Origin of the sequence: Acetobacter sp. KSO5, from assembly GCF_044094635.1 — a bacterium.
GTDB classification, from domain to species: Bacteria; Pseudomonadota; Alphaproteobacteria; order Acetobacterales; family Acetobacteraceae; genus Acetobacter; species Acetobacter cerevisiae.
Genome location: NZ_CP172014.1, coordinates 1,808,705 through 1,850,000 on the forward strand (window position 1 = coordinate 1,808,705; position 41,296 = coordinate 1,850,000).

At 55.2% G+C, this 41,296-nt stretch carries 38 protein-coding genes, 1 tRNA gene, 2 rRNA genes and 3 pseudogenes (2 of these 44 cut by a window edge); 18 read left to right on the plus strand and 26 right to left on the minus strand.

Features of this window, described 5'->3' with window-relative positions:
- On the minus strand, nt 1-364 hold the beginning of the coding sequence (locus tag ACHQGU_RS08270) for an AAA family ATPase (RefSeq protein ID WP_176643543.1). It extends 1,934 nt beyond the left edge of the window; only the first 364 of its 2,298 coding nucleotides appear in the window; it begins with the start codon at nt 362-364; its stop codon lies beyond the left edge, outside the window.
- Between the two features lie 503 nt (nt 365-867).
- On the opposite strand from ACHQGU_RS08270, the gene ACHQGU_RS08275 reads away from it, so the two are divergent.
- Nucleotides 868-1,467, plus strand: coding sequence for a hypothetical protein (locus tag ACHQGU_RS08275; RefSeq protein ID WP_395494626.1), 600 nt, complete (start codon nt 868-870; stop codon nt 1,465-1,467).
- Between the two features lie 88 nt (nt 1,468-1,555).
- On the opposite strand, the gene ACHQGU_RS08280 is transcribed toward ACHQGU_RS08275, so the two are convergent.
- The 6 genes and pseudogenes from ACHQGU_RS08280 to ACHQGU_RS08305 form a co-directional block, all read right to left on the minus strand.
- Nucleotides 1,556-2,545: a protein NO VEIN domain-containing protein gene (locus ACHQGU_RS08280; RefSeq protein WP_395496404.1), complete on the minus strand. Its 990-nt coding sequence runs from the start codon at nt 2,543-2,545 to the stop codon at nt 1,556-1,558.
- Between the two features lie 310 nt (nt 2,546-2,855).
- Nucleotides 2,856-3,347: a transposase gene (locus ACHQGU_RS08285; protein ID WP_395494627.1), complete on the minus strand. Its 492-nt coding sequence runs from the start codon at nt 3,345-3,347 to the stop codon at nt 2,856-2,858.
- 18 nt (nt 3,348-3,365) lie between these two features.
- Nucleotides 3,366-4,270: pseudogene (locus ACHQGU_RS08290) on the minus strand (IS630 family transposase).
- A 243-nt stretch (nt 4,271-4,513) separates the two neighbouring features.
- Entirely contained in the window at nt 4,514-4,690 is a 177-nt protein-coding gene (locus ACHQGU_RS08295) for an IS3 family transposase (protein ID WP_373687496.1), read from the minus strand.
- Between the two features lie 245 nt (nt 4,691-4,935).
- Nucleotides 4,936-5,934, minus strand: coding sequence for a zinc-dependent alcohol dehydrogenase family protein (locus tag ACHQGU_RS08300; RefSeq protein ID WP_063905529.1), 999 nt, complete (start codon nt 5,932-5,934; stop codon nt 4,936-4,938).
- Between the two features lie 45 nt (nt 5,935-5,979).
- Nucleotides 5,980-6,471 carry an alpha/beta fold hydrolase gene (locus ACHQGU_RS08305; protein WP_152334251.1) on the minus strand — a complete coding sequence of 164 codons (492 nt, stop codon included), beginning with the start codon at nt 6,469-6,471 and terminating at the stop codon, nt 5,980-5,982.
- Nucleotides 6,472-6,590: 119 nt separating this feature from the next.
- On the opposite strand from ACHQGU_RS08305, the gene ACHQGU_RS08310 reads away from it, so the two are divergent.
- Nucleotides 6,591-7,568 (plus strand): AraC family transcriptional regulator, encoded by a 978-nt coding sequence (locus ACHQGU_RS08310; protein ID WP_215755204.1) that lies wholly within the window; start codon nt 6,591-6,593, stop codon nt 7,566-7,568.
- Nucleotides 7,569-7,676: 108 nt separating this feature from the next.
- On the opposite strand, the gene ACHQGU_RS08315 is transcribed toward ACHQGU_RS08310, so the two are convergent.
- Complete coding sequence (locus ACHQGU_RS08315) at nt 7,677-8,297, minus strand: NIPSNAP family protein (RefSeq protein WP_063905531.1); 621 nt, start codon at nt 8,295-8,297, stop codon at nt 7,677-7,679.
- Nucleotides 8,294-8,638, minus strand: a complete 345-nt coding sequence (locus ACHQGU_RS08320; RefSeq protein ID WP_395494628.1) for a YciI family protein — start codon at nt 8,636-8,638, stop codon at nt 8,294-8,296. Before ACHQGU_RS08320 ends, ACHQGU_RS08315 begins: the two co-directional genes overlap by 4 nt.
- Nucleotides 8,639-8,766: 128 nt before the next feature.
- Between ACHQGU_RS08320 and ACHQGU_RS08325 the strand changes: the two genes are divergently transcribed.
- On the plus strand, nt 8,767-9,663 hold the full coding sequence (locus ACHQGU_RS08325) for a LysR family transcriptional regulator (protein WP_395494629.1): 897 nt from the start codon (nt 8,767-8,769) through the stop codon (nt 9,661-9,663).
- Between the two features lie 13 nt (nt 9,664-9,676).
- Here ACHQGU_RS08325 and ACHQGU_RS08330 read toward each other — a convergent pair whose 3' ends face one another.
- Nucleotides 9,677-10,612, minus strand: coding sequence for an alpha/beta hydrolase (locus tag ACHQGU_RS08330; protein ID WP_231874986.1), 936 nt, complete (start codon nt 10,610-10,612; stop codon nt 9,677-9,679).
- A gap of 114 nt (nt 10,613-10,726) precedes the next feature.
- On the opposite strand from ACHQGU_RS08330, the gene ACHQGU_RS08335 reads away from it, so the two are divergent.
- Entirely contained in the window at nt 10,727-11,635 is a 909-nt protein-coding gene (locus ACHQGU_RS08335; protein ID WP_061509411.1) for a LysR family transcriptional regulator, read from the plus strand.
- Between the two features lie 80 nt (nt 11,636-11,715).
- Here the strand turns inward: ACHQGU_RS08335 and ACHQGU_RS08340 are convergent, their stop codons facing one another.
- Nucleotides 11,716-12,531, minus strand: a complete 816-nt coding sequence (locus ACHQGU_RS08340; RefSeq protein WP_061509409.1) for an SDR family NAD(P)-dependent oxidoreductase — start codon at nt 12,529-12,531, stop codon at nt 11,716-11,718.
- A 50-nt stretch (nt 12,532-12,581) separates the two neighbouring features.
- On the opposite strand from ACHQGU_RS08340, the gene ACHQGU_RS08345 reads away from it, so the two are divergent.
- Nucleotides 12,582-12,968, plus strand: a complete 387-nt coding sequence (locus tag ACHQGU_RS08345; RefSeq protein WP_061509407.1) for a helix-turn-helix domain-containing protein — start codon at nt 12,582-12,584, stop codon at nt 12,966-12,968.
- 78 nt (nt 12,969-13,046) lie between these two features.
- Here ACHQGU_RS08345 and ACHQGU_RS08350 read toward each other — a convergent pair whose 3' ends face one another.
- Complete coding sequence (locus ACHQGU_RS08350; protein ID WP_395494630.1) at nt 13,047-15,233, minus strand: ATP-dependent RecD-like DNA helicase; 2,187 nt, start codon at nt 15,231-15,233, stop codon at nt 13,047-13,049.
- 241 nt (nt 15,234-15,474) lie between these two features.
- Here ACHQGU_RS08350 and ACHQGU_RS08355 point away from each other — a divergent pair, with 241 nt between their 5' ends.
- Both ACHQGU_RS08355 and ACHQGU_RS08360 read left to right on the plus strand, forming a co-directional pair.
- Nucleotides 15,475-15,663, plus strand: a complete 189-nt coding sequence (locus ACHQGU_RS08355; RefSeq protein WP_070325067.1) for a hypothetical protein — start codon at nt 15,475-15,477, stop codon at nt 15,661-15,663.
- 13 nt (nt 15,664-15,676) lie between these two features.
- Nucleotides 15,677-17,386, plus strand: coding sequence for a recombinase family protein (locus ACHQGU_RS08360; protein ID WP_176643870.1), 1,710 nt, complete (start codon nt 15,677-15,679; stop codon nt 17,384-17,386).
- Nucleotides 17,387-17,447: 61 nt separating this feature from the next.
- Here the strand turns inward: ACHQGU_RS08360 and vapC are convergent, their stop codons facing one another.
- The 5 genes from vapC to ACHQGU_RS08385 all read right to left on the minus strand — a co-directional run bounded on the left by vapC (nt 17,448) and on the right by ACHQGU_RS08385 (nt 21,308).
- Nucleotides 17,448-17,858: a tRNA(fMet)-specific endonuclease VapC gene (gene vapC, locus ACHQGU_RS08365; protein WP_395494631.1), complete on the minus strand. Its 411-nt coding sequence runs from the start codon at nt 17,856-17,858 to the stop codon at nt 17,448-17,450.
- Entirely contained in the window at nt 17,859-18,083 is a 225-nt protein-coding gene (gene vapB, locus ACHQGU_RS08370) for a type II toxin-antitoxin system VapB family antitoxin (protein WP_075624224.1), read from the minus strand. It abuts the gene before it with no gap.
- Nucleotides 18,084-18,373: 290 nt separating this feature from the next.
- Nucleotides 18,374-19,453, minus strand: a complete 1,080-nt coding sequence (locus ACHQGU_RS08375; RefSeq protein WP_395494632.1) for an IS5 family transposase — start codon at nt 19,451-19,453, stop codon at nt 18,374-18,376.
- 236 nt (nt 19,454-19,689) lie between these two features.
- On the minus strand, nt 19,690-20,301 hold the full coding sequence (locus ACHQGU_RS08380; protein WP_062248185.1) for an NAD(P)H-dependent oxidoreductase: 612 nt from the start codon (nt 20,299-20,301) through the stop codon (nt 19,690-19,692).
- Nucleotides 20,302-20,486: 185 nt separating this feature from the next.
- On the minus strand, nt 20,487-21,308 hold the full coding sequence (locus tag ACHQGU_RS08385; protein WP_253559608.1) for an aldo/keto reductase: 822 nt from the start codon (nt 21,306-21,308) through the stop codon (nt 20,487-20,489).
- Nucleotides 21,309-21,414: 106 nt separating this feature from the next.
- On the opposite strand from ACHQGU_RS08385, the gene ACHQGU_RS08390 reads away from it, so the two are divergent.
- The gene (locus ACHQGU_RS08390) at nt 21,415-22,317 is read left to right on the plus strand and encodes a LysR substrate-binding domain-containing protein (RefSeq protein ID WP_395494633.1); all 903 of its coding nucleotides are present in this window, start codon (nt 21,415-21,417) and stop codon (nt 22,315-22,317) included.
- Between the two features lie 373 nt (nt 22,318-22,690).
- Here ACHQGU_RS08390 and ACHQGU_RS08395 read toward each other — a convergent pair whose 3' ends face one another.
- Nucleotides 22,691-23,143 (minus strand): Lrp/AsnC family transcriptional regulator, encoded by a 453-nt coding sequence (locus ACHQGU_RS08395; protein ID WP_395496405.1) that lies wholly within the window; start codon nt 23,141-23,143, stop codon nt 22,691-22,693.
- Nucleotides 23,144-23,348: 205 nt separating this feature from the next.
- On the opposite strand from ACHQGU_RS08395, the gene ACHQGU_RS08400 reads away from it, so the two are divergent.
- Entirely contained in the window at nt 23,349-23,978 is a 630-nt protein-coding gene (locus ACHQGU_RS08400) for a LysE family translocator (protein WP_395494634.1), read from the plus strand.
- A gap of 58 nt (nt 23,979-24,036) precedes the next feature.
- Here the strand turns inward: ACHQGU_RS08400 and ACHQGU_RS08405 are convergent, their stop codons facing one another.
- Nucleotides 24,037-24,924, minus strand: a complete 888-nt coding sequence (locus ACHQGU_RS08405) for a LysR family transcriptional regulator (RefSeq protein ID WP_395494635.1) — start codon at nt 24,922-24,924, stop codon at nt 24,037-24,039.
- Between the two features lie 99 nt (nt 24,925-25,023).
- Between ACHQGU_RS08405 and ACHQGU_RS08410 the strand changes: the two genes are divergently transcribed.
- Nucleotides 25,024-25,965, plus strand: a complete 942-nt coding sequence (locus tag ACHQGU_RS08410) for an AEC family transporter (RefSeq protein WP_395494636.1) — start codon at nt 25,024-25,026, stop codon at nt 25,963-25,965.
- Here the strand turns inward: ACHQGU_RS08410 and ACHQGU_RS08415 are convergent.
- From ACHQGU_RS08415 to ACHQGU_RS08425, 3 genes are all read right to left on the minus strand, one after another.
- Nucleotides 25,941-26,300: a hypothetical protein gene (locus ACHQGU_RS08415; RefSeq protein WP_395494637.1), complete on the minus strand. Its 360-nt coding sequence runs from the start codon at nt 26,298-26,300 to the stop codon at nt 25,941-25,943. The genes ACHQGU_RS08410 and ACHQGU_RS08415 overlap by 25 nt on opposite strands.
- A 551-nt stretch (nt 26,301-26,851) precedes the next feature.
- The gene (locus ACHQGU_RS08420) at nt 26,852-28,579 is read right to left on the minus strand and encodes a Hint domain-containing protein (protein ID WP_395494638.1); all 1,728 of its coding nucleotides are present in this window, start codon (nt 28,577-28,579) and stop codon (nt 26,852-26,854) included.
- 29 nt (nt 28,580-28,608) lie between these two features.
- Nucleotides 28,609-28,779: a hypothetical protein gene (locus tag ACHQGU_RS08425; protein ID WP_395494639.1), complete on the minus strand. Its 171-nt coding sequence runs from the start codon at nt 28,777-28,779 to the stop codon at nt 28,609-28,611.
- Between the two features lie 28 nt (nt 28,780-28,807).
- Between ACHQGU_RS08425 and ACHQGU_RS08430 the strand changes: the two are divergent.
- Nucleotides 28,808-29,194, plus strand: a pseudogene (locus ACHQGU_RS08430) (IS701 family transposase); the annotation flags it as partial.
- Between the two features lie 217 nt (nt 29,195-29,411).
- Here the strand turns inward: ACHQGU_RS08430 and ACHQGU_RS08435 are convergent.
- The gene (locus ACHQGU_RS08435) at nt 29,412-31,754 is read right to left on the minus strand and encodes a TonB-dependent receptor (RefSeq protein ID WP_395494640.1); all 2,343 of its coding nucleotides are present in this window, start codon (nt 31,752-31,754) and stop codon (nt 29,412-29,414) included.
- Nucleotides 31,755-32,197: 443 nt separating this feature from the next.
- On the opposite strand from ACHQGU_RS08435, the gene ACHQGU_RS08440 reads away from it, so the two are divergent.
- The 7 genes and pseudogenes from ACHQGU_RS08440 to ACHQGU_RS08470 form a co-directional block, all read left to right on the plus strand.
- Nucleotides 32,198-33,211: a LacI family DNA-binding transcriptional regulator gene (locus tag ACHQGU_RS08440; RefSeq protein ID WP_395494641.1), complete on the plus strand. Its 1,014-nt coding sequence runs from the start codon at nt 32,198-32,200 to the stop codon at nt 33,209-33,211.
- A gap of 128 nt (nt 33,212-33,339) precedes the next feature.
- Nucleotides 33,340-34,272 (plus strand): sugar phosphate isomerase/epimerase family protein, encoded by a 933-nt coding sequence (locus tag ACHQGU_RS08445; RefSeq protein ID WP_395494642.1) that lies wholly within the window; start codon nt 33,340-33,342, stop codon nt 34,270-34,272.
- Complete coding sequence (locus ACHQGU_RS08450) at nt 34,269-35,327, plus strand: sugar phosphate isomerase/epimerase family protein (protein WP_395494643.1); 1,059 nt, start codon at nt 34,269-34,271, stop codon at nt 35,325-35,327. The genes ACHQGU_RS08445 and ACHQGU_RS08450 overlap by 4 nt, the downstream gene beginning before the upstream one ends.
- A 1-nt stretch (nt 35,328) precedes the next feature.
- On the plus strand, nt 35,329-36,426 hold the full coding sequence (locus ACHQGU_RS08455) for a Gfo/Idh/MocA family protein (RefSeq protein ID WP_395494644.1): 1,098 nt from the start codon (nt 35,329-35,331) through the stop codon (nt 36,424-36,426).
- 57 nt (nt 36,427-36,483) lie between these two features.
- Nucleotides 36,484-38,169: a GMC oxidoreductase gene (locus ACHQGU_RS08460; RefSeq protein ID WP_395494645.1), complete on the plus strand. Its 1,686-nt coding sequence runs from the start codon at nt 36,484-36,486 to the stop codon at nt 38,167-38,169.
- A 30-nt stretch (nt 38,170-38,199) separates the two neighbouring features.
- Nucleotides 38,200-39,534, plus strand: a complete 1,335-nt coding sequence (locus tag ACHQGU_RS08465) for an MFS transporter (protein WP_395494646.1) — start codon at nt 38,200-38,202, stop codon at nt 39,532-39,534.
- Nucleotides 39,535-39,624: 90 nt separating this feature from the next.
- Nucleotides 39,625-40,055 (plus strand): annotated as a pseudogene (locus ACHQGU_RS08470) (transposase); the annotation flags it as partial.
- Nucleotides 40,056-40,136: 81 nt separating this feature from the next.
- Here ACHQGU_RS08470 and ACHQGU_RS08475 read toward each other — a convergent pair.
- From ACHQGU_RS08475 to ACHQGU_RS08485, 3 genes are all read right to left on the minus strand, one after another.
- Nucleotides 40,137-40,213, minus strand: a tRNA-Met gene (locus tag ACHQGU_RS08475).
- Nucleotides 40,214-40,240: 27 nt separating this feature from the next.
- Nucleotides 40,241-40,356 (minus strand): 5S ribosomal RNA (gene rrf / locus ACHQGU_RS08480).
- A 120-nt stretch (nt 40,357-40,476) separates the two neighbouring features.
- Nucleotides 40,477-41,296, minus strand: a 23S ribosomal RNA gene (locus tag ACHQGU_RS08485) (it continues 1,922 nt past the right edge of the window).

Below are 41,296 nucleotides of genomic sequence, written 5' to 3' on the forward strand. Positions count from 1 at the left end.
CGCCTTCGAGCTTTTGGCGCAGCCCGCCGATTTCGCGGTCGAGCTTGCCGATCTGCTGCTGCAGGCTCTCGATCTCCTCGACGGCTTTCGTTGAATCCTCGCCGAGTGTGAAGATGCCCTTCAGCTGCTCTCCGAAGTTGGCTTCGGCGAAATCACGGTTGTAGACGAGTGTCGCTATCGCCCGGCCGTCCTTCCATGAGACGCTATAGCCGGCACGGGCGGCAGGATCGTGGATGGCGCGGGATACAGTGGTCTTCCCGCAGCCATTGTGACCGAAGAGGTAGTTGATTTTCTTGAGGTCGGTGAGCGTCTCACCTGCGGCTGGATATGTCGCCTCGCCAGCAATCCCAATTAAAGTCAGCATCTACGCCCCCAAGAAATGGACTCCCTGGAACTAAGCTAGCCGTCTGCGCGCCATGCTTCCAGCCGCATTCTCCACATGGGTCCGTTCTTGTGCTGGAGGGTTCATGCCAATGACCCTTGCACATGTACGGTAGGACCGTCTGTCCATCGGGTAACGTCTACTTCACGTTCCTTGAGCGGACAGGCAGTTCAGGGGGGGAGAGAGGAAGGTCGGCTATCGGGCAGAAATGAACAAAAGCGGAGATTCGCAACCGTTCAGGTTCATGGCAGCTTTCGACAAGAACCAATATTCCATATACGCTTCAGTAAACGTCCGGTCTTGATAAAAGCTATAGATCAGATTGCGGGGGCGCTCCGTTGGCGGCGCACTTAGTTATAGTCGTTGGTCCCCAGATCATCGGCGCGGACATCTGGTCGACACACTTTTTCATCACGGGCACATGGTCACGGTCGAGTTTCGCGTTTACAAAGAAATAACGCTAGCCTCCCTAAATGTTGAGCTCCATGGGAAAAGAATACGACTCATCCGAAATAATCAGCGAAGGCTTGAAGCAAGATGTCCTCTGGCTGCTGATCACAGTATACTCATATGTGACACGCCGTCGGTTCGAGGGGCTCGGGAAAATGTCCCGTGAGGCGTTCGTAGTGGACTGGGTTCTGCTGGAAAGTGCCGCCAGGGATATCGTCAGTCGATTAACAGCGCTCGATGACGACACCAGAAACAATCGATCGTTCCAAACGCTGTTTGCTGCTTTGAAACGCGAGGGCCTAGATTCCAAGCGTACCAGTGATCTTAACAGAAAGATCAAAACGTACCGTACGTTGGTTAACGATCTTAAAGTGTCGCACCGTAACCGCTACATCGCCCATGTAAATACGAACGTGGCAGTGGTTCCTCGTGTGTTTGACAATCCGGTCGCCTTCGAGGCAGCAGCCTCGAAGGCGGTTAATCTTCTCGACGACATCATTGGCAGTAAAGTCGAATACATATTTAGCATGGCTTCCGATCTCAAAATTGATCTTCGCCAGGCTCTCTCGAACAGTTCAATGGAAGACGGAGAATCCTCGATTGTGGACACGATGAACGAGACGTCAAACGATTGATCTTCACGCGCTGCCTAGGAGAAAGACAACACGCAGATCTTTGCGCGGCGCCTGAACTGGGATGTGAAAGAAAAACGGACGCGCTATCTTAATTCTTCTTGGCAGCGCCGATCCAGACGCCCGGTTGCAGATCAAACCGCGCCTTAAATTGCCGACGGTCTAGGAACTCGATCGCTGGTTTGGTCAAAGCGTCCGTCACCAGCGCGAAGCGCCATCCCTTAGCAGTCAAAAACAACAACTCGTTCGGGGTCATGAAGAACCGAGAAATGCTTCCCGATGTGCCCTTGACCTCAACGTACAAATCCTGTCCGCCATCTTTGGGGATGGCCTGCAGATCATAGCCGATCTTCTCGTCAGAACGCCTGACGACGGTGTAGCCGAGTTCGTTGAGGTATGCCGTGGCCGCCTCCTCAGCCGCCATTTCTATTTTCTTACGTTGCTCCGCGGTTCCGAAATTGATTAGTGGATCAGAATCGTCCTCAATGTCGGTTTTAACATTGATTCGGTTCGGCTGGGCAATGGCGACCTTTCGTAGGGTCGTTAGACGCTTGTTGATCTCGGATAGAATTTCGGCTTTTGCATCTGTCGCCGGCTTTTTCTCGCCGGGACGGAGTAAGTACGAATACTTAGACTGCTTGATGTTGGGATGAGAAATCGGGTCTGTCCGATCACTAGGAAGAACAAGAAAAGCCTTATCGGCTACAATCGAATAGCTAAATTTTTGGCCTGATGTGTCTAGCCTAAAGCCGGTTTTCTCTTTGTATTCCGGGCGCACGAACGCCGAGCCATCATCTTTTTTTCCGACCAATTGAGCGTCTTCATACCAGCCGACGATATGGACCCCCTTCTGATTGCCATGCTTGGCGAAGAACACAACGGTCCACAAACTCTCAGTTTCGTCGTGTGGAGAGCCCTCATACCGCCCTTGGGGCGGCACATACCCATAATATCGTCCATCGGTGCCGGGCAAGAAATTGAAAGCTTCGTGGCCCTCGCCACCATCGGAAATCCAAGCATAGTTTCCGTCTACCGCATCTCCTTGATAGTAGTCGGCCCAGCCATGGTTTACCCAAATCACGTTAGCCAATTGATAGCTCCTAACTGCCCCATCATGTATCTAGTAGATTATGTGCGGAATATTTTCTCCGGACCAGAGCTCAGATGTTATCCAGCAACTGTTTCGGGTATGGAAACGTTAGCAATTGCCGTTTGACCTCACAAAATGATGCTCTGTTATCGACCCAACGTGGTCGAGATACGCCTTGCTACTCATGTCCACTAAGCGGAAAGCTGTTCATAGTTATATATGTCCGAGACGTAGGCGACGGCCGCCAGTCTGCTCTCTTATCACTGAACAGCCTGGCAGTACCGGGGGGCAACTGTGTTGATCATGTGATCTGCAAAGGCTGACTTTTCTGGATCATGGCATTGAGGATGACGAGGAGCTGGCGTGCGATGGCGATAAGGATGGTCTTGGGTGGCTTGCCCTTGGCGCGCACCCTATCGCGCATGGCAATGAGTGCAGGCACGCGGCGGGACGCGGACAGGGCTGCGATATAGAGGGCTTCGCGGACCTTTCGTCGTCCGCCCCAGATGCGTCGTGCTCCCTTCCATGAGCCGCTTTTGCGTGCATGGGGTGCCAGACCGGCAAGAGAGGCGATCTTGCGGCGACACAATGTGCCGAGTTCCGGTAGTTCGCCGAGCAGGACGGCCATTACGGTCGGGCCGATGCCGGGCACGGTGCTCATCAGGGCGGCCTGTTCCGCGAGCGCGCGATCTGCAGCGATTATGGCTTTGATGCGCTGATCGAGCACGCTGATCTGGGTCGAGAGCAGAGCGATCATGGCGTCGATCTGCTCGGCGATGCCGAGACCCGGCAATGCTAGAGCATAATCTGATCAATCTGGCTCATATCCTGCTGCGGTCAAGCAGGCTGTGGCCTGCCTGTGGCAGACATCATCGATGGCGGCGCACACGGCCGCCTGCAGGGTCTCGACAGTGCGCGGGGCTGCTCACCTGAGCCATGCCTTCATTTTGGAGAAGATATTCTCGATCGGATTGAAGTCTGGGCTGTAGGGCGGCAGGAACAGCATGCGAGCGTCAACGGCCTATACTGCGTCGCGGGCTGCAGCGCCCTTGTGGGCGGGAAGGTTGTCGAGGATCACGATGTCTCCTGCCGCCAGACTCGGGGTCAGTATCTGTCGGACATAGGCTGTGAACCATTCTCCGGTCATCGGCCCGGTCAGCATCATCGGCGCCGTCATGCCCGACAGGCGCAGGCCGCCGATGAATGTCGTCGTGTTCCAATGTCCATGCGGCACCGGCATCCGGCAGCGTGTACCACGTTTTGACCGTCCGCGCAGACGGGCCACCTTCGTAGAAACAGCGGTCTCGTCGATGAAGACCAGGTGCCCAGGATCGAGATCAGGCTGGCCCTCGAACCACGCCTTGCGCCGTACCGCGACGTCGGTTCGTGTCTGCTCGCTGGCGTGCGCTGTTTTTTTTAACGGTCATGGCGTGGCGGTCGAGGCAGCGCCAGATCGTGCTCGGCGCGAAACGCACGCCGTGCTCTGTCGCCAGCCGGTCCGCCAGTTCGCCAGTTCGCCAGTTCCACCAGCGAGATATCGCCTTTGGCTTCGACTGCGGCCAGCAAGAAACCCGAATAGGCCTCGATCCACTGCGAGCGACGACCCCCGCCCGGCCTCAGCGCGTGGTCGCGGCCGCTGGCGTGCCACTCCGCCACCCACCGGATGACACTCGACGGAGAAACACCAAAACGGGAAGCTGCCGAGCGACGGGTCATCCCCTAAGCAACGGCGGCAAGTGTGCGCTGGCGAAGGTCAGTCGATTGAGCTCCGGTCATGCACGCCGGCCTCCTGCCCGGAAGGAAGAATGAAATTAGATTTCTTCCCCGATGAGAACCAAAAAACGACTCCGTCAGGTCGGATTATGCTCTAGGCGCCACTTAGCAATATGTGTCGAAGCGAAATGGCAATCGAGAGCAGCCTGATTGGTCAAAAGCTCTTTAACGTGCACGAGCCCGGATTCAAACTGGACTTGTGACCCTGTGGCGACGGGTGCGCACTGGGCGGATCCCGTTAAGTTTTATCAGCCACCCCACACGACGTTTGCCGACATCGAGCTTCGCCTTCTTGAGTTCCATGGCCATCCGAGGACGACCATAGGTGGAGTTGCTCAGGACAAAATGCTCCCGGATATGCACCAGAATTTTCAAATCGGTGCGCTGGCGTTGGCAAACGGGTTTGAAAATCCAAGCGTAGGTGCTCGTTCTCCCGGACGAGATCGGCCTGCATTACAGGTACTGCAGATCAGAGGTCCGATACTGCGAAACCCAGTGTCCCAATTTCGATTTGCCAATCCCCAGATCCGCCGCCACGCGGGTCCGTCGCAGGCAGATAGCCTGCAGCCGAACCTCGCTCGGTCGCCAAAGACTATACAGAGGCTGGTCTATGGCACGACGACAATCTTTCCGATATGATTGCTAGCTTCCATGGCCTTGTGCGCCTCGACAATGTTGCTCAGCGGAAAAGTTGTCGAAATGCGCGGGACGAACTGCCCATTCTTGACGCGCTCGGTGACGTAACCGACGGCAGTAGCGAGCAGCGAGGGATCGTCATAAACCTCGTGGACGTCATAGGTCTTAATCGTCGCGTATTTTAGAAAACCCTCAAACAACGGCAGGACCGTCGGCTCCGATGAAAGCATACCGTAGGAAACGATGATGCCCTTTTTAGCAATGACATCCATCATCAAGGCAAGCATGGGGCCGCCGATAGGATCATAGGCGATCTGAACACCAGCACCGCTGGTAATCTCCTCTACACGCGCGACGAGGTCTTCTTCGTCGCTGACGATGACGTGATCTGCTCCCTGTGCAAATAACTCGTCACGCTTCACGGCCGTGCGAGTGACGGCGATGCTAATGCCGCCCTCAGCCTTCACCAAGTCGATTGCAGCGATGCCGGTGCTGCTGCTGGCTGCGGTGATGAGCACGACGTCGGCCGGCCTGATCTTCGCCACATAGACCAAGCCACCCCAGGCCGTGAGATACTGTGCCCAGAGCGCGGCTCCTTGCTCGAAAGAGAGCGACGCCGGATAAATGCCAAGAGAACCGACTGGAAGGATCGCAACATCACCGTAGACGCCATAATCCATAGGCGAGAAGTTCGCTATCGAACTACAGATCACACCCAACCACTCAGGATCGACGTCCGGCCCGATCGCCTCGATGATCCCCGCTGCTTCAAACCCGAGCTTGGCGGGAAAATTAGGGTTCCAAAGATACCTGCCTTCCCGGACCATGATCTCGGCACGGTTCAGAGCGATGGCTTCAACGCGCAGCAACACCTCCCCCGGTCCTGGCTGCGGCAAATCTTCGTGCTTGATCTGTAAAACATTTGCATCACCAAATTCGTTAAAACGAACGATGCGAACGGACTTCGTCATATAATCTCCTGTCTACTCGAGTATATAAATGGATCTATCAGGCACTCAGTCGCTTCGCGGCGAGGCCATCCGACATCGTGTGGCAGACCTCTTCTCGGCGTTCGAGCGTCGGGAAGTGACCACTGGCGATCTTGGCTTCTGAGAGATTGCTGCAGTCCAATCGTGACCGATCCAGATCGCCGGTGCACCGCCGAGTGCGTCGTGCAATTCGGCCATGTCAGTCAGAATTTTACGGACCGTGTACGTAGATGATGAAGCCGGGACCGAGGAACCGCCATAGCTTCCTATGTCAGGAGTTACACATCGCCAGCCCTTCCTGGCGAAATGGGCCATCTGCCATTTCCAAGTGATTGCAAGCTCCGGATGGCCACGTACAAAGATCATCAGGGGGCCGCTGGCGAGTCCAGCTTTGATGAAGGTCGTTCGGTGCCTCACGGTGCGGACCTCACGTGTCCTGAACCCCGGAATATCAGTGATATGGGCATTTGCAGCGACGCCAATGCAGGAAATGGCGGAAGTTGCGCTCAGCGTGGCCATCAATGCCGTCCCGCCGATGATTTTCCGTCTGTTCACAACGTGTTTTCCTTCAGCGTTGCTGCCCACCTAGCGTCCGGAGGAGCGCCATCAATGCCAAGTTACGCTGGCTTTGTTGGGTCATGAATGTCATAATCGCCATTATGCATGACATTTCGTCCAGCAATTCGCCGGTTGGCGGCTCTGATCCGCTTACGCGCATGCTCCAATCCTTACGGCTCGATGGCCTCGAATACGGACGGCGGCACCTGTCAGGCACTTGGGCCTATAGCTTCCATGAGAAGGACAATGCCTATTTCCACTTCATAGGGGGCGCGCCGTGCTGGCTGCTCGTGCAGGACCGCGAATGGTCGGAGCTCCAGACGGGGGACGCTATTCTGCTGCCGCGCGGTGATGCACATGTATTGGCCAGCGCGCCTGATGCTGTCAGGCCACCCTTTCCGGCTTGGCAATGCCGTCCGATCTGGGAAGATGGCTACGATCCAGAGGCCGCCAGAGAGAACCGGGAGGGGCTGCTGTTTTACGGGTCGATGCGCTTCAATCTCGATCGTTCGCATCCCTTGTTTCGCTGCATGTCCCCTGTGCTGCATGCCCGTGCACTGATCGGATCGGAGTCTCTGATCCTGCCACTGCTCAATGCCCTTGCCGCGGAGATGGTAAGCCGCAGGGTCGGTGCGGCTGGGATGGCTGCCCGACTGGCCGACGTGCTTGCCGTGCAGATCATCCGCTCCTGGATGGAAAGTGGGACTTTGGATGACGGAGCCTGGATCAACGCAGCACGGCAGCCTCAAATCGGTCAGGTCCTTGCCGCGATCCATGAGGATCCCGGCGGGGACTGGTCGGTAGGCAAACTTGCCGCGATTGCGGGCATGTCACGCTCGGCCTTTGCAACTGCATTCGCCAGCATCCTCGGCGATACGCCTGCCCGCTATCTGACAGACGTCCGAATGCAGCAGGCCAAGCAGTGGATCATGCGGGACAATGCTCGCATCGCAGAGGTTGCAGAGCGATTGCGATATGATTCAGAAGCCTCATTCAGCCGGGCGTTCAAAAGAGTGATAGGAATGCCGCCCAGCAGTTACCGGGTCGGCAAACGGTAGCGAACTCGTTTTGCTTAGACCGACCACCTACCATCAGAAAATACAGACTGCATCATGCTCATCACAAGCGGCTCTGCAGTTCTCTCCATCATTCAAGCCGTACAGACTCTAACACAATGGAGAGAAGGGTTCTGAAAGGCAAAGCCAAGACTGTGCATGAATAATCTGTTCGGGCGCGCCCTGCGGAGGCCAAAGGCCGGCCGCGTAATACTGTCGGCGCAGTAGATTACGCTGTTCAAAACTATCGAAAGCCCAGATGTGGCAGATGCGCAATATTCCATCCAACGCATACATGCTGGTGATCAGGTGGCGGGTATAGGCCTCTGCCGGCTTCAAAGCAGCCTGCCACGCTTCCAGTGTCGGATTCAGTCCACCTGCTTTCAGCCTATAAGTCCGGATTTCATAAAGGCCGCCGCGTTCACCGAGCCCCGCAGGCTCAAGAAATGGGAACGCTTCGAACGTTTCCATTTCCATAGAAATATTGTTCATCTCGATGCCGAAGGGTGTTTTCGTTCCCAGCGTTGTGTGCCGTGCGTCGAGCAAGACTTCCAGGGATGGAAAAGAACGCAGTAGCAGAAGGGTTCCAAGTTCCCCGATCTCTGCTCGCCACACCCCGGTCAGACTACCCATTACAGGGTCTGACGCATCAGAGAACTGTGCTTGCAGGCGATGGGAGAGTGTCGACACACCAAGGACATCTGTCTGAAAGCGGATCAGCTCATAGATCACGATGGGTCATCGCAAGAAAACAGGGATTGTAGCTCTGCGGGCGGCTTGCCACTCGAAAACTCAGACAGGCAGCCAAACAGGGGATCCCATTCTTCAATCCTAAGATCACAGATCAGACCTTCAGGCGAGAAAGGATCCTTTGCGACCATATCTTCAATCTCTTGAAGACTGGCGCCTTGCATGATCAGAAACCCGGATCGGAATGGTGTTCCTTTAAGAGGTCCAGAAGCCAGAAGCTTTCCCTCTTGTATCAGCTGTTTGAGATACAGAACGTGCGGGAGCACATAGTGCCCCCAGCCATCTCCATCAGGATGATCCATGCGCACGATAAAGATGGGCATTAGGAATGCTCCTTATTTTGAAGGGTGGGCAAATTGATGTTGAGGTCGTCTGCCCATCTCCAGCATATTCATCACGCTCAGACGATAAATCCTCGATAGAGAATTATAGAAACAACCAGGAACGATGAATGCTAGACCGTCTGACCAGCATGAAAGTCTTTATAAGGGTCGTGGAAACCGGGTCTTTTGCTGCAGCAGCCCAACACCTCAACCTTTCCCCCCAGATGGTGGCAAAGCATGTGGAGGCTCTGGAGCGTCATCTTGGCACACGCCTGCTCCATCGGACCACACGTCGTCAGAGCCTTACGGAAATAGGACGTCTTTACTGCGAGCAATGTCATCTCGTCCTGAAGGCTGTCGAGCGTGCTGATAATCTTGCCGCCAACACGCTTGGCGAACCACGTGGTACACTTGCTGTCAGCGTACCAGTTACCTTCGGGCGGACCATGTTTCCCATGTTTCTGCATAATTTTCGGAAGAAATTCCCGAAGGTACGATTACAGATATCCCTTACGGATCAACTGGTTCATCCGACGTTGGATGGCCATGAAGCTGTCATTCGTATTGGCGAGCCAGATCCCGATCTTGCGGTCGTCAGTCGCCCTCTGACCTCATATTCCCTTACGGTCTGCGCAGCGCCTGCCTATCTCGAAAAATTTGGCGCTCCGGACAGCCCTGAGGACCTCGCCCGGCATCAGTGTCTTGTCTACGAAAACTCTGCACATTCTGTGCGAACAGCATGGCACTTTATACGAAAGACCTGCACACGATCCGTCATGGTTTCCGGCACTGTGACGTCCAACGACTGGGGCTTTCTATTGGCCCTCACCTTGTCAGGAGAGGGCATAGTATTGGGCTCTGAACAGGCCTTGAAGCCCGAACTTGATTCTGGTCGCCTTGTCCGCATTCTATCCCAGTGGAGAGTTCCTGGTCGCCCGATGCATCTGCTTTACAATACTGGCCCTGCTATGACCCCAAAGCTGCGAAGTTTCGTCACCGAGGTTCAAAACGCCTTTCCGCCATGACATCTGAGACATCCTACGATGCTCTGGCGCGCCGATATTCCCTGGTCAAGAAATCAACAGCGTTGTCGAGCGCTTCATCAGCTTCGGGCATGAACCCCGCAAAGAGAAGCCAGACGTGGAACATGCCTGGCCACACTTCCAGTGTGGTACGAACCCGCTGTTCGGCCAGCCGCTCTGCAAGTGTCATGCCCCCGCTCAACATCACTTCGTTTTCGCCCATCAGGATCAGCGTCGGTGACAACCCGCGCAGTTCAGCAAAGATAGGGGAGACATCCGGGTCCGTAGCCAGAGTATTTCCCAAAAAAGTCCGCGCTAAAGGTGTTAGAAGATCTACGCTTGCCACAGGGTCAAGATCGTTCCGGGTTTTGGCCGAGGCTCCGGAATGCGTCAAATCAGCCCATGGCGATATCGCAACACCGCCTACTGGCAACGGGACGCCTGCATCACGCGCCTTACGCATGATGGTAACAACCAGAGCACCTCCAGCGGAGTCTCCAGAAAGAGCTATGGACGATGGATCATGCCCCAGGGAGAAGAGCGCCTTATAGGCACGAAAAACGTCGTTAATGGGTGTCGGGAAAATGAATTCCGGGGCCTGCCGGTAGTCGGGCACATAAACTCTTGCCCCCAAACGCTTTGCGTAATGGCCTGTTAATCCACGATAAGCGTTCACACCGCCATGCACATAGCCACCACCATGCATGTAGAAAAGGACCCGGTCGTCGATGACGGTCTCTGGCGTTACCAGCATGGCCGGTACGCCATCCATGTCCACCGTCTCGAATGCCACACCGTCCGGAGCCGGAAGGAGAGCGGCAAGTTCCTCGACATACGTGTCGCGAGCCTGCTGCCAGGTTACCGTTCCCTTTTTTGACAGCACTTCATAGATACCACGGCCTGCGCGCTGCCATCCTTTGAGAAGTTCCTGCGTTTTCGCTGTTAGCGTCATGACCATATTCCTTCAATAACATCTACAATCGGCAGCATAATGCAGTTATTGGGGAATGATTTTCCCGTAAGCTGGGACAAAGAGGCACAGTGCGAGGGGGGCGGAGCTTTAACGATGGAACTGGCTGAAATCCGGACGCTGGAGGCCTTTATTGCCGTCGCGGACGCAGAATCGTTTGGTCAAGCAGCATCACGCCTTGGCCTGACCCGTTCCACGATTGGGAAATCCGTTGCACGGCTTGAACATTTACTTGGTGTTCGACTACTGCATCGGACAACACGACGGGTCGGATTGACTGTCGATGGTCGCGCATTTTATGAGCGTGCTCTCATCATCATCAAAGATCTGGAAGATGCGCAGAAGACTATCACGCGAACTCGCGCAGTCCCAAGCGGAACCCTGCGCATTACTATGACTGAAGCGTTTGGGCGTCAGATCGTCTTGCCTGTTCTTGCGGACTATCTCGAACAGTGGCCTGGTCTGTCCGTCGAAACCAGCTTTACGGATCGCTTCATCGATCTTGTTGAGGAAGGATTCGATCTAGCCATTCGCTTCGGACCTCCCCCGGCAAATTCAGAATTGATTTCCAGGGTGATAGCGCGCTCTTTTGGCCAACTCTGCGCAGCGCCTAGTTATCTCGAAAGCCATGGCATGCCGATGTCTCCCGAGGATCTGGCGCGCCACAAAAAGCTTGTTTTCAACACGTACCTACGGCCTCGGAGCATGTGGCAACTTACGAAGGTGCAGGGAATTCCTGAGATCATACAGGGAAGTCCGACAATGCTCTCGGACAATGCCAGTGCGCTTCTTGATGCCGCGAAAGCCGGGTTAGGCATTACATGTCTGCCCCGTTTTCTGATCCAGCCAGCCCTCGCCACAGGGCACCTTCAAATCCTTTTGCCCGAATATTCTTCGCCTGAAATACCAATTTCGGTTGTCTATCCGAGCAAACGGTATCTGACCCCCAAAGTAAGCGTCTTTATCAATCTGCTTTTACAGAGAACCGATAATCTATTGTTGTAATATACCAAAATATGGAAAGGCCTGACTTCAAGCTCCCACGATAAAATCGTTTTGATTTCAGACCGGCCTTTCCCTGATTATTACAAACCTGGAAACAGACCTCCATCCACCCGCAGATTTACGCCGGTGATATAGGCAGCCAGCGGGCTGGAGAGAAAGACTGCCGCATTCGCTATATCCTCCGGTGTTCCAACATGGCCAACAGGAACCTGCGCAAAAATCGGGAGAACACAACGCTCGATCTCAGGCCACGGCGCATCTTTCTCTGCCAGCCCTCGTTGAGCTGCCACACCCCGGAAACGACTGTCCAGGGTCACACTATGTATGGTCCCCGGCGAAATGGTATTGACCGTGACGCCATCAGAGGCCACGGCTTTGGCCATGGAGACTGTCATGGCATTCATAGCGGCCTTACATGCTGAATAGTCGGGAGATGTCGGCGGAGGCATCGTTGCTGCAAGACTGGAAATGTTGATGACACGACCCCATTTTTCCCGCTGCATCTTGGGCAAAAGGCACCTAACCATCCGCAAAGCCCCCAAAACATTGCGGTCGTAAGTCTTCATCCAGACGTCAGGTTCTGTATTTTCCCAGCTCTGAATGTCGCCACTTGATCCTCCCGCATTATTAACAAGGATACTGATTTTACCCCATATTTGCTCGGCTTGCCTGACCAGCCGTTCGACAGCATCATCACACGTAAGGTCTCCTGTAACTGTTCTGGCCTGACCGCCTTCCTGTTGGATTTTCTCAGCGACCTGTAAGGCTTCCTGTTCATTCCGCCCATGGACGATGACCCTCGCCTTTTCTCGTGCAAAAGCCTTTGCGACAGCTTCGCCAATTCCTTTGCTGCTGCCGGTTACGAGTGCTGTTTTACCGTCAAGTTGCAGATCCATAACTACTCCTTCATTGTCATGAGCCATCTGTCATCAAGGTAGCCTCGGAGATGAACGAGACAATTACGCACTTAAAAGTACCTGTAGAGGACAAAGACCGTTTGGCCTGTCTTAGTCCTGATGGAGCTGCGGCGCATGTGATCCGTACAATGAAAATGGTTCAGGGCTGTTGGAAGCTACCCATTCTCTTTCGGCTTTATGCAGCCCCTTCATTGCGCCATGCTGAGCTGAAGCAGGATTTATCCGGGGTCTCGCAAAAAATGCTCACCCAGCATCTGCGGGAACTTGAAAAAGACGGCCTGATACAGAGACACGATTTCGAAGAAAAGCGACGTCACGTAGAATACCGGCTATCAGACCAGGGCCAAAATCTTATGGGCGTGTTCCTCGCCATGCGAGATTTTTCTGTAAAACATTCGGCAATGCCCAAATTTTAAGGTCTGCTTTGAGGGCGATCAATATAAAGCGTGTACGTCCGCCATGAGGGCGGAAGCCGACATGGAGGCATCGCTCCGTCATGCAAAACTACCCGCAAGCCATTCCCTGAGCTTCGACCACCGCCGCCGCCCGCCCTGGTTGCGCACAGCGATGGCAAGCGCCTTCTTCTGCCCCACCAATACGACGAGTTTCCTTCCCCGTGTCACGCCGGTATAGAGCAAGTTCCGCGCCAGCATGGCGTAATGCTGCGTCACCAGCGGAATCACCACCGCCGGGTATTCCGAGCCCTGGCTCTTGTGAATGGTGGTGGCGTAGGCCAGCACCAGTTCGTCCAACTCGCCGAAGCCATAAACGACATCCCGTCCATCGAATGAGACCGTCAGTTCGCCCTCTTCCACATCGATCCTGCCGATAACGCCGAGGTCTCCATTGAAGACATCCCGGTCATAATCGTTGGCGATCTGCATCACCTTGTCGCCCGGACCATAGGTCCAGCCGAACCGCTCGACCTTCACCTCGTCCGGCGGGTTCAGCGCCTGCTGCAATTCGATATTCAGCGACCGCGCCCCAAGGCCACCCCGGTTCATCGGGCAAAGCACCTGCACGTCGCGAACCGGGTCCAGCCCGAACCGCGCCGGGATGCGATCCCTCACCACGGCCAGCAACTTGCGCAGCCCGACCTCGGGCTCGGCCGCCTCCACGAAGTAGAAATCCGATCCCTCTTCCGCGCTCAGTTCAGGCATCCTGCCCTCGTTGATCCGATGCGCATTGGTGATGATCCGGCTCTGTGCCGCCTGACGGAACACCTCGGTCAGCCGCACCACAGGGACAGCACCGGAGCCGATGATGTCGGCCAGCACCTGTCCCGGTCCAACAGAAGGCAACTGGTCCACATCGCCGACGATCAGCAACGCGACGTTGTCAGGCAATGCGCGTAGCAGGGAGCGCATCAGAAGCACATCGACCATGCTGGCCTCATCCACGACCAGAAGATCGCAGGTCAGCGGGTTGGTATCGTCCCGCTTGAAGCTCCCCGTGGCCGGGTCTGTCTCCAACAGGCGATGGATCGTCTTGCCCTCCAGCCCCGTGCTTTCCGACAGACGCTTCGCCGCCCTTCCGGTCGGGGCGCAAAGCTGCACATCCGTGCCCTTGGCCGTCACGATCTTGAGAATGGCGTTGACCAGCGTGGTCTTGCCCACGCCAGGACCACCCGTGATCACCAGCACCTTACTGTTCAGGGCAAGGCGCACCGCCTCCTGCTGGCTGGGCGCGAGCGCAAGCCCGGTCTTCCGTTCCACCCAGGTCATGGCCTTTTCAGCGTCGATCTCGGGCCAGGGCGGACGGCCGACGGCACAGGCACGCAATCGCTCGGCGATGCTCTGCTCCGCGCGATAGAGACCAGCAAGGAAGACGCAGCCCGTCTCTCCCACGCTGTCGGCAACCACGTCACCGGCTTCCAATTCCAAAGCGAGAGCCGTCTCGATCAGGGGTGCCGCGACCTCCAGCAGTTCGGCGGTGCTGGTCAGCAACTCCCCGACCGGCAGGCCGCAATGCCCTTCATCCATGGCCTCGCCGAGCGCGTAGGAGATCCCGGCCCTCACCCGGATCATGGCGTGAGGCGCGATCCCCATCTTCCGGGCAATCTGGTCGGCGGTCTTGAAGCCGATCCCCCGGATATCCTTTGCCAGCCGGTAGGGGTTCTCGCTGATCAGTTGGACCGCATCCTGACCGTAGGTCTTGAAGATCCGGACCGCCCGCGAGGTGCCGACGCCGTTGCTGTGCAGGAACAGCATGATCTCGCGGATCACCTTCTGGTCCGCCCAGCCACCGACAATCCGCTCGGCACGCTTGGGACCGATGCCCGTCACCTCCCGCAGGCGTCCAGGTTCCTGCTCGATCAGATCGAACACCGCCTCGCCGAACGCTTTCACCAGCTTCTTCGCGTAGACCGGACCGATACCCCGGATCATGCCCGAACCAAGATAACGCTCGATCCCCTCAACCGTGGTCGGCGGACTGGCTTTGAGAAACTCCGCCTTGAACTGCAACCCGTGGGTGTGGTCGTTGAACCAGCGCCCCGACATCTGCACGAACTCGCCTGCCGAGATCATGGCGGCATGGCCGACAACAGTGACCAGATCGCGCTGCCCCCGCACCTTCACCCGCAGGACGCAGAAGCCGTTCTCGGCGTTGTGGAACGTCACCCGCTCCACGAGGCCAGCCAGCGCTTCCGTGAGCGAAGAGTCGATGGCGCGCCCGCTCATCCGACCTGCCGGAAGAACGGCACTCCCGTATCGTTCATGACTCGCCCTCCCCTTCCGTGATGCCGCCGTAAGCCAGTATTTGTACGACGCGCCACTATCCGGGACTACCCATAACTACGATTCCGCACTCTGGAGCACGCGCATGCACGCCTTCTCGTATTACCGTTTTCCATTGAAATAACAGTCATCTGTCCGGATCGTGTGTCTGTTTTCCTTGCCTTACGGTCGGAAGAGAGCGACGATGACGGACAGACCCAGCCAGTCCATTGCCACGGCGTATCGGCCGCCCGAGCCCGAGTTGCGGCTCGTCCTGCGCCCCAATGCCCCCGACCCGCGTCTTGTGGCGCTGGTCCGCCTCATGGCCCGTCGTGCGGCACGGGACTGGTTCCGGTCGCAGCAACAGGAGCAGCGCCGCCGCTCCGGACCGTAAGGGATACCCCGTCATGAAGGTCGCGCTCTACGCCCGCTATTCCTCCGACAACCAGCGCGACGCCTCGATCGCCGACCAGCTTCGGGTCTGCCGCACCCACGCGGAGAAGCAGGGCTGGAGCATCGTCGAGGAGTATACCGACCACGCCATCTCGGGTGCCTCCCTGATGCGGCCCGGCATCCAGGCGCTGATCGCGGATGCACAGCGCGGACGGTTCCAGATCGTGCTGGCCGAAGCGATGGACCGTTTGTCCCGAGACCAGGAGGACATCGCCGGCGTCTTCAAGCGCATGAACTATGCCGGCGTGCGGATCGTCACCCTCTCCGAGGGCGAAGTCTCCCACCTCCATGTCGGCCTCAAGGGCACGATGAACGCCCTGTTCCTGAAAGACCTGGCCGAGAAGACGCATCGCGGCCTGAGAGGCCGGGTCGAACAGGGCAAGTCCGGCGGCGGCAATGCCTACGGCTATGATGTCGTGCGCAGGCTCGACGCCAATGGCGAGCCCATTCGGGGCGACCGCACCATCAATCCAGCGGAAGCCGACGTGGTCCGTCGCATCTTCCGTGACTTCGCGGCAGGCCTGGGACCGCGCGCGATCGCTTTCCGTCTCAATGACGAAGGCATCTCCGCACCGGGTAGCGGTGCCTGGGGTTTCTCGACCATCAACGGCAACCGGCTACGCGGCACCGGTATCCTCAACAACGAGATGTACGTGGGCAGGCTGGTGTGGAACCGGCAACGCTTCATCAAGGATCCCGATACCGGCAAGCGACAGGCCCGACCCAATCCGGAATCCGAATGGGTAATCCAGGAGGTGCCGGAACTGCGGATCGTCGATCAGGAACTGTGGAACGCGGTCAAGGCACGGCAGGCCAGCGTCAGCGCCAGCCGGGACACACGCGACACGTCATCGCCCGACCACTTCCGCGAGAAACGCCGCCCCCGTTACCTGTTCTCGGGCCTCAGCAAGTGCGGTTGCTGTGGTGGCGGCTACTCCATGATCTCCGGCGTGCTGCTCGGCTGCTCGACGGCACGCAACAAAGGCACCTGCGACAACCGGACCAATATGCGCCGCGAGGAACTGGAACGGCGCGTTCTCGACGCCCTGCGTCATCACCTCATGGACCCGGACCTGTTCGCCGAATTCTGCACAGCGTTCACCACCGAGATGAACCGGCTGCGCATGGAGGCGTCGGCCGACATCGGCGCGTCAGAGGCAGAACTGAAGCGGGTTGAACGCGACATCCAGCGGTTGATGGATCTCTACCTCTCGGAAGCGATTTCGATCGAGACGGTCAAGGAGCGCGGATCCAAGCTCGAAGTCCGCAAGGCGGAACTGACGGAGTTCCTTGCAACCGCCGAGGCGCCCCCGCTCCTGCTCCATCCTCAGATGGCGGAATTCTACCACCGGCAGCTCGCGCGCCTGCACGACATGCTGCATTCGGATCTAGACGAGAAGCGCCAGGAGGCGGCCGAGGTGATCCGCTCCCTGATCGAGGCCATCATTCTCACACCATCCGACAAGGGCCTCCAGATTGATGTCCGGGGCGATCTGGCCGGCATCCTGACGGTGGCGTCGGGCAGCGGACAAACGAAAACCCCAGCCCGTTTCCGGACTGGGGTTCGTGATGCGTTCGCATCGCAAGTTCAGATGGTTGCGGGGGCCTGCAACCAAAGAAAACTGCTGCTTGTCAGCGGGTTCGTAGAGAGGCTCGCTGCATGACATAATCGATTGATAAACAATCGTTTTTTATCAATATTCTGTCTCGCCACGCCTTTCCCGGTCAGACCGTGCCAGTCAGCCAGTCCTCCGTTCGAAGACCTTCCACCCGCTGGAATTCCCGAAGGTTCCCGGTCACCACAATCAGCCCCCTGCTCCGGGCATGCCCGGCAATCATGAGATCATAGGGGCCTATGATACGGCCATTCCGTTCAAGAGCAGCCCGAATATCCGCCGTATGGGCAGCCGCTTCACTATCGAATGGCAGGACTGCCAGCCTTCCCGCGAAGTGCTCGACTTCACGCCTTGTGCGCACGGGATCGGACGAGCGTTCTGCGCCATAAAGCAGCTCATACAGAACCACGTCCGAGATGCAGAGTTCCTCCGCACAGCTGTTGAACCTCGGACGCAGCCCCTGCGGCCGATCCCGCAATACCCAGATACAGAGGTTCGTATCCAGCAGATAACGCAGCATTCAGAGCGCCTCACGTTCCTGCATGGCCGGCTGGTTCCGCTCCCCCAGATCCACCCCGTGGGCCGCAAAGAAATCATCCCACGCCGCATCGGCCGGAGCGATGATCCGCCGCGACCCTTCGGACACGATGACCACCTCGCGGACCTGCTCCCCGAAGGCGACCATCTTCGGCAGACGCACTGCCTGTGAGCGGTTGGATAGAAAGAGTGTCGTACGGGTCAGCATCGGATACCCCTCCCTATGGATATATATTATGTATATCCCATTTGGACGTTGATGTCCCGTATTTTTAGGGCCCTACGCACCGAATGCATACAAGCGGGCCGGATGATACAGTAGATTTTCCGCCCGCCCCATGATGGGATCGCTCTCCTCTCTCCCTGAAAGACAAAAAGACAGCATTCATGACAGACAGGCCACGAACACGGAGTGAAACTTTCGCCCGCGCAGAAGAACGGGGTCGCCACTTGGCAGCCAACATTCTGTCAGGTCGGGGAGTATCGCCACCGGGATGGCTACGCGCTCGCGTTCAACCTCTCAAGGAAGAGGAAGCGGCGCATGTTGTAAACAATATTGGCCAGGCCGATCCGCATGGTGGCCCGGGTGATACCCACGGTTCGGACGAACAGACCCATCTGCGATTTCTGATCGGCAAAGACATGCTCGACGCGCGATCGGATCACCGACTTCCCTGCATTGGACCGCTGGATATGAGGGGGCATGGGCTTGAGATGCGACTTTTTCCTGTGGACCTTCGAGACGAAACCCTCCTTGTCCATGAAATCCTCATTGGCTTTCGAGCGATACGCGGTGTCGGCCCAAACGGTTGAGGCCGTATTGGTTTTATCCAGCAAGCCCTCGCGCAGTCTTGCTCCATCACTGGCAGCGGCATCCGTTGTCTTCCATTTCCGGATCAGTCGAAACTTTCGATCGATGGAAACATGCGATTTGTAGCCAAAGAACGGAAGGGCGAGGTCCGTGGCCGGGAGCGTCCCGTCCTCCTGCCGCTTTGCCTTCGTGAACTTCAGCGTCCAGCGGGCGTGGCTGTCCTTGTGGGACAGCTTTACCGGCTTATCTTCCCAGCCTTCGAGGATACGGCCTTCCCGAAGATCGGCTTTCTCCCCGTTGGTATTGCGCTGCTTTGGCGCTGCCACCAGCGTGGCATCCAGGATCTGGCCGGACATCGGCAGATACCCAGCGTTACGCAGGGTGGCGTCAAAGCGCTCGAACAGCTTCTGGATGGCACCTGTCTCCGTCAGACACTTTTGACACAGCCAGACCGTTTTGGCATCGGACTCCCGGCCCGACAGTCCCAGACCGAGGAAACGCATGAAGGACAGGCAGTCGTTGATCAGATATTCCGTTCGCTCGTCGGAGAGATTGTTCAGCGTCTGGATGACCAGGATCTTGAACATCAGCACCGGATCGAACGGGGGACGGCCGCCTTTGCTCCTGCCTGAATAGGCCAGAGCCTTCTCCAGATCAGGGCGGAACGCCTCAAAACCCACAGTCCGGGAAAACGCCTCGAGCTGATCGCCAAGCCCGCTTAACCGGGCAAGCCGCTCGTCAACATCAAAGAAACCCGGCTGCTTCATGAGCCATCCCCCAATCATCACACAAGGTATGGTTGGGATGCGGCAGATCAGGATACGGACCCGTTCCTACCGTCACAGAAAGGGATGCGGTTTCTGGACGCAGCACAAGCTTCTATGTCGCCACACCGAGCACCGCTAGTCCGACCATTCCGACATTACCCCATGTTACACCTCTTACCCATGTTTTCATATTATTCTCACGTTTCCATCTTGCTAGAGCAATCCTGCGATTTGCATCATGATCCGACATCACTCTTAGGCGGAGCAAAGCTCAAAACGTCTGCCAGGTGGGTACGATAGCGCGCGATCGTCTGGTCAACGTGTGGTTCCTTGATGACATTCGTCGCCAGATACGTCGGAAGCGATGTCATCCCCAGAAACTGGTTGGACTTATGGAAAGGGAAATAGACCGCATCAATCCCCTTCCCTTCAAAGAACTGAGCCGGATCAACAAAGGCCTCTTCCGGGGCGTTCCATGTCAGGGAAAGCATGTAATGCTTCCCCTGCAGCAGGCCACCTGAACCATATTTTCGTTCAGGATGGGCGCGGCTGCGCCCGTCATTGGCGTAAAGCGCTCCATGACCGGCTGTGAAGACTTCATCCACATACTTCTTGACGGTCCAGGGTGCGCCCATCCACCAGCCCGGCATCTGATAGATGACCAGGTCAGCCCACTGAATATTTTCTACTTCCGTCTGAATATCGTACCCTGCATCGATCTTTGTCTGCCGCGTGTTGAAACCCGCGTTCGACAGGAGTTCAAAAGCGACGGCGTGCAGCGTATCGTTCAGACGACCATGAGAATGGGCGAAAGCCTTTCCACCGTTCAGAAGAAGAATCTTTTTCATCGCAATAGTGTCCTGCAAAAAGCATCCCGGATAAGCCTGACCAGAATTCAGAGCCAGTGTCCGGAAGCATTTTCAATGTGACAATGTCTCGGCGCCTCAGCGGCGCGAGCGGCAAAACAGACCATGGCTACAATCCCTCGTGTCCCTTGCGAAGATTTTAATGCCTTGGTCTTGTTTGTAGGCCCCTAGTCCCAACCGGGCGCAAGACCTGCCGGACTGACAAGACGCCCATCTGGCCGAGCCAGCGCCGCAATCCGGGCAAGTTCAGTGTCACTCAGGACAAAATCAAAAATCGCGATATTCTCCTGAAGTCGTTCCGGCGTACTGGTCTTGCTGAGCACAATGGCACCCTGCTGCAACAGCCAGCGCAAGGTTACCTGCGCTGCCGTCTTTCCATGCCTGCGACCAATTTCCTGAAGCACCGGATCGTGAACAACCTTTCCATCTGCCATCCCATAATAGGCCGTAAGCGGAATGCCGAGATCCCGAGCGGCGGCAAGGAGCGTCGACTGGTCGAGATAGGGATGAAGTTCGATCTGATTGGTCACGATCGGCGCGGCGCTCAGTCGTGCAGATTCCCGCATCTGGGTAATATTCTGGTTGCTGACCCCAATATGGCGGGTCTTGCCTATGTCTTTCACCGCATCCAGCCACTCGATCTGCTGGGACACCGCCACGATGTCACCGGGCCAATGCAGCAAAAGCAGATCAACGTAATCCAGCTTCAGCTTTTCGAGGCTTTCCTCAACCGAGCGTGCAAAACGTTCCGGCGTATAATTATCCACCCAGACTTTGGTGGTCAGGAAGAATTCCTTGCGACTGATGCCGCTGGCCTGGAGCGCATCCCCGAGAACTGCCTCGTTGCCATAAATCTGCGCCGTATCGAAATGACGAAATCCCGCCTCCAGAGCCGCCGGCACAATGCGAGCAACCTGGTCGTTGTTCATACGGAAAATACCAAGGCCCAGGGCCGGTATCGACGCGCCGCCCGTTTCAATCGTCAGCATATTCATTTTCCTTCTGTTCCCTATGGAACATGATGCACTTGACAGGCTTTGATAATCCGTCGCTTCTCCACAGAACTTGTGAACCTGTTTCATTAAAGGGGCGCTGATGGATAACCGGATTGGCGAAATGCAGATGTTTCTGCGTGTCGTGGAAAGCGGCAGTTTTTCGGAAGCAGCTCGCCTGTCGATGACAACGCCCTCGACGATAAGCAAACTGATCGCCCGCGTTGAGACACGCCTTGGCGTACGCCTGCTCGAACGTTCGACACGCCGCCTTTCCGTCACGCCGGAAGGACAGCTTTACTACGAACGCGCTCAGGCACTGATCGCCGATCTTGACGACATGGAGCATGCGCTCACAACAGGATCGGTTCGGCCTGGCGGCATTGTGCGCATCAACGCTTCGGTGGCTTTCGGAGCGCTGGCGCTCGAACCTCTCCTGTCAGAATTCTGGGATGCCTATCCGGATATCGTCGTTGATCTCTCGCTCTCCGATGAACTGACGGATCTTTACCTTGACCGCACAGATATCGCCTTTCGGGTCGGACCGTTGCAGGATTCAAATCTGACAGCCCGGCATATCGGCACGGCACGACGTAAAATTGTCGGATCGCCAGATTACCTGAGCCGGTTCGGCACGCCGCAAAACATTGTTGATCTGGACCGCCACAAATGCCTCGGCTTTAATTTCCGGCGTGCCGCCCCTGTCTGGCCGCTACAGGAGAAAGGCCGCATCGCCGATCGTATCGTCCGAGGCCCCCTGCTCGCCAATAACGGGGAAACAGTAAGACGCCTGACCCTACGGGGTGCGGGGCTGGCGCGGCTTGGCGACTACCATGTGCGCAATGACATCAAAGCTGGCCGTCTCGTTGAGGTTCTGGCTCATGCGGACGCGCAGGACGAAGAGGAGATCCATGCGCTCTATCTGGGCAGCAAACAGGCCCCCCAGCGCGTGAGGGTGTTTCTTGACTTCGTCATCCCGCGCCTTCAGGCATATATGCACGCCTAACCAGCATGAAGACCATCCGATGTCGCGCTCGAAATTCCGGAACATCTCCTCGTCGGCGCATAAAGATTACGCAAGGATTACCGCTGTGGTGCTGGCAGACGGGAACCACGCCAGCGGGACCTGTGAACTGGCGAACGACCACTCCCCTCCATGGCACCGTAAACGAGTTCTTCTGATTCCTCACCCGGTATAGCAACTTTTGTATTCTGTAGAGATCGGCCCACGTCCCAGTTCCAGTCGTTTATTTCCTGCAGAGGTATCTGGACGTTCGTGAATTGCCGGGGCCGTCATACCCAAAACACTGCATCAAATGCAGACATTACCATGACGGCTACCGAAAAGTTATATCTCGCCACCAAGAATAAGCCTTACTCTACGCAAAGCTTGCGTTCTTGACCTTGAGAAGCGGGATGTCGGTCTTCATGCTCCGCACGCCTTTGATCCGCGCGAGCTGTTCGCTCTGAAAACGTCGCAGTCCTGGAAGGTCTTCTGCAACAACGCGCAACAGGAAATCACAATCTCCCGCGAGGACATGCGCTTCCGTCACCTGTGGAAGTTTTCCGATTTCCTCGACGAAATGCTCGGACTGCCGCTCGTCTTCTCCCGTCAGCCATATCCTGACAAAAGCGGTCACGCCGAACCCGGCTTTTGCGGGATTCACAACGGCGACATAGCCCTCGATAACGCCACTTTCTTCCAGCATCCGCACCCGGCGCAGGCATGGCGAGGGAGAGAGCCCGACGCGCCGCGCAAGTTCATTATTGGGGCAGCGGCCATCTTCCTGAAGAACGTGAAGAATACGCCGATCAATCGCATCCAGTTTCATTGGCATTTTATATCATGGATAAACATTATAGCGCAATAATATGCCAAATATTGACGGATAAATTGGCATAAACGCAACCCCATATCCGCTAGTCCGCGCTATCCTGCCCTCTCTCGCGTCGCAGGGATGGCGATCCGGAACATAATCGGAGAGCATGGAACGCCGTGGGCCCTTGTGAATTTTCTTCTAAAGCGACGCGTCTTCGATGAATTTGCATACCCTTCTTGCCTTCTGGACGATCTCCATCCTCCTTGCCGCAACTCCTGGTGCTGACTGGGCGTATGTCATTTCCGCTGGAATACGTGATCATGCCGCAGTCATTCCCGCGGTATTCGGCCTGTTTCTGGGATATCTCGCCATTACCGGAACGGTCGCGGGTGGTATCGGGGCGCTTGTGGCCAGCATGCCGCTTGCGATCACTATTCTGACATTTGCAGGCGCGGCCTATCTCATAAAACTGGGCATTTCCCTGTTGCATCATCCTCCCCTGCCGAAAGAAGGACATGAACGGGAAACAGGTGTGCGGCGTCGGATTACCAAAGGATTCGCTATCAGCGGTCTGAACCCCAAGGCTCTTCTGTTTTTTCTCGCCCTTCTGCCCCAGTTTACAAATCCGGGGTCAGCATGGCCGATCTTTTTACAGATCGGGATCTTGGGCATCGTTCATATAATAAACTGCGTATCCATCTATCTGATGGTCGGATTTGGAGCGCGGACAATATTAAGTAGCCGCCCCAGAGCATCCATCGTGACGGGCTATATATCTGGAGCGATCATGATTATTCTTGGTCTGGGTCTGGCGTTGGAAGACATTATAAAAATATTCCATTCATAAAGATGAAATCAGGAAAGCGAAGATATTGGAAACGGGCTCTCCACATAGATTCCATGAATTAGAGTGAAGTCCGCTGTATCGATTTCCCGATTTCCATGAATGTCGAAACCGCCGGGTTTTTCGTGGTGATGGGCGCACGCAGCACAACGTCAAGTTGGGGAGCGTCTGACAAAGCCCGTGACGTCAGTCCGGTTCCCAGTTCGGTACACAGCGATGCGGGGATAAGGGCTACGCCCAGCCCTTTTGCAACAAGCTGGATGATCGTGTGCTGCAACCGCGGTTCAAGCACGACATGCGGGACAATTCCCCAGGCCGAAAAATAGCTGTTGATCGCGGATCGAAGAGCCGGTGCCGTCGCGGCGGGTGCTGCGATGATCTTCTCCACGCGGAGTTCCTCAGGACCGATCTGGCCGACCGTGGCAAGGGGATGGTCCTTACGCATGATGATGCGTAATTGCTCCCTGGCCAGCAGCACGGTCTGCAGGTGTGGCGCATATCCGCAGTCAAATGTTACGGCGGCATCCAGTGTTCCTGCCACCAGCATCTCATCGATTTCTGTCGGCGTGCGTTCGTCAAGGACCAGGCGGACATCCGGCCTTGCCTCCGCATAAAGCTGCACGAGTTGCGGCACGACACTGTGGGCGGCATGCATCATGAATCCAAACCGCATCTCGCCCTTTATGCCGCTGGCGACCAGCCTGACATCCCGGCAGGCCTCCTCAAACCGCCCCAGCACGTTTCGGCAGTCTTTCATGAAATGTTTTCCGGCCGGGGTCAGAGCCACGTTGCGCGAGTTTCGTTCAAACAGCTTCACGCCCAACGTGTGCTCGATCATGGCAATCTGACGACTGAACGGCGGCTGGCTCATGTTCATCCGCTCAGCCGCCCGACCGAAATGAAGCGTCTCGGCCAGAGCCATGAAATACCGCATATGCCGCGTGTCCATCTGATACCCTGAAAGCATTAATCGTGAACCATATGAGCATTGGATTATATCGATAGTCTCCGGTAGCGTCACGCCTTTGCTCAATTCCCGAGATCCCTGATGCTGAATAATCTGCTGATCGTCCTGCCTATCTTTGCCCTCATCCTCACCGGATGGATCGCACGTAAATCGGGTGCGCTTGGCCCCAATGCCACGCGCGAGGTCAATCGGCTGGTGGTCTATCTTGCGCTGCCCGCAGTGCTGTTCGACATCGTGGCAAACGCAAAAATGACCGATCTGTGGGAGCCGGGATTCATTGCGGCGTTCACGCTCGGCTGTTTTATCGTGTTTGCCGGGACGCTGTGGTGGCGGGTGTCCACAGGACACCATCTTGCCGATGCCGCCATTGACGGACTGAACGCGAGCTACGCCAATACGGGGTTCGTCGGTTTCCCGCTTGTCCTGTCGCTCGTCGGCGATACCGGCATGGCGCCGACGCTGATCGCCACGATCGTGACGGTTTGCGTGCTGTTTGTCATCGCGATCGTTTTGATCGAAGCCGGACTGCAGACCGAAGCACGGCCGCGCGACATTGTCGCGAAAACGCTCTTCTCGCTGGTGAAAAATCCGTTGCTGGTGGCGCCAGCACTTGGTGGCCTGGTCATGGTATCCGGTGGGCATCTGCCGGGACCGGTTCATGCCTTTCTGAAGCTTCTCGGCGGGGCCGCATCCCCCTGCGCCCTGATCGCCCTCGGTCTGTTCCTTGCTGGAAATTCTGCCGGCGCCGCGTCTGCACGCCCGTCGACGGCCGCCGTTCTTGTCGGCCTGAAGCTGATCGCCCAGCCTCTGGTTACATGGATCATCGCAGCGCCTGTGCTTCACCTCCCTCCGGCGATGACAAACATTGCCGTGCTTCTTGCAGCACTGCCCACGGGAACCGGCTCGTTCATGCTGGCGGAATTCTATGACCGGGAGGCGGCCCTTACCGGACGTGTCGTCCTCACTTCCACCGTGTTCTCGATTGCAACGATCTCGCTCTACCTCGCCTTTGCACCTGCATAAGGACGTTCATCGGCACTTTGATGAAACCGCGAACCAATACTCTCCACCAGCCAGTCCACGGACACCCGCACACGTGGAGAAAGCTGCTTGTTGCTTGGGTAAAGCACTGAAAGCAGCGTTGAATCGGGGAGAAGTTCGGTCACGTCTTCTCCGCGTATAAACTCCAGCGGAAGATACTGGCCAGTGCGCGAAGGCAAGAAGCCGATCATCTGATGGCCCCCAAGGTCATCTGGAGAAGCTGGTGTTCCGGGTCGTGCCAGATATTCAGGGCTGGCGACCGTCATCTCCTGCAACGTTGCACCGTCACAAGAAGCACAGCGAATTGGCGCGGCCATGGCAGGTAGTCATGGAGTCACCGTGTTAAGAGTAGCATGTGGAACAACCCGGTCTAAAAAACTGTAGTTCCCTGACTTCACACGATTATTTTCACATTGAGGCAGAGGTCGTTACCAAAATTATTACCTGGCAGGATGCCATGACCCGAAAGAAGAGTCGCTTTAATCCTGTCTACCTGCATGCATCATGCGTATAAACCATTACCGAGGGAATTAATGCAAAAACTGTAGCGGTTAGCCGATTATTGTCGATAGGCTCTTCGCAGGGAAAACGTAGATCTCAATCTTCTGACGGCACTGGATGTGCTGCTTGACGAAAGCAGCGTGACCGGCAATGCAGGCTCAGAAAACACGGATCGAACCGGGGAATGAAAAGCAGGAAAAGACATTCCCCATCTGGAAATCCAGCAGTTCACCACGAAATCTTATATTCCATCTAGAAAATGAGTCTCAATCTTAAAAAATATCTGAAATTAGTATTATTTTTTACTATTTTAGCCCCTAAATCCTATACAATTTAGGGGCTAAAATGACTGTTACCGTTGCAGCAATCAGGCAGAACGTGTGTGTGTTACTACCTGACTGTGATTTTCCACAAGATATGAGCCACCTGCCTGTATAGTAATGGAAAGCATCCCCATGTTGCCATGTGTGAGGTATCCATCCAGAGGCAACAGAGCATCACCATTTGTCCATGCGCAGCCTGTGGGTTCCGAAGCATACCAGCCGGCAGGCTTTTCACTCTGAAGATGAGCTGTAATGCTATGCGTATTATTTGCAGAGAGAAGCTGTATACCTGCAATGGCAACACCCATGTAACGGCGGTCATCCACAAACGGACCGATAACATCCGCGGGACGGCTGGCACGAGAAACAATGCGCACAGATTGCGTGTTAGGCGGCAGCATAAAGCTGTACTGGTGCGTAGAGCGGCGCATGGGGTGTATAATGGCCCCTGATTGTGTAATCAGATGTAAATTGGGATCGGTGGTTGTTGCAACGGCTGCAATGGCAGCATGGTGAACAGCAATACTGTTACTGCGATAGTTTATTGCACGGAACAGAGGCTCTACAAAAGCACGATCTACGCACAGAGGTGCTGCAGCATCATACTCCCAGCCTTTGGCGGGGACGCGGCCAAGAGTTACAACTGTGCCAGTCTGCTCGAAGGATGAGCGGTTGCCCGTATCCAGATAGCTTTCTGTGAGCACACCGTTTGCTATAATGACAGAATGCTTAGCAGTTTCAATATGGTAATATGTGTAAGACGTAATGGAGGTATCATAGAAAATGGAACCACCATTCACCAGCATGCGCACAGGCACAAACTTGCCATCAAAGAACAGGCAGTGTTCCGGCGTAATTAACAAGTCTGTGCTGGGTACATTGTCGGCCAGAGCATTGGCAATAATACGGATAGGATATCCAGCTTCATCCTGATTCAGGGCGGTGTTTACCTGAACAGAGGCATGACCTGCCCATATAATCTGGCTGACTTCCTTTTTACCATCAGCATAAACACAAACGGCATCACCAACCTGCATGTCTTCAATCTTGCGCAGGCCTTCTGGCGTTTCAATCAAGGAACCAGCAAGGAAGCAGTTGATTGTTGCGCTATCACCATCATAGCCAATTTTATCCGGGGATTCACCTTGCACAAAGGTGAGGGAATCCACCAGAACATCATCCGGGTTTGCGGCATTTACAACTTTGTAGGTGTTATCTCCCAGAGAAACCCATTTGATCTTAATGGCAGTGCTGCCATCGTTGGATTGTCGGGTGCCAAAAGTAATTGCATCATAGCTGGAAAAATTGATGACGGAAGGAACAGAATTCTGTGCTCCCGAAAGATTAAGGAAGTTTGCGTTATCATTGTTTGCTGTTGGCCAGAAAGACGCAACAGACGTAAAGGTCCCTGAAGGCTGAACGGTAGAGTTATCAATAAGAACGGTGCCGCCGCTCATATCGCCATAGGTTATCAAGTATAGAGAATTCACCTGAAGTGTTCCGCTATAATTTTCCATGCTGATATCATTATCAACAGTAAATCCAATACGTTGTGAAGAATCACCACTGTAATTGTTCAACGCAACATTTGTGTCACCTGTAATGGTGAGGCTTGAAATTTCAACAGCCTCTGGAATGTTGATCGTCTGATTCTGCGTAGTGTTTGTATTAATCACCACATCGGAAGCTGATGTAGGAACGCCCTCAGACCAGTTTGCTGCGTTGTTCCAATTACCATCACCGGCAGAGCCATTCCATGTATCTGTTGACATAACGATCCCTTAAAAAAAAACTAACAAAGCTATGGCAATCGTTTGCCATACCCATTTAATGATGCCAAGATAATCTGATATTGAGAAAAAGTTGGATGCTCATTGATCGCCGGATGATTTTCGCTTTGTAAACATGTTTCTCTCCATTTTTCTTTTTCAGTCCCAAAGATATGGAGCCAAGCAATGGTATAGATCACCATGATTCAGGGTTTCATGAACAGCGGAACGTCAGTTGAACCGCAGATTGCCGGAGAGGCGAAAGATATTGCTTCGGATCTGTCAGATCAGGTTTGGTGTCGTCTGTCAGCGGGAAGCCGCACAAAGGGAGGGCGAGGCTATAGCCTCGTGGTCTACTGATTCTCTGAAACACCGCCAATGAGCAACCTCGCCTATTTTACGAACTGGTGCCCGAAAAGAACAACCATGCAGGCTTGATCATAACGAAACCGGCTCCTGACATGGATGGCATCCGCATGTCTCCCTAGTCATGCTGGCCTATGCCGTCACGGCCCAGTGCCCGTTACCAGGAAAACTCACTGAAACCCAAAAACACCCCACAGGACACGACGATCCTTGTCCGCTGGCCCATACAGGAGATCAGGCGCCTCGTCGTAAAACTTTCCCAACGCAGGTTACCCGTCGCTCACATCCTCAGATGGTCCGCCTTTCGACGAACACATCAGGCCAACGCTATCTATCCATGCTCACTCGCGTTACAAAACGCGACTGTAATGCTAGAGCGATGCTGTTCACGAGGCATATTCATTCCACCGCCATGCACAACTCAGCACAAAAATCACAGAACACTCTTTGTAAGAAATAATTAAATTATTTAAAAAGAGGTAGAAATGGTGCCCGTCATACTAAAGCGAGGCTCAACGTAGAAACTGGCACCTCCGCTACCTGCAATGCTTTCACCATTCAGAAGAGTAACAGCACGATAGTTATTGGCGACCCCTGTTGTGCCTGTCCGGACCAAAGAACCAGTGAGGTTGGTGAAATTCAGACGGAATGTCGGGGATTTAGCCACGAAGAAGGGCGAAAACCGGTATCCAAGAGACAAAGTATCGGTCACATACCCTGGAATTCTCTGATCGCCTACCAGCGTGACAGATTGTGGACCGGTGTAATGCACCGTTGCGTTGGCAAAAAAGTGCTTTGAATTATAGGTCAGGCCGAAATTGGCCATGACATGCGGAGACATGATTGCCTGCTTGCCCTTGGTCGGCAGGTAGGAAGCACCATACGGCACATTCGAGTCCATGTGCGCGTTCAGATATTCAAAAGAGACATACGGGCTAAAATTATGGATCGGATGCATGCCCAGCATCACATCGAAGCCCCGGGCAGTCTGGTTGCCAGCGTTGATGGTGCTGTACGAATTGTCGGTATTGTATACACTCAGAAGTCGGTTGGTAATGGCATAGTTAAATAGTGACAGGTCAAGATCAAAATATTTATCATTGTAGCGATATCCCAATTCTTCCTTAATCGAATACTGATTGCGAGGAAGCATCGTATTAGCTGACAGGTTACTCGGATCCGGCGCGCGGAAGTCGCCCTGCGCGTTGACGTAAAGCTGGTGGTGGCTATTGAAACGGTACGACACCGAAAAACGCGGCAAAGGTGCGACAGAATTGGCGCCCATCTTTGAATTTGTCAGATAGTTGTTGAACCAGTAATTGACCATTGCGAATTTGAAGCCTGCTGAGATGACCAGTCTGTCCTGCAGATAGCGGGCCGTGTCCTGGACAAACAAGGCATGAATCTGATCGCCCGTTTGCTGATTGGAGGAGTAATCCCGCTTGCCATCGCGAAAATATGCGGTTGAGAGATTATCCGGATTCAGTGAAAATCCATTACTGGCAATGCTGCTGTTCGGTCCCCACTGTCGGCTTTGGGTGTAGCCATACCAGTAACCCAGCGTGAGCTGATTGTGCCGGGAAATATCGTAGGTTAGTTTTGCTGTAGCACCCGTCGTCGGAGTGCGCTGATCATAATAATTAACCGAAGCTTGCGTCGAAGAGACGGGAGCGCCATTGGCGTAGGACAGTCCCTCTCCTGCCTCACCTGAAGGTGACGAACTCCAACCTCGACCGTATGCAAAATAGGGAAGCAGATCGAATTTCAGCTTATTAGTCAGCTGCAAGTGGACCGGAAGCGTCATAAAGAGCTCATTCCAAGGCCCTTCGCGATGATTACCCCAGAACGTGCTGCTCTTGGGGTCACTACTTGCTCCCCAGGTACCGTTCCCATGCTTCTTGGCATAGAACTGGTCCTCACTGGGATAATTGTAAATGCCGTAGGATTCCTGGTTCCAGGACGTGAAGAATTTCACATAGGACGCCGATCCAATATCTTTCTGAGCCCCGAAATCGATATGTTTCTTCTCGGATGTTCCAGCCCCAATCCAGTTATTTGCATGCGTATGGGAGAACGAGAAATATGAGCGGAGGCCAGTATTGCCGACATCTCCACTTTCCAGACGAATAAATTCGCGAGACAGATTGTTCGTACCGTAGGAAAAATCCATCAAACCACCATATTTGTGGCCCGGCGTGTGCGTAGTGACATTCATCACGCCAAGTGCAGCCGCAGTAACCGGCTGATCGATAGCAGAACTACCAGGCGTGACCTCAATACGATCAATATTTTCGCTATCGATATCTTCCTGAATGTAGCCGGCCCCCGAGGTAACAACGGCCCCATCGAACAGCAGCCCCATGTCGCTGTCGGTCAGGCTGCGGCTCTGGATCGAGCCACCGGTCATGCCTGACGTGTCCTGACTGGAGACATTCAGACTTGGCAGGTTCTTGACCATATCAAGCGCTGTCCCGGCAGGGCTGCGCATTTCAATGAAGCGACGGCTGATGGTCTGCACACTATGTGAGGCGGTTTCACGGCGCATCATGCCTCCTCCGCTAGCACGTGCGACCTGCACATCAACCATTTCAGGAGATGATGCCTCACGCGCCACCGGCACCTTGTGGGCGCGGGTTTCCGAAGAAACCCGCGCTGATCCCTGCTGCGAGATGTGGTGACTTTTTGTCGAGCGATAGGACACCGAGGAAACCGGAGAAGATTGCGCTACCGCCGGCGAAAAGATGCCTCCGGCCCCCAATAGGGACGTCACCAGTAGCCAGTGCTTTCCACAGAATATGGTCTTGGTCTGCATGCCGAGTTTCCATCTAAAACGATCTTCCTAAGAAAGCGCTTGCCATGATTCCGTAACGAACGTCCAGAAGAAAATGTTTCTTTTTCACAATAAATATCAAACGGTATTATCTTAGCTTTCTACAAAAAATAGACTTCATCCCATCCAAAAAACCAATTGTTTGATCGGGAAAAATTCTCATAAACCTCTTGGAATACTCGATTTTTATAAAATCTATTGGCAATCGATTGCCAATAGACAGGGTAGTAAAATCTAAATTTTATGCGCGCTCTGCAATTTGATATTGAAAGAGCCTGTTGCAGATTCCTCACACACCACAAGGCACTGGCATCAGAACATACCAAAAAAGATACGACCTCGCGAACGCAACCAGTTGCGCAACGGCATAAACTGAGGCTTTCTGTCCCGAGCATTTAAAGATACAATGCAGGAGCATAAAACAGTTGAACAAGCGGATAACCTTGGCAGATCTGGCAGAAAAGACCGGCCTGAATGTCTCAACTGTAAGCCGGGCCCTCTCACGCCCCAATCGCGTAAGCACGGAAACACGGCAGCTTGTGCAGAAGGTGGCAACAGAACTCGGTTATGCCGTCAATATCGTAGCCCGTAACCTCAGCCGCGGGACATCCGACACCATTCTGGTTCTGGCGCCCAGTTTCTCCGGGCAAGCCATCTCTCCGGTCTTTACCCAGATTTTGCTGGGTGTTTGCGAAGAAGCCACCTCACTCGGCCTCAGGGTCATGCTTCAACAATGCCTGGATCAGACGCTCTCGGCCAATGATGTGATTCAATCTCTGCGGGCGGGGGTGGCGGATAGCGCCCTGATCGTCGCTGCCCAGAACTGGATGCCGTCCCTTGACCGGGAGCCTGACGAGGAAAGCCTGCCAGTTGTCAGCATTATGAAGGATCTGACGGCGGAAGGCTTGACCAGCGTAACAACACAGGAAGCCGATGGCTTTGTGGCCATCGTCGATCACCTGTTGCGGCGAGGACATAAACGTTTCGCCTATATCGCAGGCCCCAAAGAGATCAAGCATGAAGAAATCCGCTATCGCGCGGTTTGTGACCGACTGACCGCACACGGGTACACGGACAACCTGGTGCGCCTGGAAGGCGGTCAGTTCGACATGCCATCGGGGGTGCGCGCAGCGGAACGTTTTCTGGAACTGCCCGAACGCCCCAGCGCCGTCATCTGCTGCTCCGATGCCCTGGCACTAGGATTTCTGCATGTTGTGCAAGGCCGTGGGCTCAGGGTTCCGGACGATGTGGCGGTAACAGGCTATGACGGCATGGATTACACCGGCTTTACCACCCCTGCCCTGACGACCGTAGCTCAACCGACAGTGGAGATCGGGCGCGTAGCCGTTCAGGCACTGGCTGATCTAAAATGTGGTCGCATTACGAGGCCACGCCTAGTCTCCCTCTCCCCTACCTTTATACCCCGCCAATCCAGCTAATCCCTTTTAGGCAGATCGACAGTACCTAAAAATTATTCCAAAAACGTAATGGCAATCGGTTGCATTTTCCGGAACGTTCTGTATGCAAGATGAAGGAACGCTGCGCAAACCGCTGGGAGTGCCTTCACATGAAAATCGGGACGGATCTGGTCACTTTCAATAATCCCTGTTTTTGGAATGTGAAAACCGAAGCCGACATTGCAACATTGGCTGCAGCGGATGCGCCTGCGTTCTGGACCCGGATACTGGATAGCGTGCGGGATGCTGGTGTCTGTGGGATTGAACTAACCTTCCCCCCGTTCGAACCCTCCGCACTTGCAGCAACATTCGGACCGCAGAGCCGAATTCTGTCGGAACTGCGCGCGCGCGGGCTGGAAATCTGGTCCTCGTTCTTCGCGGATCTGGACCGCATTCCCGTATCGGAACATGCGCAATCTGAAGAACTCATCCTCGCGCGCGTACACGCAGCATCAGAGCTCCTGGCTCATCTGGATGGGAAGGTTCTGGTCGCGGGGCTGCCTTGCCGTGAAGCCTTTCCATCTTGCTCTCATCGGTTTGTAGATCTGGATTTTGCAGCGCCTCTGGCCGGACTACTTAACAGGATGGGAGCAGCGTCAGCCGAGCATGGCATAACGCTTGCCATCCATACCGAGGCCCATTCCGTAGCCTGCGCATCACGGGATGTCGATCTGTTCATGCTGCTAACAGATCCGCGATATGTCGCACTCTGCCCTGATCCTGCGCATATCATTCTGGAGGGCTGCGACCCGGTTTCTCTAGTCCGTCGCCATCTAAGCCGTGTCGTAGCGATGCATTGGAAGGACGCAACGGGGCCGATGCCCGCTACCACACCTATCGACGCCAACATTCACGCTCGTCATCGTCCCTATTTCTGCGAACCTGGCGCAGGTCGAGTAGATTTTGCCAGTCTAAACGCGCTTCTGGCCCACGCGCCTCTTAGCTGCGGTCCGATCCTTGAGTTGGATTCCTGCCCCACACCCATTCCAGCACTTGAACGAGGCACGGAGTTCATCCGTCAGATCGCAGGACACACGGCATGAAAGGGCCAGCCATCTTCGCGGCACAGTTCATCAGTCCGCAGGCCCCGTTCAACAGTTTGTCCGGTCTGGCACAATGGAGCCACTCTCTCGGTTATCGCGCTCTACAGCTACCAACCCACATCCCGGAAATTTTCGATTTGGCGCTTGCGGCATCAAGCCAGGATTACTGTGACGAGATTCGGGGACAATTGGCCGGACACGATATCGAGATTTCCGAACTCTCCACTCATATTCAAGGTCAATGTCTGGCTGTTCATCCCGCTTATGATGCACAGTTCGACCGCTTTGCCCCCGCAGCCGTACGCGGCAATCCAGCAGCCCGGACCGATTGGGCACATGCACAACTTCTGTTGGCCGCCACGGCATCAGCCCGGCTTGGACTAAAGGCGCATGCCACGTTCTCCGGCGCACTGGCCTGGCCCTATCTCTACCCTTGGCCGCCACGTGATGAAACGCTGATTGACCTGGCATTCACGACGCTGGCAAAGCGCTGGCGACCTGTTCTAGATGCTTTCGAAACAACCGGAACCACCCTGTGCTTCGAGTTGCATCCGGGCGAGGATTTACATGACGGCACCAGTTTCGAGCGCTTTGCTGATCTGGTGGATTATCATCCCCGCTGCGGTATCCTGTACGACCCCAGTCACATGCTGTTACAGCAAATGGATTATCTCGCCTTCATTGATCTTTATCATGACCGGATCAGCGCTTTTCATGTCAAGGATGCGGAGTTCCGGCCCACAGGACGACAAGGGGTCTATGGTGGGTTCTCGGGATGGCGCGAGCGCGCCGGACGGTTCCGTTCCCTTGGTGATGGACAGATCGATTTTCGGGCTGTTTTCTCCCGTCTGGCACAATATGGCTATGACGGCTGGGCTGTTCTGGAATGGGAATGTTGCCTCAAGAACGCCATGCAGGGTGCACGCGAAGGTGCCCCTTTCATCCGGCAGCATATGATCGAGTTGAGCACACAGGCTTTCGACGATTTTGCAGCAAGCCCCCTTTCAAAAACAGAACGCTACGCCTGTCTGGGCCTTCAGGCTGAAGGAGAATGATATGAGACGCTGGCCTGTCGGGATGATTGGAGGGGCGCCGGGAGCCTTCATGGGCGATGTCCATCGCCGAGCGATGGCGCTGACAGGGTCTTTTGATCTTGTAGCAGCCAACCTGTCCCGCAATCCCAAACGAGCCTGTGAAGCAGGCGCATCGATCGGTCTGGCTCCCGAGCGATGCTATGAAAATTGGCTGACCATGGCCAGAGTTGAAGCCCAACGCACCGACGGTATCGCGCTGGCTGTCATCGTCACCCCTAACGACACACATCTGATGGTCGCATCTGCCTTTCTGGAGGCTGGCATTCCGGTCCTTTGTGAAAAGCCTCTGACCACAACGATGGAAGCGGCACGCAATTTCGCCACGCGGTTTTCGGTCCCCTCACCGCAAATGGCACTGGCCTATACCTATTCTGGCTACACCATGGTGCGCGAGGCACGCCGACTGGTACGCAACGGCGCGCTTGGAGCGTTACGCGGCATTCAGGTCGAATACCTGCAGGATTGGTTGGGTAGCTCGGAATCCGAGGGCGGCTGGCGACTGGATAAGCAGATTGGCGGCGCAGGCGGCTGCCTTGGCGATATCGGTACACATGCGTTTCATCTTGCCGAATTCGTTTCCGGGTTGGAATGCACACAAGTTTCCGCCCGTGTTTCGTCGCTTGTGACGGGACATGCTGTCCCAGATGATGCGCAAATACAGCTTCGCTTTGGCCCATGTGTCGTGGGTGGACTATGGGTTAGTCAGGTCGCCACGGGGTGTGGCAACGACCTGAAACTCCGTATCTTCGGTGAGAAAGCCGGGCTTGAATGGCGCCAGGAGCAGCCTGAAACACTCACCCTGTCCACCTCTGACGGACATTCTACAGCTTTGTCCAGAGGCGGACGCGCCGTGCAAATGCCATCCCTCCTGCCGCAAGGCCATCCCGAAGGATACCTTGAGGCCTTTGCTCGTCTTTATGCGGATGCTGCGCTGATGCTGGATGGCCAGGAAGCCCCTCTTCTCCCCCGCCTGAATGACGGACTGCGGGGACAGGCCTTTATCGAAGCAACGCTCACCTCTGGAGCCCAAGACGGCGTCTGGACGACCATTTCGGCATGAGCACCCTTTCTCCAATCTTTCCCCGGCCCTTTGTGGCCAGCTGCCCCAGGAACAAATATGTCTGAATACACCAATTCCGGACAAACCTTTGACGTGATCGTCGTCGGCTCAGGTGCCGCAGGAAGCTTTGCTGCGAAGGAACTGACGGAACAAGGCCTCTCCATACTCCTGATTGAGGCCGGGCGATCCCTGGAAAAAAAGGACATAGGCAGTCCACCAAAAGGTAAACGCGGCAACATGCAACTTCTGCCGCGCATCCGTGCCACACTGTCGGGGCAGCATATTCAGGCCCGCGTCGCGTTTTTCAGCGAACATGTGCGACATCTGTTCGTCAATGACTGGAAGCATGGCTACACGACACCAAAAGGTGCACCTTTTATATGGATCCGTGGACGGCAGATTGGCGGCAGGTTGCACACATTTGGACGTGTGTTGTTCCGTTGGTCGGACTATGATTTCCGCGGCGCCAGTAAAGGCACGAACGGCCTAGACTGGCCAATCTGCTATGCTGATCTTGCGCCATGGTACGAAAAGGTTGAACGTTTTCTTGGCATTGCAGGAAACATGGATGGTGTGGAGACTGCACCAGACGGCGTGATGGCTGAGCCTACCCCTCTGACACCGGAAGAAAGCAGCTTCCGGACAGCTGTGCAGGCCCGCTGGCCAGAGCGACATGTTGTAGCTTGGCGCTTCAATCCGCATGACGGAGGACGGGTGCCGCGCGCATTGCGTGCCGCGCTCGAAACTGGACGCTTAACCCTTCAGTCTGACAGCATTGCCACCATAGTCACGACCGACCTCGCAACAGGGCGCGCAACAGGCGTAGCCTATACTGACAGAACAACCGGAACGCAGCATCTGGCGCAATCCCGGGCGGTGGTAATTTGCGCATCTCCCATTGAAAGCCTGCGACTTTTACTTAATTCACGCAACGCCCGGCATCCTGATGGACTGGCAAACAGTTCAGGTGTTCTCGGACGCTATTTCATGGACCAATGCCCTAGCCTGATGTTTGGGCAATGGCCGGTCGCCCGGCGTGAGGGACCGAACGTAGCTCCGCCGGTTCACCCGCTGTTCGGCACGACAGGTGGACTGTATGTGCCTCGTTACCAAAATATTGATAACACGCGTAATCCGTTATTCCCAAAAGGCTATACCTATCAAGGTTCGATCGGACGTCATGATATTACGCAAACAAACGCACCAACACGTTCTGTCACGATCATGGCATTCGGGGAAATGCTGCCTTATGCCGATAACAGCGTCACGCTTGATCCCCGCCAGCGGGACCGCTGGGGTGTGCCCCTGCCACATATTCGCTGCACGCTGCATCCCGTCGAACGTGCCATGCTCCAGCAGCAAATCAGTGATTGTGCGGATATGATTGAGGCGGGTGGTGGCAAGGTCGACTTCTGGGTTTCACCGCTCGGACTTGGTGAGAAAAGAAATGGCTTCTTTCCCGACGCCCTGCCCCCTATCCGTTGGTTTCTACGCAAGATGTTTCCAAAAAGCATGGTTATGGGCGCTGCCATTCATGAAAGTGGAGGGGCACGCATGGGCAACAACCCGGCAACATCCGTTCTTAACAGCTACTGCCAGGCATGGGACGTGCCAAACCTGTATGTGACGGATGCCTCCTGCTTCCCAACAGGCGGCTCACTGGGCACCACCCTGACTGTCATGGCGCTGAGCACACGTGCCTGTAACCACCTGGCGACAGAGCTGAAAGCCGGCCGTCTCTAAGACTAACCTTGTTTAGAGAAAAGGTGCGAAATGTCCCGAGCAGTCAAAGGTCTTGCCAAAGACGAAATCCTTATACGTGAAAAAATTGCCTACGGCTGCGGAGATCTGTCGTCAAACCTCATGTGGGGGATGACGTCATCTTATTTGATGTTCTTCTACACCGATATTGACGGACTTCCGGTTACTGCTGTTGCATGGATTCTGCTGATTGCCCGAACATTTGATGCGTTCTGTGATCCAACTATCGGATGGATACTGGACCGCAAAGGCGGGACCGTCATTCCAAAAATCATCGGACGGCTGGCTGTTGCCTTCGGCGTCACTGGATTTTTGTGTTTCTACGCGGCACCATTCTCCACACAGGGCCGTATCCTGTGGGCCGGGGTAACCTATATTATTTTTGGCGCGATCTATTCGGTCATCAACACACCTTATGGTGCCTTAGGAACCATGATGACCCGTTCCCTGCATGACAGGGTCAGCCTGAATGCTTTCCGAATGATGGGATGTCAGAGCGGTCAGTTCATCGTCTCGTCCCTGACCATTCCGGCTATGATGTGGCTCGGCGGAGGAACGGGAATGGTTCAACGCCAGCACGGCATGGCGCTGTATGCTTTCACCCTGGCCGTCATTGCCACGGTGTTATGGGTCATGGTGTCGCGGAATTGCTGCGTGCGCTATCCCTCCCCCCCATCGCTGCAAAATCCGGCTCGCTCCTTGCGTAATATTGCCGCGAACCGTTCCCTATGGCTCTGCAATGGACTGGTCTTTCTCCAGTTCGTAGGATTGGCAGCACTGTACGGGTTCGCGCTCTATTATGCCCGCGTGGTCTTGGGAGGAACAGAAAAGCTCGGAAGTGTTTTGCTGACAACAGCAACCGTCATGAGCTTCTTTGGTGCCACATTGTCGCAGTATGTCACAAAACGCCTCGGCTTCTTGCAAACAACCCTAACCGCCATGCTCGTCCAGCTCCTCTGTTACGCAATGCTTTTGATGACAGGCTGGTCGCAGACAAGCTTTCTAACGCTGTTCGCGCTTCTGACCGGTGCACAGGGTATTATGTCCCCCCTGTACTATGTTCTGCTATCCAGTGCGATTGACGAAGGACGGGCAGCAACAAATGAAAGCACCACGGGCCTAGCCTATTCGCTCAATACGCTCGTCACAAAATTCTCTATGGGCGTGACGGGCTTCATACTGGCCCAGCTGCTCTCTTACGGACATTATTCCGGCACCCTGACAACCTTCCCCGAGAGCACGAAACAATGGATCTCGGCTGGCTTTGTCGGTCTGCCTCTTGCCGCAACGTGTCTGCAGATCTGCCTTATCCTTCTGTGGTCGCGCAGAAATGCGTTGCATTCTTAGTGCCTTTTTGGAAATTCGATATGACGAGTTTTCAAGAGGCGCCGCTCATGATTCAAGCCACGAATGTGACCCCCAGAGTAGAGAAGCCGGATGGCCGGGGTCACGCGCGAGACGAAACACTGTCCGTTAAACCTGACCGATGAGGAATGGGGCCGTATATCGCCGCTGATGCCGCCTGCGCACCAGCATGACCGGAAGTGGACAACAGATTTCCGTGAAATTATCAATGCGCTGCGTGATCTTGTTCGTTCAGGCTGCTGGAGGGAGATGCTACCGGTTCATTTTGGTCCATGGTAGACAGTTTACTGGTGGTGCCGCAGCCTGATGCGTCGTTTCCTGTTTCAGCCCATTCTATAATGTCTGTCTGATGCTGGATCGGGAGGCAGTCGAACGCGAGACCATTATATCCGGCGCTATTATCGACAGCCAGAGCATCAAGACACCCCATGCGGAAGTCTGGAGTTTATGACGCAGGCAAGAAGATTGTCAGTCGCAAGCGCCTCATCGCGGTTGATAATGAGATATTTGGCAGGCGTGTAGTGTGAGTTACAACAAAAAAACCCACCGAGTCAGTGACTTAGCGGGGTTTTTATAGAGTTCATTGGTTGCGGGGGCAGGATTTGAACCTGCGGCCTTCAGGTTATGAGCCTGACGAGCTACCGGGCTGCTCCACCCCGCGGTGGTGTTGATTAGGGTAGACTGGAAGACCTGGCGGCGACCGACTTTCCCACGACTTAAGCCGCAGTATCATAGGCGCTGGGGGGTTTCACGGCCGAGTTCGGGATGGGATCGGGTGGATCACTCCCCGCCATGGCCACCAGGTCATCCAGTCCACCCTGAGTGGGGTGGTGTGGATGCGGTTGGTAAAGAGAGAATTTTTTTGTGTGTGACGCGTGCATGGATGATTTCTGTGCACGGGCTGTCCTTTTAAGGGGACAGTATGAGAGTGAGCCTATAGAGCGATTAGGACCAGTTAGCTACACGCATTACTGCGCTTCCACACCTGGCCTATCAACGTGATGGTCTATCACGGCTCTCAGGGAGATCTAGTTTTGAGGTGGGTTTCCCGCTTAGATGCTTTCAGCGGTTATCCCGTCCATACTTAGCTACCCGGCGGTGCCGCTGGCGCGACAACCGGTGCACCAGAGGTATGTTCATCCCGGTCCTCTCGTACTAGGGACAAATCCTCTCAAATCTCCAACATCCACGGCAGATAGGGACCGAACTGTCTCACGACGTTCTAAACCCAGCTCACGTACCACTTTAATCGGCGAACAGCCGAACCCTTGGGACCTGCTCCAGCCCCAGGATGTGATGAGCCGACATCGAGGTGCCAAACCTCCCCGTCGATGTGGACTCTTGGGGGAGATCAGCCTGTTATCCCTAGAGTACCTTTTATCCGTTGAGCGATGGCCCTTCCACGCGGGACCACCGGATCACTATGGCCGACTTTCGTCTCTGCTCGAGCTGTCACTCTCGCAGTCAGGCGGGCTTATGCCATTGCACTCAGCAGCCGGTTTCCGACCGGCCTGAGCCCACCATCGCGCGCCTCCGTTACACTTTGGGAGGCGACCGCCCCAGTCAAACTGCCCACCATACAGGGTCCCGGATCAGGCTAACTGACCGCGGTTAGACATCAGAAAAATTCAGGGTGGTATTTCAAGGATGGCTCCACAGGAACTGGCGCCCCTGCTTCAAAGCCTCCCACCTATCCTACACAGAATGTCTCTGATGCCACTGTAAAGCTGCAGTAAAGGTTCAT

Excerpts from the sequence above, each read along its gene's own strand:
- ACHQGU_RS08275 (WP_395494626.1), top strand. The coding sequence starts at position 868 with ATGGGAAAAGAATACGACTCATCCGAAATAATCAGCGAAGGCTTGAAG.
- ACHQGU_RS08300 (WP_063905529.1), bottom strand. The coding sequence starts at position 5,934 with ATGACGAAGTCCGTTCGCATCGTTCGTTTTAACGAATTTGGTGATGCA.
- ACHQGU_RS08305 (WP_152334251.1), bottom strand. The coding sequence starts at position 6,471 with ATGGCCACGCTGAGCGCAACTTCCGCCATTTCCTGCATTGGCGTCGCT.
- ACHQGU_RS08310 (WP_215755204.1), top strand. The coding sequence starts at position 6,591 with ATGAATGTCATAATCGCCATTATGCATGACATTTCGTCCAGCAATTCG.
- ACHQGU_RS08320 (WP_395494628.1), bottom strand. The coding sequence starts at position 8,638 with ATGCCCATCTTTATCGTGCGCATGGATCATCCTGATGGAGATGGCTGG.
- ACHQGU_RS08325 (WP_395494629.1), top strand. The coding sequence starts at position 8,767 with ATGCTAGACCGTCTGACCAGCATGAAAGTCTTTATAAGGGTCGTGGAA.
- ACHQGU_RS08330 (WP_231874986.1), bottom strand. The coding sequence starts at position 10,612 with ATGACGCTAACAGCGAAAACGCAGGAACTTCTCAAAGGATGGCAGCGC.
- ACHQGU_RS08335 (WP_061509411.1), top strand. The coding sequence starts at position 10,727 with ATGGAACTGGCTGAAATCCGGACGCTGGAGGCCTTTATTGCCGTCGCG.
- ACHQGU_RS08340 (WP_061509409.1), bottom strand. The coding sequence starts at position 12,531 with ATGGATCTGCAACTTGACGGTAAAACAGCACTCGTAACCGGCAGCAGC.
- ACHQGU_RS08345 (WP_061509407.1), top strand. The coding sequence starts at position 12,582 with ATGAACGAGACAATTACGCACTTAAAAGTACCTGTAGAGGACAAAGAC.
- ACHQGU_RS08350 (WP_395494630.1), bottom strand. The coding sequence starts at position 15,233 with ATGAGCGGGCGCGCCATCGACTCTTCGCTCACGGAAGCGCTGGCTGGC.
- ACHQGU_RS08355 (WP_070325067.1), top strand. The coding sequence starts at position 15,475 with ATGACGGACAGACCCAGCCAGTCCATTGCCACGGCGTATCGGCCGCCC.
- ACHQGU_RS08360 (WP_176643870.1), top strand. The coding sequence starts at position 15,677 with ATGAAGGTCGCGCTCTACGCCCGCTATTCCTCCGACAACCAGCGCGAC.
- vapC (WP_395494631.1), bottom strand. The coding sequence starts at position 17,858 with ATGCTGCGTTATCTGCTGGATACGAACCTCTGTATCTGGGTATTGCGG.
- vapB (WP_075624224.1), bottom strand. The coding sequence starts at position 18,083 with ATGCTGACCCGTACGACACTCTTTCTATCCAACCGCTCACAGGCAGTG.
- ACHQGU_RS08375 (WP_395494632.1), bottom strand. The coding sequence starts at position 19,453 with ATGAAGCAGCCGGGTTTCTTTGATGTTGACGAGCGGCTTGCCCGGTTA.
- ACHQGU_RS08380 (WP_062248185.1), bottom strand. The coding sequence starts at position 20,301 with ATGAAAAAGATTCTTCTTCTGAACGGTGGAAAGGCTTTCGCCCATTCT.
- ACHQGU_RS08385 (WP_253559608.1), bottom strand. The coding sequence starts at position 21,308 with ATGCTGACGATTGAAACGGGCGGCGCGTCGATACCGGCCCTGGGCCTT.
- ACHQGU_RS08390 (WP_395494633.1), top strand. The coding sequence starts at position 21,415 with ATGGATAACCGGATTGGCGAAATGCAGATGTTTCTGCGTGTCGTGGAA.
- ACHQGU_RS08395 (WP_395496405.1), bottom strand. The coding sequence starts at position 23,143 with ATGAAACTGGATGCGATTGATCGGCGTATTCTTCACGTTCTTCAGGAA.
- ACHQGU_RS08400 (WP_395494634.1), top strand. The coding sequence starts at position 23,349 with ATGAATTTGCATACCCTTCTTGCCTTCTGGACGATCTCCATCCTCCTT.
- ACHQGU_RS08405 (WP_395494635.1), bottom strand. The coding sequence starts at position 24,924 with ATGGACACGCGGCATATGCGGTATTTCATGGCTCTGGCCGAGACGCTT.
- ACHQGU_RS08410 (WP_395494636.1), top strand. The coding sequence starts at position 25,024 with ATGCTGAATAATCTGCTGATCGTCCTGCCTATCTTTGCCCTCATCCTC.
- ACHQGU_RS08415 (WP_395494637.1), bottom strand. The coding sequence starts at position 26,300 with ATGGCCGCGCCAATTCGCTGTGCTTCTTGTGACGGTGCAACGTTGCAG.
- ACHQGU_RS08420 (WP_395494638.1), bottom strand. The coding sequence starts at position 28,579 with ATGTCAACAGATACATGGAATGGCTCTGCCGGTGATGGTAATTGGAAC.
- ACHQGU_RS08425 (WP_395494639.1), bottom strand. The coding sequence starts at position 28,779 with ATGGTGATCTATACCATTGCTTGGCTCCATATCTTTGGGACTGAAAAA.
- ACHQGU_RS08435 (WP_395494640.1), bottom strand. The coding sequence starts at position 31,754 with ATGCAGACCAAGACCATATTCTGTGGAAAGCACTGGCTACTGGTGACG.
- ACHQGU_RS08445 (WP_395494642.1), top strand. The coding sequence starts at position 33,340 with ATGAAAATCGGGACGGATCTGGTCACTTTCAATAATCCCTGTTTTTGG.
- ACHQGU_RS08450 (WP_395494643.1), top strand. The coding sequence starts at position 34,269 with ATGAAAGGGCCAGCCATCTTCGCGGCACAGTTCATCAGTCCGCAGGCC.
- ACHQGU_RS08455 (WP_395494644.1), top strand. The coding sequence starts at position 35,329 with ATGAGACGCTGGCCTGTCGGGATGATTGGAGGGGCGCCGGGAGCCTTC.
- ACHQGU_RS08460 (WP_395494645.1), top strand. The coding sequence starts at position 36,484 with ATGTCTGAATACACCAATTCCGGACAAACCTTTGACGTGATCGTCGTC.
- ACHQGU_RS08465 (WP_395494646.1), top strand. The coding sequence starts at position 38,200 with ATGTCCCGAGCAGTCAAAGGTCTTGCCAAAGACGAAATCCTTATACGT.